This window comes from Methylophaga sp. UBA3192 (assembly GCA_002363955.1).
Lineage (GTDB): Bacteria > Pseudomonadota > Gammaproteobacteria > Nitrosococcales > Methylophagaceae > Methylophaga.
This window is the reverse complement of the sequence record DEXE01000006.1, coordinates 345,886-403,556: the sequence shown is the minus strand read 5'-3', so window position 1 is coordinate 403,556 and position 57,671 is coordinate 345,886. Positions and strand designations below refer to the sequence as shown.

Here is a 57,671-nt window from a genome sequence, read left to right as displayed (position 1 = left end):
ATCATCGATGCAAAAAATTGGGCTGAAACAGTCTTTTTCACCGATTCTTAAAGCCGGTACAACGGATAGTCTTGCCGCATTTATCGCAACAGGTGCAAATGCGATTGGCGAAGCTGTTACCTCTCTGGGTTCCACGCTGGTATTGAAACTTATCTGCCAGAAACCGGTATTTGATGCAAAGCGAGGAATTTACAGCCATAAACTGGGCAAATTCTGGCTTTGTGGTGGCGCATCCAATTCTGGTGGTGCAGTATTAAGACATTTTTTTAATAATGAGCAACTGAGAACGTTAAGTCAGAAAATTGATTTACAACAGTCACCACCCGATTATTATCCGCTGCTTAAGTCCGGAGAACGCTTTCCAATAGCGGATGCAGACTACCCGCCAAGAATGCAGCCACGCCCAGCGGAAGATCATGTGTTTTTATATGGGTTGCTGGCTGGTATCGCCAGTATAGAAAAAGCTGGATACGATTGTTTGCAACAGCTCAGTGAGTCAAAATTAATATCCATTCGCAGTGTTGGTGGTGGTTCAGATAATTCTGTATGGACCCGATTACGTCAATCTTTATTACGGGTGTCATTTAAACAAACCCACCAAACCGATGCAGCTTATGGCAGTGCATTACTCGCTAGAGACGGCCTCAGGTTATTTGAATAAGGTATTGATAAATGGGTGATTTCATTCAAGGCTCGCGTTATTTATTAAGTGGATTCAAACTCATAAATCAACCTGGTGTACGCCGTTTTGCCTATATCCCTATATTCATTAATACGCTACTGTTTGCCGGTGCAATCTGGTTTGGTATCACTCAGTTTGAAGACTGGATGACCCAATTGACACCGACCTGGTTACCGGAATGGTTATCCAATGCATTGATGTGGATTCTCTGGCCATTGTTTGCGATCTTGATTGTGTTAATGGTGTTTTTCACTTTTTCCATTCTCGCCAATATTGTTGCCGCACCGTTTAATGGATTGTTAGCTGAAGCGGTTGAAAAACGACTTTCCAATCAACCACCGCCAGAACAAACCCTCTTGCAATTAATCGCCGATACGCCGCGAATGATTTTCAATGAATTACGTAAACTGGTTTATTTGCTGAAGTGGATGATTCCATTATTCATCCTTTCATGGATACCAGGCATTAATCTGATTGCGCCCTTGTTATGGCTGTTTTTTTCCAGCTGGACACTGGCGCTTGATTACCATGACTACCCGTTAGGAAATCATCTGATGGGGTTTAAACAACAGCGTGAACTGCTCAAAACCAAACGTTCATTAGCTTTAGGGTTCGGCATGACAACGCTGGGAGCAACCATGATTCCGGTAGTGAACTTTCTGATTATCCCGGTGGCTGTTGCTGGTGCAACAGCTTTGTATGTCGACCAATTACAAAACAAATATCCTCTAGATTTACACAAGAATGCTTCATCAAATTAGTCAAAAAAAAGCGCCTGAAGTAACCCTCCAGGCGCTTTTATAACTGTTATTAAGAAACTTTTATAGCTTAAAAGTCAATAATAATACCAGCATAGACAGTCCGCTCAATATTCGGCCGAGCACCAAAAGGTTGACGAGCAATAATTTCTTGTCTGTCGAATACATTCTCAACCTTTAAAAATACTTCAGGACCATTCACGAACTGATAACGACTAATTAAATCCATAGTAAATAAAGCGTCGGTGCGATCAAAACGACTATCTGATTTATTACAACCTACATCTACACAAGTTTCATCTATGTATTTTGCCACGGCGTAATTATTCCAACCGCTGCTGTGCTCTAAACCAACTCTAGCACTGAACATGTTTTCAGGAATATTTTGCAGCTCTAAACCACTAACAAGTTGATCTCCAGATGTAGTCTCGCCGTCAGTATAAGTGTAGGTAATATCAACCGGGATCATAAAGTTACCGGCCGTGAATAATTTGCCTGCTTGAAACTCAAGACCTTTAACCTCTGCTCCACCAAGACTAAATGAACCAGAATCAGCGCCATTACTGCAATTGGAAGCTACCGAACATTGCTCAACAAAGTTACTAAAGTCAGAATAGAAAGCAATTGCCTCACTGTAGAATGTACCTTGAGTAAAGCGCACGCCGAATTCGTAATTATCACTTAACCCCGGATCAGTACCATCTTCGGCATTTGCACTGATAGGCAACATACCTTCGTGATAACCCGCTAAAACTTGCCAATTATCGGTTAAATCATAAGTCGCCGAAATACCCGGCAAAAACTCACGATAATCATTTTCAACTCTGTTCGTAACTGATGAGCGTGCAGGTTCCCCATAGCGACGAGCTTTGCTTTCAACATCTTCCATGCGTAAGGAAAGATTTACTAACAGTTTATCGGTAACTTGAAAATTATCGGTTATCCAAATACTGAGAGCCTGAGCCTCTTCCAGACGATTATCACCACCACTCACCGTGTCAGCATTGCTGCCTTGAAAAACAAGCTGTCCGTTTATTTGATCATATGTCTCGACAGGTTGAAATCGGTCTGTTTCATCGAAATGTTGTCGCACACCAAAATTCAAATCATGTTTACCGAGCAGCCAATTGAAATTAGCTTGAACACCATAAGAATCATACTCTCGATTATTATTCTTGTACCTAAGACCAAATGCATCTTGGTCTCCATCCAAAACTGCCTGAGCACTAGCATCCCCAGCATTTGCTGCGTTGATAAGATCACCAGTATTATCAAACTTAAACCAATTACGTTTGAATTCATTGTGATAAAGCGTCACGGTGGAATTAAACGTTTCTGACCATTTAAAATTATGACTGAGATTAACCCCAGTATGGTCATTATCCATATTATCTATTTCTGTCAGTCCATAACGACGGTTTTCATCACGTCGAAAGTCTGCATCAGTCAGACCTGCATAGGTTTCATCAGAATCTTCAAAGGAACGTTGGAATTTAAAAAGCACTTTATTGCGTTCATCTTCCCATGATAATTTGCCAACATAATCCTGAATTTCAAATCCACTATCTTGTCCGCTCCGATCAATGTCCTTGAAACCTTTGTTATTGCGTTGAACCGTTTCTAAAAGATAACCAAAACCACCTTCTTTTCCACCGTAATAAGCGTGCGTATCAAAAGAGCCTTCATCGCTGAGCATAAACATAGCCCGGCCACGATTACTTTCTGGAATTGGTGTGGATACCAAGTTAACCACACCACCGACTGTTTGTGGACCATAACGTAGAAGGGGGGCGCCTTTCAGGACTTCAACCGAATTTAAACGTAAAGCTGTTGGAAAATAGTAGGCTGCAGGATTGGAATAAGGTGCTGGCGCAATTAAGACGCCATCTTCCATCAGCGTAATATTTTGGCTTCGTTCCGGCGCAGCTGCACGAACACCGATATTTGGACGTAAACCTAATCCATCCTCTTCAAGAATATAGATTCCTGGAACAGTTTTCAGGACTTGATGAATGTCTGTAGTTGCTTCAGTTGTAAGTTGATCGTTGTCAACATAATAAGCCGATCCTGGCAACTCACGTGCAGCTTGTTCACTACCTATTACAGTTACGGAATCTAATGATTTTACATTTTCATCTGCCAGCACCTGTGAACCATGCATTGTACCCAGTGCAACTGTCACAACTGAAACGATAGGTTTGAACTTAAAATTTCGCGACTTGCGAATACCATTTTCCATATTGTTACCTTTAATTGCTATACGTAAAGAAATGTAAAGGCGAATAGTAATGGTTCTTATTACCGAGTCAAGCACTTTCACAATAAGAAAGGGATTTTTTCCTAATCAACTGATGATGGTATGGGAGGGATCTATCAGAAAGTTATATAAAATAGGTATTTAACAACAGTATTGGACTAATGTTGCAATTTAGCAACAATGTCATCCAATAGCATCTCAATATCATAATCACAGGAACCACAGCCAGAAATTGCGCCGGTTTTACGTGAAATGGTATCGCTATCCACAATTCCCTGCTCTACCAGGCTGATAATCTTGCCACGGGTCGTTCCACTGCAATCGCAAATTACTTCGTCAAGATTCTGGTGAATATCATTGTCGTTTTTCATCAAACTTGCCTGGCAATAAATTTTAATGCATAAAATTTCAGATTCAATCATGCATATTCATACATGAGTTAATATTAACTCAAGTTATTGTTACACCGTATCGAATCTGAAATAGTAACTATCGTTGAATCCAGTTTGGTTCGACAGAGTCTTCCCTATTTTTATCCCCATATAATTCCGCAATAAGGATTTAGCCGCATGTTGAGTAATCTATCTCTTCATCCAAAAATCGACTATTCATTCACTATAAAGATCTTTTACGGGTTATTCATTGCCATTTTTATACTGTTGTTTTTCCAAACAAGCCATGCTGAAACGGCTGTCGAAAATGAACTCGAAAGCAAACCTTTTTCGCGGGATACAGTGATTGAAAATGCTCGTCAACTTGCTGAACAGCCGTTTAAAAAACCAGCATCAGCCCCTGAAGAATTGAAAAATCTTGACTACTCTACCTATCGGCAAATAAATTTTCAGCAAAATGCGGCCATTTGGGGCGGCACCCCCACCAGGTTTTCAGTGCAGTTATTTGCACCGGGATTTCTCTATCAGGATTTGATTGATATTGATGTGGTAGAAAATGGCGAGTCTTTTCCAGTTGAACTTTCTGAAAACTCTTTCAGCGTGCCGAATGACGATATTGGCAAAAAAATAGCTGAAGTCGGTAAGTATGCTGGCCTGCGTTTGCACTATCCCCTGAACAGCGAGGATCATCACGATGAATTTATCGTTTTCCAAGGGGCAAGTTATTTCAGAATCGTATCGCAAGGACAGCTGTATGGTATTTCAGCTCGCGGACTTGCCATTGATGTAGCACAACCCACAGGTGAAGAGTTTCCACTATTTAAAAAGTTCTGGATTGAACGACCTTCATCAAAACAGAACGCCATTGTGGTACATGCATTACTTGACAGTAAAAGCATCACAGGAGCCTATCGTTTTGGCATTCATCCAGGCGCCCCCAGCAGGGTTGATGTCGACGCTATATTATTTCCGCGAGCAGATATCAAACATGCCGGACTTGCACCGTTAACTTCCATGTTTATGCATGGTGGTATGGATCGCCCCGATCAGCTTGATTATCGTCCTGCAGTACACGATTCCGAAGGACTGCAAATGCTAAATGGTCAGGGTGAGCGGCTTTGGCGCCCCCTGATTAATCCACAAACTTTGCAAGTCAGTGCTTTTATCGATGAAAACCCGAAAGGTTTCGGTTTAATCCAACGACACCGCGACTTCAATTATTATCAGGATTTGGAAGCTAAATATCATCAGCGTCCCTCCGCCTGGGTTAAACCGGCAGGTGACTGGGGTAAAGGTCAGGTAGAACTGGTTGAAATCCCATCGGCTTCTGAAGAAAATGACAATATTGTTGCTTATTGGAAACCCGCGGATGGTCTTAAAAAAGGTGAACCTTTTAAATTTTCCTACACGTTAATATCGCCCGATGATGTGCCGGCTGATATGAATGAAACTCGCATCGTCGGCAGTGCCAGTGGCCTGAAACTGTTTGATGGTAATAAGGAAGTATTGATCGATTACAGTAATATCAGCAGCGAAGATCTGGATCAAATTGAGGTTATCGCCAGCATCAGCCAGGGCAAGATTATGGAAAGTCGTATTGAGGCAAATCCGCATATCAATGGTGCAAGGGTATTTATCACGTTTGATGCTGAAGATGCTGATGTGGCGGAGTTACGGGTTCAGTTAAACAAGGATGATGTAAATGCTGCTCCCACATGGCTTTACAGATGGATTAGCAGGGACTGGAACAATTCTCTATGACCCTGGATTTACGGATTAACAATACAGAAAAGCGCATTCATTACGAACCTGCTCTGCCCCCCGAATCGCCATTGGCAATGCCGCGCCATGGTGTCTACGAACAGGGACTCCCAATGCGCCCTGGCCAGCGGACATTTTTCTACATCTTGCGCACACTCATTTCCCGGTTATTTGTGCTTGGGGTGATGTTGGGTTTGTCATATTATGGTGTTTCTGAAATCTATGGTGTGTTAAGCACAACCAATGTCGTCACTAATCTGCAGTGGCTGTTTTTAATCCTGTTCAGCATCAATTTCCTTTGGGTCTCGTTTGCTTTCGCCCAGGCATTGCTCGGCTTCTTATTACATCTCAAGCCAAGACTGATTAAACAACCCGAACGGGAACCCGACTTTACTACCGCCATATTGCTGCCCATCTATAATGAAGATCCTATTCGTATCAAGGCAGCACTCAAGGTGATGCGTGATGACTTACTGGAAAAGGCACCGGGAAAATATGCATTTTTTCTGCTCAGTGATACCAACAAGGCAGATGCCTGGATTGCTGAAGAGCAGGCATTTTTTGATCTCTTAAACAAGGATGAATCAGGCTGTCCGGTTTATTACCGCCGACGTCAGCAGAATACCGAGCGTAAAGCAGGCAATATCGGAGATTGGGTACAACGCTGGGGCGGTGCCTATGACGCTATGATCGTGCTGGATGCGGACAGCGTGATGAGTGCAGAAAGTATGCTGACGCTATCCAGGCGGTTGGCGGCATCACCCAGTGTGGGATTAATACAAACCTTACCGACCATTGTGCGTGCCAATACGCTCTATGGCCGACTACAGCAGTTTGCCAATCATTGTTTTGGCCCAATTTATGCCGAAGGCTTATCCGCCTGGCATGGCCTTTCGTCTAATTTTTGGGGGCATAATGCCATTATCCGTACTCGTGCATTTGCCGAGTCATCACATTTACCTCTCTTGCCGGGTAAACCACCTTTTGGTGGTCATGTATTGAGTCATGATTTTATTGAAGCCGCATTATTGCGTCGTGCTGGCTGGGGAGTTCGATTTGATACGGATATCCAGTCTACTTATGAAGAGTCTCCCCCTTCACTGATTAATATCATGATTCGGGATCGCCGGTGGTGTCAGGGCAATCTGCAACACACGCCATTTATGTTTGCTCAGGGGTTTGTATTACCCACCCGTTTACATATATTTTCCGGACTGATGTCCTATTTAAGTGCGGTTTTCTGGCTGTCTCTCATCGTTGTCGGCCTAGCCATTGCTGTTCAGGCCAGATACGTCCGTCCGGAATATTTTGCTAATCCTTCACTCTTTCCCACCTGGCCCGTATTCGATTCTGAACGCGCGCTAATGCTGTTTATCGTCTCAATGGCTATCGTTATTGCACCAAAAGTATTCGGCTGGTTTGCAGCACTGATAAATATTCCACGTTGCATGAAGTTTGGCGGCCCGATTCTGCTGACGTTTAGCGTTATTCTGGAAATACTCATGTCTGCTTTGTATGCGCCAATATTAATGGTGCATCAGTTTGGTGTGGTCGTTGGAATTTTTCGCGGTAAGGACAGTGGCTGGATGCCACAGTCACGAGATGATGGCGCGTTGAGTTGGTCATCTGTGGCCAGAGCTCATGCGGGACATACATTGTTCGGCATCATTCTCGCCGTTATTGCTTTGTTGTTGAGCATTGAACTGTTTTACTGGTTACTGCCGATTACCGGTGGATTGATGTTGTCTATTCCCTTATCCTGGATAAGTGGTGGTTCAAGACGCAGTAAACTGATTAAATGGTCTGGTCTGCTTCGTTGCCCGGAAGAAAAAAGACCATCCCCCATTCTGGTGGCTTTGGATCAACAATTGTCAGCGCTCCCCGAACAACCCAAACAACATGCATTCATCAGACTGATCAATGATCCACAGTTGTGTAAGTGGCATATTGCCCAACTACCGGAAAATGCTGGGCAACCTCCAGTGTTCCATGCACCTCGGATATTGGCAGAGTGGAAAGTACGTCATGCTGAAACTATGCAGCAGCTTGAGTCCTGGCTTGAGAATCAAGAGGAACTGGCCTTTTTGAGTCAACGTGATTGTTTACAGCAACTCAAAAGTCTGGAAAGCAACTTAACAAAGAAGGTGATTTAGTTTTAATTAAGTACTCAAACAGCAAAATACTGCTGGCTGAATCAACTTCTCAATTGGGTTGAATTTCCTCTCTGCTGCTCCATGTATTTTATGTGAGCCTGTGTTTTGGGCTGACCCTCATCTCAAATGAGACAATCTAAGGAGAAATTCTATGTTGCGAGTGAAAGATGTGATGACGAAACAACCTTTTTATCTTGATGCCGACGTCAGCATTCAGGAAGTTTCTCAAATTATGCGCGATAAAAATTTGGGTTTTGTGCCATTGAGTAAAGAGAACCGAATCATTGGCGTAATAACCGATCGTGACATCGCGCTCAGAGTAGTTGCTGAGGCGAAAGATCCTCATCAGAAAGCCCGAAACATTGCTACTGAACGGGTTTTGTATACCTATGAAGATAAACCGATTGAGGAAGTCGTTCAGAATATGGCTGATCAACAGGTTCAACGTTTTTTAGTTTTAAATAATGCTAAAAACGAAGAACTGGTGGGCATTGTAACGTTAGGTGACATTGCTGATCGTTGCAAAGATGAAGCCATGGCAAAAAAAGTGATTAACGCTGCCCGACATTACCATTAATTTTTACGGAAAAGATAAACATCAGTCTTTTGGTTCGACTCAGAGTATAAACAGGCTTTGAGTCGAACCATGGATAATCAGTCCAGTGCTTCATCTGGTTTTTGTACAATCAGATAAAGGTGTAACTCCGGATATTGATCATATTCCAGATGCCGACAGACCGCACCCGCTTCATCAATGACCCTGAGAGTCTCAGGAATTCCCAAAACACTGTAATACATTGGCGGCCCCATGGCCGAATCGGTTTTTTCAGATGCCTTATCCATAGCACCAGTGGTAAAAATCAATACACCACCAGGTGTCAGGGCATCGATTAACCTGGTCATAACAGGTTGCTGCTGATTTAATGGCAAATGCCAGATGCTGTCCCAGGCTGATATAAAACTGTATTGCCTGGGAATTTTCCATTTGCTGATATCGGCATGGTAAAAGGTGTGCTTTGGGTGTCTCTGACGAGCAAATCCAAGCATTTTTTCTGAGATATCCAGCCCTTCAACTGCAAACCCATGACGAATTAACAAATCGATAATTCGTCCACTGGCTCCACAGCCAATATCCAAAGCATTTGATCTGTGTTTTACAAATGCAATTGCCCGTTCATGTTGGTTGATGCCATTGTCACGGTTGAAGTTGTCACTGTTCCAAACGTCAGCAATTTGATTATAACTATCGGCAACTTGTGTTGGTTTCATCGTTGGAGTAATGCTCTAAAACTTACGTAAAGCGTTATAAATCCGCTCAACAGCCTGTATTAACCGTGACTCATCTGTTGTGTAGGCAAATCGCACATGCTGATCAGCGAGATGGCTCCCAAAATCATTACCCGGCGTAATGGCTACTCCTGCTTCGCTCAGTAGATAGTTAGACAATGCCATACCATCAGGGATGGTGTCGTTTAAAAATTTACGACAATCCGCATATAAATAAAACGCACCCTGGGGTTTGACCGGTATCGAAAAACCTAATGTTTGCAGAGCTGGCAGCAATACATCCCGACGTTTTTCAAATGCCTGACGACGTTGTTCCAGGATATCCTGAGTTTCTCGGTCAAATGCGGCCAGCGCAGCATATTGTGCCGTAGTCGGTGCAGCCAGAAACAGATTCTGAGCCAGACGATCCATAACCGGCTCGAGACTTTCCGGCACCACTAACCAGCCTAATCGCCAACCGGTCATACCAAAGAATTTGGAAAAACTGTTGATCACGATCGCTTCGTCATCTACTTCCAAAATGGAGGGTAAATGCACGTTATCGTAATTTAATCCATGGTAAATCTCATCGACGACTAATACTCCCCGTTTGGCTTTTACAGCCTTTGCAAGGGCTTTTAAGCTGTCTTTATCAATAATGGTGCCGGTTGGGTTAGATGGTGTAGCAACCAGGGCCATTTGCGTGTCCTGATTCCAGTATTTTTCAATATGCTCTGAGGACAATTGATAAGCGGTATCTGCACCGACTGGAACCGAAACGGCTGAGGCTTCGACGAACCGGGCAAAATGGCGATTACAGGGATATCCCGGATCGGTCATCAGTAAATGTTTACCGGTTTCTAACAAAGCGCCCATCACCAACAGTAATGCACCGGATGCTCCAGGAGTAATAACAATGCGGCGGGGTGAAATGGTGAGCCCGTATTGTTGTTGATACCAGTTTGCAATTTTTTCCCGTAACGCCATCAACCCAAGCGACGGCGTGTAGAACGTGTCGCCTTTTTTTAAGGAAGCCATCGCTGCATCAATAATTGGCTGAGGCGTCAGAAAGTCCGGCTCACCAATTTCCAGGTGAATAATATCCCTGCCCTGCGCCTGCAGAACTTTCCCCTGCGACAGAATATCCATTACCTGAAACGGTTTAATATCCTGTGCACGTTGTGTGATGTTAATTGGCTTGGGCATGTAACTCCAGAATTGACTGGGCGCTTATGTAATCATTATCGATAGGTAACCCCGCTAAAACTGAACAGGGAGCGTTGGGTTCGCCGAGTTGATCAACGACGCAAACAGCATCGCTGAAATCTTCATTGGCAGTATAGGCGTTCATGGTAACCAGTGTGGTTAAACCGGCAGACCGGGCTGATAACAAACCGTTTGCCGAATCTTCAATCGCCAGGCATTGATCAGCCATAAGCTGCAACTGTTGCATACAATAATGATAAATATCAGGAGCAGGCTTTTTGGCTGGCACAATATCTCCCGCCGCGATACAGTCAAACCAATTCAAGGCATCTTCCCCCAATGTCGCTGAAATCAATGCTGTCACATTCTCAGGAGTTGTCGTTGTTGCAATGGCCAGTCTGATATCTGCCATTCTTAATTCTTCCAGCAATCTTTTAACACCCGGCCGTAACTGAATCGACTGACTCTCCAATAATTGCACATAGTGTCGGGTTTTCTCTGTATGCAATTTGGCAATCATTTCACTGTGTTCACCAGCATATCCGCACTGCAAATGGAAATTTTCCAGGTAATATTGAATACGCTCTTTGCCTCCGGTAACGGCCAGTAATTGACCATACAAATGCTCATCCCAATGCCAGTCCAGACCCGCATCGGCAAATGCGCGATTGAAGGCAATTCGGTGCCCATGACGCTCGGTTTCGGCCAAGGTCCCATCCACGTCAAATATAACGGCTTTTAAATGTTTCATCTGTCTCTTAATGTAAAAAATGCGTTAAAATAACTCGATTATTTTGCACATGCCAGAAGCTTCTGGTATAGATGCGCCCTTGTTTTTAGAAAGTATGAGGTTTGCCAACATGGACCCGAACCAAGATGATGTGAGTTTCACCCCGTACCAACCGGGTAGTGATGAAGAATACATGAGCAAAGATATGGTAAAGCATTTTCGGGGCATTCTCGAAAAATGGCGCTCACAACTCATGGAAGAAGTTGACCGTACTGTGCATCATATGCAGGACGAAGCAGCAAACTTCCCAGACCCAAATGACCGTGCAACTCAGGAAGAAGAGTTTACTCTGGAGCTACGCACGCGTGATCGTGAACGTAAACTGATCAAGAAAATTGAAGAGTCACTGATTGATTTGGATAAAGGTGATTACGGTTACTGTGAATCATGTGGTGTTGATATCGGTATCCGCCGTTTGGAAGCACGTCCCACAGCCACACTGTGTATAGATTGCAAAACACTGGATGAAATTCGCGAAAAAAATCGTGCCTGATTTTATCTGAAGACTCACCTCATACTTGAAAAAGGTAGGTCCTGAAAGCCCTGTGACAACACAGGGCTTTTTTTATCTTTCGTAGATATACAACAAATCCACCCCGCTTTGCGTGCCGGATTCAGCCTGCAGAGTCCAAATCTTGCTTAATGTATAACGCAACTGAACCGTGCTCACCGGTTCAAAAATCCCGATACCATATCCCAAATAAAGTTTCGGAGACAAATATTTGCCAATTTGCACGGCGGCGCTCTCCGGACTTTCTCCGGTAAATTCGACCGAATCCAGACCAAAGGTACTGGCAATCTGATCGCTGATAGCATTGCCGTTGGATATCCCCAGATTAGTCGCTGCCGATGCCAGCAATGCTGCGTCGGCAGCACTGGCTTGCCCCAATGGACGACCAAGCACAATATAAGACAGGATGTCTTCCTGGCTCATCGACGGCACGGAAAACAGGTTTGCCTGAGGATTATTTGCAGGACCGGTAATATGAATACCCGCCTGATAGTTAGTGCCTTTACGGATAGCCTTGATATCCAAATCCGGATTGTCTATGGCCGCTCCGGAAAAGCGAACCTTACCATTATCAACGGTCAGTTCCCGCCCATAGGCGGCGTAACTGCCTTCATTAACCGTTATTTCACCATTACCCAGCAATAGCTGACCAGCATCACCGTATATGCGTAAATCTCCTCCCAGGCGTCCACTAAAGCCTAATGCCTTAATCATGACTTTATCGCCAAGCTGAACAGTGATATCCAGGTCCGTTGCCAATCGCATTTTTTCCTCATCAGTCTCTTGACCGATTATCACCACATCCTGACTGGGTGACACGGTGGTATTAAAATCCATGGGGGCCAGTTCTGCATTGGGAATTTTAACCGCACCACTCAATTTCGCCGTTTGTGGAGAAACCATTAGCTTCAGGTCTGGTGAGGCAATGACATAGGCTTCAGGCAGATTCATTACTTCAAGCTGCTCACCTTTTATGGTGGCATTGAACAGCCAGTCTGCATCCGTCATGGTGAAATCACCCGCCACTTCCAGCTGGCCTTCTGCAGAATCGGCCTGTAACAGCATTTTCAGTCCTGATAAGGGATCGCCATTAATATCTGCGTTGATAGCCGACAAGGTAATACCCATATCTACCAAAAATATTTGCCCATCACGCAAACTGATTGCTGAGGTTAGTTGCGGTTTATTGGCCGTACCCTGCATATCGACATGCAGCTCCAGTTTTCCTGCCAGTTCATCAAAAGCCAGGGTTTCCAGATTTAATGATGCGAGATCTTCAACGGCTGTCTGCAATTGCAAGTTAAGCGGCGTATCCATAGGTGCAGCTATCACTTTTTTGACAGCTGCTGTTTGTAATCTTGCCTCTATCGGTTCTACACCGGCAATATCCGGTGCAATAGTAATGGCCACCATGCTCTCTTCGGCGGTAAGCTGATAACGTAAATCAACCGTATCAAATTCGATAGGTTCCTGTTGACTGATCGTTTCAGACTCAAGTTTTAAAATAGCCTCGTTCAGCGATAGATTTCCTGTACCGGTAATCTCTCCCTCATTTTCCATTGCCAGTTGCAATCGGCCGGAAATAAAACCGGATAATTTGGCATATTCCTCAATCCAGGGTTTCAGGATTTCCATGGAGAGTTGATTGATTTCCACGAGTGCTTGCGCGCCGGGCAAGGCATTTTCACCTTGAATACAAATTTGTGCCTGTTCAGCCGATAGCCAGCAATGCTTCGACATAATCTGTTTATCAGCCGACAATTGAATATCACCGGCCTCACCTAATTGCCAGTTGCCAGCCATGTCATTATCAATTGTCATTGACTGTAACCGGCCAGCCCATTGATTGTCTTTATTCAGGCTGCCTTGTAACAAACCTGATAACGAAATTATTGCAGACTGGAGCTCCAGACCCAGCTGATGTTGATCACGTTTACCCGTCAGACTCAGATCAACTGAATCAATAGTCTGCTCTGCCACTTTAATGCCGGTTGACTGTACGTTGAGTTTACTTTGCTGATTATCTGTAAGGTCTATTTGGGCATCAGCGTTAATGGTGCCGATACGCATTTCGTCAGCCCAACTAATTGAAGAACCATCGAGATCGGCATTTAATTTTAATTTAGCCAACTCACCAAATAATCGCCCCTGCCCATTTAAGCTGCCAGATAAATCAGGGTGAAAATCCTGCAAATTCGGCGAGTTGAGTTTCCAGGTTAAATCCAGTTGTTTCTCAACTTTGCCATTTAAAGATAATTGCGAGTCGCCTAAATTCAGCTGTAAATTTTCAATAGCAACATCGGTGTTGACGGTTTTCAGGTGACTGTTCAGGGAAAAGTTACGTTCCCGTAAAACACCATTTAAATGTAAATTCTGCAGACTTGCTTCGAAATCGGCCTGCCCCTTATCCTGAAAACTCAGTTGCGCCTGACCACTTATTCGGCCGGGCCATTCATTTGCAAATACGGCCGGATCAACTTGTCTGAGTGTCAGTTTGCCATCAACCATCAGATTCTCTTTCCAATTGATACGACCACTAAAGCCGGCACCACCATCTGCAATTCTGGTATCTGCACGAATATCCGTTATGCCGGCTTCGGGACTGGTTGCCTGGAGTTTCAGAATGAGTGGAATTTCATCAATAATAAAATCCGAATCAAGTGTGATTTCAAACAGATGTTTCTCACCTTTCAGATTGAATAATCCCGTATAACTTTCTACTGACACGCCAGTTAAACTGGCGGGAAGCTGCAGGTTTTGCCATTCACCACTTAATTGGTAATTTAATTGAGGATCCCAGCTCACATCACCACTAACGTCGAGTTCGGCTAACGCAGACTTGATTTCGAGGGAGTTGATACTCGCCTGTTGCAGATCTCCACGCACATAAGAGTTAATCGCCCAGTTCTGCTCCAGTGCCGCAATAGAGCTACTGAGAATCAAACGATAATCCTGCAGATTTCCGTTTAGCGAAAGTTCACCTGAAGTTTCAGCAACTAAAAGCTCTGCATCCTGTTGCCATGGCCATTGAAGTTGTGACCAGCTTGCATCAATTGAAAACCCACTCGCCATGGGATCTTCCGCAACCTGAATATTGCCATGGATCTCGGCAAAACCGTTTTGACTGATCGCCGTCATCAAATCTACACGCCAGTTTTTTAAGTCAGTAGAGTTCAGACTCAAACTGGCAGAAACTGGTGGATGTACTTCTTCAAATTCCTGTAACTGAAAGTCCAGTTCCATTCGGGCAGTTTCCCGAGTGCCTTTAGCTTCCAGATTAATAGCCGTCACATCACCCATTTCAGTATTAAGAATTCGGGTTAATGACAGGGATTCACTTTCCAGGCCAAGGCGCCAATCCAGGTCATCAAGAATATTACGCACCATCAGGGTTTGTTCTGAGGCAAACGGTTCACCCAGCTGCTGTCGTAACGTCATTTGTTTGATATCCCCGGTAATCGTGCCGGTAGCTGAAATCAATCCCCATTCGGAATCATTCAGCCTCAACCCGTAATTCAGGTTAGTAGCAAAGGGTTCGTTAAGATGAACGTTCCCGATCAAGGTAAAGGCCAGCACATTACGATTTAATCTTAATGAGGAAATAATTAACCGGTCGTAATTCAATCTTATCGAGGTATCGAAACGATCAAACAAAGGCGTCACAATACCCTGATTATCAATAACTTCTGCATTTGTAACACGCAGCGATCTGAGGTGAACTGCCAGCGGAAAACTGAACTGAGGAATAGTGAACAATTCATCTTCTTCAGGCTGAGTAATCGTTTCAGCCTGTTTGATTGCCAGCCTGTCAATATGAATCTGATTGATAATAAATCGGCTTGAAAGCAACGACCATAGCTGCCAGCGCGCATCAATGGTATTTATGTGTATCGCATCGCCATCTTCAGGCTCATAGGTAATGCCCTTCAGATAAACGCCGTCGTAAAGTCTGCCGCTAGCTTCGTTTATAGTGAGTTCGGGAAGTGTTTTCTGAGTGAAAGTCAATGCTGTGTTAAAACCTGACTTGGTCATTAGTAACCAATATAAGCCGGCCGGAATGAGCAGCAGCAATACAATTGCGATTATCCATAATGCGCGTTTCATCACAAATCAGGCCCTATCATGATATGCAAACCAAAGGGTTTGTCTTCATCTGAAATACCACTGGCCACATCAACACGAATCAGGCCAACAGGAGATCGCCAGCGAATACCCACCCCTACACTATACTCTATTGGATCTGACCAACTATTGAAGGCGTTACCAAAATCGGTAAATATCGCAGCGCCCCAGTTTTTGACAAACATATGTTCATATTCAACGCTTCCAACAGCCAGATACCGGCCACCGATGACTTCATCCAAATCATTTTCTGGTCCCAGTGATTGATAGTCAAAACCACGGATACTATTGTCCCCACCGGCAAAGAAACGCAATGAGCTGGGTAATTTTGAAAAGTCACTAACTTCCGTGGCCCCCACAGTCGCTCTGGTAATAATCCGGCTGGAGTCACCAACCCCCTGAATGTATTTTCCACGCAGGACTAGCTGACTAAAGCTGATATCGGAGAGAATACCTTCTGCCGCTCCGCTCAGTTCCATACTTAAACGACCTCCCTGCCGGGTATAGATAGTGTCATCTGCCCAGGTACGGGCATAGGCAATTCCGGGAATCAATAAGGTTGTTGACGCAGAGTCATCTGAAACATCAAAGCTTTCATTGAGAAACTTGATGCTACCGGTTTCTTCCCAGCCCCAGCGCATACGGTTGTAATAGCTGCCTACCGCTACCGAACGACTTTCACTGGTATCTGTATCTTCCTGTTTATATTCTGAATTAAAACCAACCGTATTAATATTTTCACTCCAGAACGGCATCTGGTAATCGGCACCGATTCGATTGGCAATTTGTGATAAACGGCTTTCAACAGACAGTCTGTGTCCCCGATCATTTACATAGCGATTTTGCCAACCCAGACTCATCCTGGCCCCGGTATCCGTACCATAGCCCACACCGGCGCTGTAGCGATGTTTCAGATTTTCATTTAATGAAACATCAACCGGAACCTCATTATTTGCTCGTGCAGAAGTCATTGCCTGAGTGGATACAGAGGCAAAATAGCCACTATTTTGCAGATTATTTCTCAGGGTGAGCAATTTACCTGAATCAAACGGTTCACCCGCTTTGATGGGTGACATTGCATCAAGTAATCTGTCATTCACAACCGTATCAGGGAAGGTGATCTCACCAAATCGATAACGCTGCCCGGCATCATAGACCAGACAGATGTCTGCAGCACTTGCTTCGACATCAACACTGACTCTGCTACAACTGAATGCGCCATCAAAATAACCACGCTCAGCAGCAACTCGGAGCAATGACTTTTTTGCGTTTTCATAACGTTCATGATCAAACTGGTCACCTACGTTCAGCGGTAAACTGCTGAGCAGCTTAGTAAATACCGGATCAGTTTTAGCATCACCCTCTACCGCCAGATTGATTTTACGAATGATGACCGGTTGACCTAACTCAATTTGATATTGAGCTTGCCAGTTATTTTCATCCGTTTCTGTTAACTCGGCAGTAATTTCGGGAGAATAATAACCATACACCGTGAGCATATGCTTCAATTCATCGATGGCTTGATTGTGTAACCGGTTTACACTTCGAGAATCCAGACGTGGACTTTGCTTCTGCCGATTGATGCTCAAACCATTCAACAGGGTTTCGACCAAATTTTTATCTACGCCCTTTATCTCGATATTGATATTTTTTTCCGCGTCGGCCCAAACCATATTGGCAGCCAATAGACACAGAGTAAATATCAGGATGACCCTGTTGTATAGAGAGTGTTGGCATAACGGCATACAAGTTTTGTCATTACTAAAAAGTGAGATTCGTTAGAACTGAAATCAGTACCAACGAACTCAGATTATGACAGCTTCAGGCCTTCAGCGTTCTTAACTTAAGCTAATTAATTAGTTTGATCCGGGAGGTTTTCTTTACGAAAAGCGCTTGGCGAACAGCCAAAAAAATGACTGAAACGACGACTGAAATGACTTAAGTCGTTGAAACCATAACCATAACAGGCTTCAGTAATACTCTGACCACGACGGATAGCATCGGCAGCTGATTTCAGTCTGAGTTGTTGATGAAATTCTCCCGGTGTACAACCCAGTTGTTTTTTGAATTCAACATATAAACGACTGCGGCTCATACAGGCTTGCCGGCACAACTGTTCTATATCCAATGGTTCACTAAGGTTTTGTTCCAGTGTATGGATGACGGCCGTCATACTGCTGGCATCTGGCGCCCGCTGGCAATAACTCAACAAAACTTCTCGCCCCTGTTCACGAAGCAACCTTATCACCAGCTCCGATACACCTAAATCGACCATCAGCTCTTTATCAGGATCATTGCGAATATAAAATGAAACCATTTTTTCCAGTAACTGCTGGGTATCGCGAGTGTGATGCTTGTGAATGATACGAGGCTGATATTCCCAAGTATGCTCCGGCGCATCAATTTTTACCAAGTCCTGCATACGATTAGAGATGGCCTGAATACGCTCTCTGGAAATCTCTATGGTCAGACAAGTTGTTGGCTGCTGCTCATTTGCATCCGGAAAATCTATTTCAACATGTTCACCGGGTGGCATAACGTAGGATTCGTGCGGCACAAACAATTCGCCCGACGCGTTGTAATGGTCATGCATTACCTTGCGACCGCTGACCATTCCGCAATATAACAAGTGGTCTGCATTAAGTGCTACACCCGTTGAGCTGCGGTAGGTATCGTAAATACTCAACTCTGTTTCCGGACCATTAAAGGTCACTTTGTTTTCAATCAGCAACTGGCGATTTTCTCGCCGACCGCTCGTAGGCAATGTATTCAGGTTCATAATGCAGACCTTAATAAGTGATGATTGATTTTGTGTCTCAACTCTATGCGAAGTCAAGTGAATAGAAAATATTACTTAAGTGAGAGTATCCGCGCATTTGATATGAATTTTTCATTTTTTCAAAATAGCAATCTTGTCGAACCATGTGTTAACTTTTTTGTCACTTCTGGACTATCAGTCAAATAATTGGGATTATCAGTCAAGTAAGATTTCTGCTTTAGGATTTATGCTTGGTCTTTAACCATAACAATATATAAGAGAGAGATTTATGATTTACGCAAAACCAGGTACACCCGAGTCGGTGATCTCATTCAAATCACGTTATGAAAACTTTATTGGTGGCGAGTGGGTTGCCCCTGTTAAAGGCGAATACTTTAACAACATTACTCCAGTGACCGGCGAAGTCATTTGTGAAATTCCGCGTTCAGGGGAAGCTGATATTGAATTAGCGCTGGATGCAGCTCATAAAGCCCGTGAAGCCTGGGGTAAAACCTCCGTTCAGGAACGCAGTAATATCCTGCTGAAAATTGCTGATCGTATCGAAGCCAATCTGGAAAAACTGGCTGTTGCAGAAACCTGGGATAACGGTAAAGCGGTTCGCGAAACACTGAATGCCGATATTCCTCTGGCCGCGGATCATTTCCGCTATTTTGCCGGTTGCCTGCGTGCTCAGGAAGGCACGATGGGTGAAATTGACGAAAATACTGTCGCTTATCACTTCCATGAGCCACTCGGGGTTGTCGGTCAGATTATTCCCTGGAACTTCCCGTTATTAATGGCGGCATGGAAACTTGCTCCGGCATTGGCTGCTGGTAACTGTGTTGTTATGAAACCGGCTGAACAAACACCAGTATCTATCCTGATTCTGGCCGAATTAATTGCTGATTTACTGCCTGCTGGCACATTAAATATTGTTAACGGTTTTGGTCGCGAAGCTGGCCAGGCATTAGGCACAAGCAAACGCATCGCCAAAATCGCGTTTACCGGTTCAACACCAGTCGGCTCATTAATCATGAAATACGCGGCTGAAAACATTATTCCTTCAACCGTAGAGTTAGGCGGTAAATCGCCAAACATCTTCTTCGAAGACATCATGCAACAGGAACAGGATTACATTAATAAATGTGCCGAAGGCATGGTCTTGGCGTTCTTTAACCAAGGTGAAGTTTGTACCTGCCCTTCCCGTGCCGTGATTCAGGAAAGCATCTACGACGAGTTCATCGCTGTGGTGATGGAACGCGCCAAAATGATTAAACGCGGTAACCCGCTGGACACTGAGACACAAGTCGGTGCCCAGGCTTCACAGGAGCAGTTCGACAAAATCCTCAGCTATGTTGAGATTGGTAAACAAGAAGGTGCTCAATTACTGATGGGCGGTGGTATCGAGCAATTAGGACCTGAATTCAATAACGGTTTCTACATCGAACCCACCTTGATGAAAGGCAATAACAAAATGCGTATCTTCCAGGAAGAAATTTTTGGACCTGTGGTTTCGGTAACCACCTTCAAAGATGAAGCTGAAGCACTGGAAATTGCCAATGACACCGAATTTGGTCTGGGTGCCGGTTTATGGACGCGCGATATGAACCTGGCCTATCGTATGGGACGTGCTATTCAGGCAGGCCGTGTATGGACCAACTGCTACCATCATTATCCAGCGCATGCTGCCTTTGGCGGTTACAAAAAATCCGGTGTCGGTCGTGAAACACACAAGATTGCTCTGGAACATTACCAGCAAACTAAAAACCTGTTGGTCAGCTACAGCACAAGCCCGCTCGGCTTCTTCTAAAACGTACTGCCATTAAATCAGACTCTCCCCTAAGCATGCCTTTCGGGAGAGTTTTTTATTGGCTGTTGACTACATTTAACGCTGGTAGCGGACTATACTCAGAAAGAGAGAATAATAAGGTAAGGTATTTATGGCTCAGAATAATATTGAATCAACCCTTCACGAGAATCGGCACTTTCCGCCTTGCGAGAGTTTTTATAAAACATCTGCGCTAACCCCAAAAAAACTTGATGCGCTGTACACCAAAGCGGACGAGGACCATCTAGCTTTCTGGGGCGATTTAGCCAGGCAGGAACTCGATTGGATAAAACCCTTTACCCAAACGCTGGATGACAGTAATGCACCGTTTTATAAATGGTTTGCTGACGGTCAGTTGAATGTTTCCTATAACTGCCTCGACAGGCAATTAACAAACAATGCGGAAAAAACGGCCATTATTTTTGAAGGCGAACCGGGTGACGTCCAACATATTACGTATCGTGTTTTGCACGAAAAAGTATGTGTGTTTGCCAATGCGTTAAAAAATCAGGGCATCCAAAAAGGCGATCGGGTCATTATCTACATGCCGATGATTACTGAAGCCGTAGTGGCTATGCAGGCCTGTGCCCGAATCGGCGCCATTCATTCCGTCGTATTTGGAGGCTTCTCGGCTGAAGCCCTGAAAGATCGTATTGAAGACACCCAAGCCAAACTGGTGATTACCGCGGATGGTGGTCATCGTGGTGGCAAGATCATCCCGCTGAAAAACACCGCTGATCAGGCATTAGCTAAAGGCTGCGAAAGTGTTGAAACAGTCATTGTCTTCAAACGCTGTGGCAACGACATCACGCTGCAGAATGGTCGGGATATCTGGTGGCATGATGCGGAACAGGATCAGTCAGCAGAATGCGACCCTGAACCGATGAATGCCTGCGACCCGCTTTTTTTACTTTACACATCAGGTTCGACCGGCAAACCGAAAGGTATTCAACACTCTTCAGCGGGTTACCTGCTGAATGCCATTACCACCATGCGCTGGGTGTTTGATATTCAGGCTAAAGATGTCTTCTGGTGTACTGCAGATGTTGGCTGGATTACCGGCCATACCTATGTTGCCTACGGCCCGCTGGCCGTCGGCGCCACCATGATTATTTATGAAGGTGTTCCTACTGTTCCGGATGCCGGACGTTTCTGGGATGTCTGTGCCCGCCATCATGTCACTGTTTTTTATACCGCACCGACAGCCATTCGGGCATTAATGAAAGCCGGTGATGATATTCCTCAACGCTATGATCTGTCTCACTTACGCTTGCTTGGCACGGTAGGTGAACCGATTAATCCGGAAGCCTGGATGTGGTATCACCGGGTGATTGGGCAAGAGCGCTGTCCTATAGTCGATACCTGGTGGCAAACTGAAACTGGGGCTCACATGATTGCACCGGTTCCTGCTGTAACGGTGACTAAACCCGGTTCCTGCACCCGTGCCCTTCCCGGTATAGATGCTGCCGTAGTCAATGAGCAAGGTGAAGCACTTGGCGCCAATCAAGGCGGTTTTCTGGTGATTCGTAAACCATGGCCATCGATGATCCAGACTATCTGGGGTGATGATCAACGTTATAAAGACACCTATTGGCCTTATTTCGATGGCAAATATTATCTGGCCGGAGACAGTGCGCGTCAGGACGAGGAAGGTTACTTCTGGATCATGGGCCGTATTGACGATGTGCTCAACGTCTCCGGTCATCGATTGGGCACCATGGAAATTGAATCGGCATTAGTCGCCCATGAAGCGGTTGCTGAAGCAGCGGTGGTAGGTAAACCCCATGATGTGAAAGGCGAATCAGTTTTTGCCTATGTTGTATTAAAAGGTGAGCGTCCGGCGGGCGGCGTTGATGAAGATATGACCAATGAATTACGCGCCTGGGTAGCAGAGCAAATCGGACCTATCGCCAAACCCGATGAAATCCGTTATTCCGATAATCTGCCTAAAACCCGCAGCGGCAAAATCATGCGTCGTTTGCTGCGCACCATTGCCAAAGGTGAGGAGATCACGCAAGACACCTCCACCCTGGAAAACGAAGGCATTTTATTGCAACTGCAAGGTAAGGCTTAATGGCGAAAGCCGAACCCGAAAGTCAGGAAAATCAACGATTGGATAAGTGGCTCTGGGCTGCGCGGTTTTACAAAACCCGCAGTCTGGCCGTTGAAGCCATTAATGGTGGTAAAGTTCATGCAAACGGTCAGCGTGCCAAACCCAGCAGAACAATCCATCCTGGTGATCAATTAACCATTTCACAACCACCTTATGAATATGTCATTGATGTTTTAGGCCTACAAAAACAACGTCGACCGGCCAGCGAAGCCCAGTTGCTCTATCAGGAAACCGCAGAGAGTCGTGAAAAACGCGAATTGTTGCGTGAGCAGATTAAAAATGAACCTTTAGGTTTTCGTGACCAAAAAGGCCGGCCCAGCAAACGTGATCGCCGGCATATCATTAAATTTACCCGAGGCGACTGATGAGCATAGACAAATCTTCCCTGCTCGCGAGTGCAGATAAAGAACTGCCGGCACTGCAGTATGCTGTTGAACTGCAAAAAACTGCTGCGCAGATTGGTTTTGACTGGCCACATATTGATGGCGTGATTGCTAAAATTCATGAAGAACTCGATGAAGTAGCAGCCGAACTGGATGACAGAGATCAGACTAAATTACAGGAAGAAATTGGCGATTTGTTATTTGCTATTACCAATCTCGCCAGACATCTGAATATCGATCCGCAACAAGCCATCCAGCAATGTAATCAGAAATTCCTCCGCCGCTTTCGATACATTGAAACGCAGATTTTCAAACAGCAGAAAACATTAAAAACCGCCTCATTAGATGAGCTGGATGCATTGTGGGATGAAGCGAAAACTATTGAGAAAAAGAATTAGGTTACGTAGGTAATTATTTGTTTTTAAACATCTAAAAATAACCTATATGTCAGCATAGATGATTCCGTGAAACCATGCTGTTCATAAAACCGATGCGCGGGATCATTGTCATGATCCGTGAGCAAGGTGATACGTTTACAGCCCTTTTCTCTGGCAAATTCAATCGCATGTTTCAATAATGCCGACCCGACTCCCTGTCCGCGGTTTTGTGGTGCGATAACCATATCCTCCAGAATCGCTACGCGACTGCCCAAAGCGGTTGAAACGGTATAGAGCAAATTCACCATACCGATAATCTGGCCCTCTGCTTTTGCGACCAGAATATCGCCGATACCATCGTCATCAATAATCGCCCCCAGACCCAGAGCCTGTAATTCGTGATCCGGTTTAAATTCGGCTTCCTGACTGAACAAGCTATCGAGTAACAAACACAACTGCGGTACATCCGTGCTAACAGCTGTCTGAATTTTCATGCTTTACCCTGCGGGAGTTAATAAATTTTCGGTTTGGAACTGCTCCTTGCCGGTATACACCAGAAAGTGTTTCCCTTTCGCTCGGGCAACCATTCCAATCCCAATATCCAAAGCGATACTAAGCCCCATTTCGGTCACGCCACTGCGCGACAACAATAAGGGCACCTGCATCTGCGCCACTTTTATCACCATCTCGGAAGTCAGCCGACCCGTGGTATAAAACACTTTTCCGTCGCCATGGATATTGTTCAGCCACATCCAGCCGGAAATCGCATCAACGGCATTATGTCGTCCGACATCTTCCACAAAAAATAACACTTCATTTTGCTGGCACAGCGCACAGCCATGTACGGCCCCGGCCTGTTTATACATTTCGTTGTATTCGTTTAACGCATGCAACACGTCATAGATAGACTGAGCACTGAATTCCGGACATTGCAGTTTCAGTTCTGAAAGCGAATCCATCACATGCCCAAACATGGTGCCCTGCCCACAGCCACTGGTGGCAATTCGTCTGGACATCAGCGAATCAAGATTGTTTTTCTGCTGAAAGGTGGTCACAGCGACGGCATCGACATCCCAATCCACCTGGATGGATTTAATATGCGTTATTTCGTCGACAAGTCCCTGATTACGCAGATAACCCAGCGTCAATAACTCCGGCTGTCCACCCAGCGTCATCAACGTAACAATCTCACGATTATCCAGATAAATGGTCAGTGGTCTTTCACCAGTTAATGAGACTTCGCGGGATGCGCCTGACTCATCTAAAACAGTGGTAGTATGCAGGCGATTAATGCCCTGATTGGTCATTTCCGGCTGATAACTAGCCACCGGTGACACTCATATGGCGAAAGATAATCGGTTGTTCTTTGATGTTAAAGTCATGGCCTTTCGGTTTGATATCCATTGACTTGATAATGGCCTGTTTGAGTTGTTCGATATCGCCCGGATGACGTCGGATAATATCGCGCAAATCCATCGAGTGCTCCTGCCCCAGACATAACAGCAGACGACCCTCTGTCGTCACTCTGACACGATTACAGCTTTCACAGAAGTTATGGCTATGCGGGGAAATAAAACCGATTTTGCTATTGGTACCAGCAACCTTGTAATAACGCGATGGGCCACCGGTATTGGCGATACTGCTTTGCAAATCAAAATGCTTTTGTAATGTGGCAAGCACTTCATCACTACTGCAGTAGCTTTCATTACGACTATGCGTTACCTGGCCTAACGGCATCTCTTCAATATAGGAAATATCCAAATCTTTATCGATAGCAAACTGTGCCAGATCGATAATTTCATCATCGTTACGACCTTTCATAATCACCGCATTTAATTTAATGCGTTTAAAGCCGGCTTGTTTAGCCGCTTCAATCCCATCCAATACCTGAGTTAATTCCCCAGTACGGGTTAATTCACGAAAGCGCTCGGCATTTAATGAGTCCAGACTGATATTAATACGATCCATACCGGCTGCAGCGAGCTTTTCAGCGTACTTGGGTAACTGCGAGCCGTTGGTGGTTAAGTTCAGTTCTTTAAGCGACGTAGTGTGCTTTAACGCGCCAATCTGCTCTATCAGCCAGTCAACGTTGCGACGTACTAATGGTTCTCCACCGGTAATACGCACTTTTTCAACGCCTAATTCGCAAAAGGCTCTGACCAGAAAAGCAATCTCTTCCAATGTCAGCAAACGTTCACGCGGCATGAAGGTCATTTCTTCATCCATGCAATACACACAACGAAAATCACAACGATCGGTGATCGAAATGCGTACATACGACACACGCCGTCCGAAATTATCGATTAATTGTGTTTTTTTATCCGTCATGATGTTTATTATGCGCTAGTTACGCTCTTTATCAGAAATATCGCAGGCCTTTGCGGTAGAAAAGCCAAACAAAGCATACCCACCGCAGCGACCACTTAAACCATTAATCAGCAGCCCCAATCCGAGCAAGGCCCACCAACTTTGGTAATACAATGCAATCGCTATTATAAACAGACCGATTATGATGCGTAACGTTCTGTCTGTTTTGCCAAGATTCTTTTTCATTACATTGCTCCAGATACAAACAAGCCCCTTTGCAGGGGCTTGAAAGAATAACGCAATTGACTGGCTAATTAATCACTGCTTGAGAAAGCGCCAATCAGATGTAACAGGCTGGTGAACAAGTTGTAGATACTGACATACAGGGTAATGGTTGCCATGATGTAGTTCGTTTCACCGCCGTGAATGATGTTGCTGGTTTCATACAGAATCAGACCAGACATCAACAGTACAAACATGGCAGAAACTGCTAATGACAAGCCAGGCATGCTGAAGAAGATTGCCGCCAAACCCGCCAGGAAAGCAACCAGAATACCAACAAACAGGAAGCCGCCCATAAAGCTGAAATCTTTCTCAGATTTAATCGCATAAGCAGACAATCCTAAAAACACAATGCCGGTCGCACCCAGAGCTTGCATAACGATTTGCGGGCCATTCGGTAATCCTAAATAAGCATTAACAATTGGTCCCAGTGTCAGGCCCATAAACCCTGTTAACGCGAATACAGAAGCGATACCCCAGACACTGTTGCGCAATTTAGCTGTCAGGAACAACAGACCGAAGTATCCGATCAAAGTGATGATAATGCCGGGATGCGGCAGGTTGAAAACCATTGAAACACCAGCTGTGACGGCACTAAAGCCGAGCGTCATTGCCAGTAGTACATAGGTGTTACGCAATAACTTGTTGGTTTGCAGCGCAGACTCGCGCGAGCGTACAACTGTTGATTGTGTATCGTAGTTCATCAGTTTATTTCTCCATTACTCAGTAAAGTATTGATGATTGGTGGTTCATCCAATGGACATCATCCTACCGGATAAGTTCTAAATGGCAATAGCTATATAAATTTTGCATTCACTGTTGTCAGATCAGGTCATTCCTAGTAATATGCCGCGTCTTGGAGGGATGGCAGAGCGGTTGAATGCACCGGTCTTGAAAACCGGCGTGGGTTTATAGCCTACCCAGGGTTCGAATCCCTGTCCCTCCGCCAAACAAACTAACGGACTTCGGTCCGTTTTTTTGTATCTGGGGTTTGGTAATTGCGGTTTTAACCGTTCTGTATTTAGAAATTATTTCAGGTTATATCGTCGTATGATGCAGTATATTTACTGTTGATTCTGCTCAGGCCCCGCACGCGTATCCCGGTAACTCTTTTCAGACATACAGGCATGCCATTCTTGATTTAGACGCACCTCCGTCTGCCGATCTGTTTCTTCGGATCTTTGGGCGGCTTTAATTGCGTTGGAACCGAATTGTATGGACTCATTTGGGGGCCCGCCGCATTCCGCAGAGTCCTGTCGCCGAGTTTCCGACGTCCAGCCCAGTATTTTGTACTATTCCAGGTGATGTTTGCTTTCACCTAAGCTGGTAGCAACCAGAATTGTCGTATTGCACCCTGTCAGCAATAAACCTACAGGGTGCAACACACATACCAACCGCTTCATATGAACGCTTCTAGCATAATTGAAATGGCATTCCATACATCTGGCGGTAACAAAGTTGCAGCTGCAAAAGGAGCTGATGGCGCAAACAAAGCGGCGAACCACGCGCCATAATTTTTGCTTCCAATTGTTATTCAGGTACTGCGTTAAAATTCCCTCACCAACCACCACGATATCCATTTGTAGCACATGAGGAAATAAAGAAAATAATTGGAATTAGCCAAGAAAATCTAATAAAGCTTTTTGATAACATTTTTTCCATGGAATATTCATGGCGCTCCACAAAGAGGCCGGGCTTGCATATATTTGCTGGAACAATCGCCGGTGTAACGATATCCTTCGCTTATCATGCAGCGTTGAAATGTATAATCTTGTCGAGTACGACTATCTTCATCATTCTCATTAGGCAGCTGCTGTTTGACTTTCCATGAAAAGGTTCCATTCTCATTCCCCCCACAGGCTATCCAGACCTCCAATCGACTTTCCTCTGTCATTCCGCTCTTCTCCCAATAGGCGATGAAGGGTTTGATAGAGTCCAAGTACTCGTCACGACCTATGGTGAGCCCCGGCCCCGCTTGAAACATCAGCTCACACCCAACCAAAAACCAGCTTATCAAGCTCAATGTAGCCCAGTGGGCAAAGTAACGCCTCATTTCGTTGATTCCAACATAATCGAAATAGCCTTCCATACCTCGGGGGGTAACAGTCTTGCAGCTGTAAAAGGAGTGATAGACGCAAGCGCGACGGCACATAATACTTAATTTTCTGCCATAGGTAGGGCTAGCAGTAGATATAATTTCATTTTAAGGATACTGACATCGCTCATCGCAATATTCCAGATAGACGTACCCTCTATCACGCATACATTCAGCCCAATCTTTGGTGAGCCTTCCCATCGCTTTTATGTCATTAGGATCGTCTGGTTGTTTGGCGGCTTGTATTTCGTGAGGAAGGAAATTGACACTTTCATTGCCCTTGGCTCCGCACTCCGCGATATCTTCTCGTCGACTCTCTTTTGTCATTCCTTCCTTTATCCAGTGTGCGCCGTAAGGTTTGGGGTATTTGAGTCTTTAGTAGGCTTGTTTATCACAATGCACTGCTGGTGTTTGTGGTCCACAAATACGGCCATTACCAATCGTACAACCTGATAATAGGCAACCTGCATATATAACAAACAAAAGCTTTATCCTTAAATTCATTTTGCATTCCTTAAAAAAATGGAAATGGCCTGCCAAACTTTGTGAGGCAACATCTCTGACATTGCAAATGGTGCCGAAGGAACAAGAGCGACGGCACTCCATGTATCGTGGAATTTAACCAATGCTTCTGTTCTGCCTCGCGTTACATTTCCTAGTTCGACATACCTACCGCTAATCTGAACCCCAACACCATCATGCAGTCTGCAAAATGCCATCGATAAGATGGTCAGCCAGTTAACGGCAGAATTAGATATACAAAAGTATCGAACTTTTTTGTCTTGAATGCAGAGCTGCCCGAGGCTTAGAAGTCTTCATGGTGCATCACAGGCAGTCGAATTTTAGCCAATCTTTGGAGCAATCTCCTGTATGTCGATATCCATTACCAAGCATGCAATGCTGCCAATCAGCCATAAGAGGTTATACGCCACACTCTGTTTCTCTTGGAAAAAGTGCTTTGTCGAAGTCAAGTTTATAAATACCTCCGGGCGTACCCCTAGTGTGGCAACTCAATGAGTCTTCTTGACGAATATCTTCCGCCACTCACTCCTTATCCCAATAAGCGATGTTAGGTTTAGTATCAGATTTGTAGAAGGGGTAACCAGTGATCCAATGGCTTACTATCCCACATCCTATTTAATTGAAACAATTGGTAGGGGGCAGACGTAATATTTTGAATTTTAATCTCATTTTCCACCTTAATAACATTCTCAACGAGCTCCACAAAGAGGTCGGGCTTGCATATATTTGCTGGAACAATCGCCGGTGTAACGATAACCGTCACTTATCATGCAACGTTGAAATTCGAACTCAAGTCGAGTGCGGAAAGTTTCGTTGCTTTCGTCTGGAAATTGCTTTTTTCGATCCAATCCAAAAGTACCGTCAGGTAATCCTCCACATGCTTTCCAATCCTCCAGTCTACTTTTTTCCGAACCCCCATCTTTCTCCCAATAGGCGATATAAGGTTTGATAGATTTCAGGTATTCATCACGTCCTATCGTGAGCCCTGGCCCCGCCTGAAAAATCAGTTCGCACCCTACCAGCAGACAGCATATTGAGCTCAATGTGAGCCAGCATGTAAAATTTCGCCTCATTTTGCGGCTCCCAACATAATTGAAATGGCCTTCCAAACTTCAGGAGGTAACAATGTTGCCGCCCCAAAAGGAGCCGATGGCGCAAGCGCCACGGCTGACCACGCTCCGTAACCCTTTGCTTCCACTTCCGTCATCCCACGTTTAGCATTCCCTTGTTCGTCATATAAACCGCTAATCTGGCCCCCAATGAAATCATGTGACCCGCCAAATGCCTCTACAAGATGGTCAAGCCAACTCCCAGAAGTATATGGTATGCTGAAAATTGAGCCTTTTATGCCTTGGATATCACCGAAGGGACCAGCCATTTTTCGGCCCTCATCAGTATCCACCAGCCATTCAGAGAGGGATTTACCATTTGCACCATCGCGATTCCATTGCACTTGTCTTTTGTCGTTAAGTGCGAGACTTCCGTCATCATTTTTCACACACCGCTCATTATCAGCACCACACAATGCATCGAGGTCAACCCTTGTACCACCAGTCTTGGTGGGGTCTAGATCCCATTTTCCACCAACACTTTTACCTGAAACGTTAGATAGAGTGAATGGCTCGCCATCACCGGTATCATCGACTACTCCTGGAAATAGTCTGGAGTTTTCAATGGTGATCTTGCGGAGTTCTTCTGAAGCAGCCACAAGGCTTTCGCGAGTGAGTGTCGTACCACCTAAACCTGTAACTGCTCCCACAAGTACATTGAGCACATGGGTTTCAAGACGCAATTTGTCAACCTCGGTCTGCAGCGCCTGCTTTTTCTCTGGATCAGATTCTTCTTCATATTGGGCACGTAACTCATTCATCTGATTTTCCGCATAACTATCGATCACTTGACTTGCCTGTTGGCCAAATTCTTTTGTTATTTTCACCTGCGCTTCAATTTCCTTGGCGACTTTTTCCGCATCAAAAATTGGGGCGATGGTATTAGCGGTTGAATTTCCTTGGCTGTCGACTGCCTCTCCTTGCTCATTAATATGTACATCCCGATTGAGCACGGCAACCGTTGTGGCAGCATCCTCGCCAGTGAGGTTTTGTTGGCTATCATTATCGGTGATAGTTAATGCACCCTGACTGATAGCGCTGACTGTTATGCTTTCTGTTTTATCGCTATCTTTTCCTATACCGGCTCCTGAGAGTTGCGGTAAGCCTCCCTGAATACCACCGCCTATGGTTGCTGAGGTGGCCTTGGCATCATATTCTGCTTTGTTATTGATATCCGATACTGTGAGCGTTTCAGTGGTGAGACTGTTTTTGTTTTCCTGAATGGCTTGCTCAGTCGATGCGATTACAGCACCATTGAGATTAGTATTGCCCGCCACGTTGACTTGAAAGCCTTCATCACCGGCGAATATCCCCGCTTGTTCATTGACGCTGGCGTAATCACTTTTGATTTTGCTTTGACTTGAACTGAAAGAACCGCCAGCCATGCCAGCTCCTATCGGAATGCTGACACTAATACCTGTACTTTTCTGTTTGCTATCGTAGGTGCTGGTATCTTGCAAACTCTGGATATTGAGATTGCCCTCGCCCGAGGTGCCAACATCGGCCACTACTTGATTACCCTTCACTTGTGCACCAATGAGATTGGTATCGGTGCCGCTTTCCAGCCTGACTTTATTGGCCGCTTCTACCATGGTTTCCTTCCAGCTAACATCAGTACCATTGGCTTTACCTTTACCTTGGAATGCGCTGGCTGTAATAGCAAGTCCATTTGTGCCAATGCTGATTCCAACACTGGCACTACTGTTTTTATTTTTGCTGTTGAGTGTGTCGGTGTTTTTAGCAGCAATCAGATTGACTTGATCATCAGCTTTGATTGATACGTTTTCTCCCGCATTGATAGTACTGCCGATCACATTGACATCGGAATCTTGCTCGGCCCCTGTGGCGTTGATAGTGACATCTCCTCCAGCCATCACTTGACTACCTTGAACGTTGGTACTGGTTTGTGTGGAGGTACTGCTGCTTTTTGAGGTGCCGATGGAAAGGCTGAGGTTAATGCCACCGGCTTGATTGGCAGCATCCGTCATATCATTGCCGGTAGGCGCGGCAGATAATGCTTTCTGGGTAGAATCATATGCATTCTTAGCTGCCAGTGCTGTAGCGCCTGCCGCCAAGGCCTTCATACGTCCATCAGAGGTATCACTGGCAGCTTCAGTCATTTGTTGTGCTGTTTGAATAGCAGAGATAATTGGACTGGTAATGGCAAGTGTTAAGCCACTTTGTTTGAATTTAGTTTCATGGGTGGTATTACGAGTATTTTGCCCGGCAACGATATTGACCTGCTCGGCACGGATATCGATATTGCCTTGCGGGGCTAGCACGTCACTGGCTTTTTGGGTGTAACGCTTGCCTGCTTCAATTGCCACATCACCTTCAACACTTCCCACGGTGCTGCCAGTTTGCTTTGTACTATTGTGAGTCTGGGTTGTATTGAGTGAGCTGGAACCCAGAGTGACACTGGCACCACTGGTACTTAGGCCACTCGTTTTGGTTTTACGCATATGAAATTCGTAAGCTGTATCCTTTGCAGCAGTGATATTCACATTATCTACTGCGCTTAATGTGGTGCCGTTATCACTAATAACATTGCTGCCACGAATGTTTAGATCATTACCAGCTTCTAACATTACGTTATCACCACTAATGGTGCTACTGATGCTGTTGTCTGCTTTAAACACATCTCGTTGAATCTTGGTTTTACTGCTGAAGGTGCTGCTTCTTTTTACTTTGCGTGCAGTATCAAAGTTGCTGGTTTCACGGCCTTCGATGATGTTGACGCCCTGCATGGCAGTAACATTGATTGCGCCAGCTTCACTGGTGATGCTAGCGGCAGTTGCATTAACGTTATTTCCCGCATTGAAGCTAATATCGCCCGTTGTTTGAATATCGCTGCCAATCTCCTGCGTGCCGCCATGTTTTACATAGTTTTTCGCATTACGAATGCTGCTGTTCTGTTCGGCAATCTGCACTGTGCCAAGGTTGATATTTTCTTCAGCAGTGATCTGTGTAACGCCACCTTCACCACGATTGACGATACTGGCCGCCATCAAGTTAACGTCATTACCTGCTAAAGCAATGAGAATCGCATCGGGATTACTGAGATAAAGTCCGGCAACTCGATCTATATTGGTACGACTAAAACTGCTGGCCCCTTCTCTTTGTTTGCTTCTGTGTGTTGTGCTTTGAAGGTTAATGTCATTGCCGGCCTCCAACAGCATGGCATCTCTGGCAATGACTTTACCACCGATGTTGTTGATATCCTTATTGGCTTTTAATAACGTCGAATCAGTCACTATTTGACCGCCCATGTTATTAATATTGTCAGCATTCAACTCCACTATCTCGCGACCGGCAATTGTCCCTTCACTGATAACATCCGAAGTGAGGTTCATGGTGACCGTATTGCCAGCCATCATGCCTGTAGTCGGCTGCATATCCTCTGTCTGAGGTCTGATATAAACTTTAGGAACCAATGCCTGGGTGACTGAGCCATCAGGCAGCGTAACCGTTTGTTCAACCAGCCAGACAATATCGCTGGTGAGTTGTGCCATCTGCTCGGCTGAAAGTGCTACCCCCGGGATGAGCTGTAAGCCACTGACTTGTGTAAGGGCCGACGTCATCAAAGCCTGATATTGCGCTTCATCATTAGCGTGTCCATCAAGGAAACGACGTCCGGTTAATTGGGCAACTTGTTCACGCACCAACCGTTGCTCATAGAAACCATCCCCCAAACGCTTTTGCATAGTCGCGGGATCAAATGCCAGTTGCTGCAGCATGTAATTAGAACTTAACCAAGAGCGATAATTGGCAAAGCGTGGATTGGTTTCAATCAGATAATCTGCTGCGACATCAGGATTGGGTTGAAACAGGCTGCTTGTAACAACAGGAACAGTTGCTGAGTTAACACTGGTTTCGCTGCCCGCTGGAGTCGTATTACCATCCAGCTGTGTAGTAGAGAGGTTATACGTAACGACATGATTGGCGGGTTTATAGGGACCGATAACATCAATATCGTAATCATTGTCGTGGCCATCCCAATCATAATAGTAGGCGGTACCACTATAGCTTGTAACAATTCGGCCCTCTGAATTCAGGTTTTGTACGGAGGCGCCAGTAACATCAAGGTTGCCTCCGGCGATGATCTGACTGTCGCTATTGATAACAGAGCCGCGGAAAGACATATCGCCACCCGAGAGAATCTGACCGGGATCAGATGAGACGATTTGTTTTTCGTAGAACCGTCTGGTTCCTAAAAAGCGTGTGTATTCGCGGAATGTGTATGGCCCTGCTGAACGCCATTCCACATTAACGTTACCGATATGGGCACCCGGATAATCAGAGCTTTCAAGTATAGCGCCAGTCCCTGCAGGATTAAATCGATCAAAGCTGCCGGAACCAGTCTGCACCAGTTGTGTGACCAGATTGGAATTTAAGTTTTGTAAATCGGTGATAGTAAAAGTTGCCTCACCCAATGCCTCAATAGTCGCGCCATCATTAATAAGTGAATCTGCAGTTCCAATGGATTGATTAGCACCATCGAGACTGCCGGCTATCGCCAAATCGCCTGCGCTGAATATCAAGCTATCATCACTATTTTCAATAGTCGTTGCGCCCATATCAAGCCGGTTACGAGCAGCGATTACAGCACCTGCATCATTGCCAAGGTTAGCAACCTGAATAGCGACTTGATCAGCAAAGATACTGCCGGCTTCACTATTGAGCAGATTATCTGCGTTGATGAGCGTATTTACGCCATCAATCAGGCCCTGGTTTGCAATCTTGTCCACGGCGGTAATATGAGTATCAAGGCCGACTATTTCCCCATTCAACATATTGTCAATGTTGTTGGCGCTAAGGTGTAGCGATTGACTTGCAAGTATGGTCGATTGATTAGTAATGTCACCACTGGTATGTAAGTTAAGATTAGCGCCTGCTTGCAGCTTACTGGTGTGAATATAATCAGAAGCCAGCTTGATGCTAATGTCACCATCTGCTGTAACACTGCCATCACTTTCCAGACCTGCAACATCCAACTGGATATTGCTTTTAGCACTGATAACGCCGATATTTTGCAGCACCCCATCGGCAGTAATACTGACACTGCCAACGCTTGCTCCGATATCACCAGCATTCCTTACACCCAAACCAAATTCTGTTCCAACCATGTGAATTTTGCCCGCGTACATGCCTCCTAGTGCAGCAACGTCAATGGCAAAGGCTGGGGTAGCAGCTCCTGCATCAGGGGCAATAGGTCTTACGTTGGTCTGATTACCTTTTTTATCGATACTGATCTGGTTGGTACCGGTGGTAATATTAAGCGTATTCGCCCAAATACCAGCGTTTACATTGACTGCGCGTGCAATCACATCGGTGAAGTTAGTTTGTGAAGTATCGAGTCCATTCCCTAAAAAGTTAATCTTCCCGCCCCCGACGCGATAACCTAGCAGGTTGCCATTATTCAGGATGGGTTTCCCCGTCGTCAGCGTGGCGCGATTCGCATTGATAAAGCCACAACCACTGCAGCTGATACCTGCCGGATTGGCAATAACAACCTGAGCGCGACTACCGGCCACTTCAATATAGCCGTTCAGCAAACTCGGATTTTGACTGTTAACCTCATTCAATATTACTTTAGCTGTGCCCCCGGCAAGGTAGGGATTGCCTTGAACCCAGCCGCCAAGTTGGGTTTGGGTATTTTTATTGCTGTTATTGAGGATAGCGCCTTTCGACTTTACATCGAACTGGCGATAGGAGTTACGTGAGACACCCTCAGCGCTGGGGGACTGAATATTGACCAATGGCAAACCATTTGCTGTTTCATTAATAATCGGTTGCTGAGTGGCTGGAGCATTAGGATCGGCAATGATGTCTGCATAGGTTGGGCTGGTCATTATTACCAGACTACTCATGACAAGCATTGAGGAAATCAACGGACGCAGAGTCGCGAGGACCATAGGGCAAGGTTTTGTTGTTACGATTGAGTTACTTCCCGAAGAGTGACATCCGACGTTTTCTGCAACCACCATCATCAAACCGCGTGCTCTGTTAAACACCACCTTGAATTTATTTTTGTTCATCTTTTTAATCCCTTATCTCAGATGATTCAACGAAACATAAATCAAAAGGTCAGGTTCAAATTAAACCCTGTTGCCGTACTGGCTGTTTCAAACCCTCTGGGCTTTTTAAGTGCTTTTCCCATAAACACGTCATAACTAAATCCGCCAAAGCCCCCTCTTAACCCCATTACAATTCCTGCCAGCTGCCTGCCTAATAAAAGATCACTGGATTGACCGCCGACTTCGCCATAATCTAGCCCCCAATAAACGGTCTGCCCCGTGTTTGCGAGTAATGCACTCATTTCATTACGTAAGAACCAGCCGTTATCCGCACTTAAAGACCATTGCCCGTCAAAGCCGCGAACGGTGTAACGATTACCAATAGACAGGCGATCCTGTGGTGTTAATGGTGTGAAATTGTATTGCCCACGAAGTTGGGTTGAGTAACGCAGAGCCTGCTCACCCCATGGGGCTTTAACGGAAAATGGCAGGTTGAAACCAAGATCAGCCGTGACTATTTCCATACGTGATGTTCCTTCATCAAAGGCCTCTTCAGGCGCTTTGAGAGCATTCCATGCCCCTGTCCCCCGTTTATATGCGATGGTGTAATCCAGCAGTGTCTGTCCTAAATACCAGGTTTGGCTGAAACCGAACTCCCAACCCGCGGTACGCCGTCTTTGCACTTCAATCTCTGTGTCGTTTATATAGCTAGAGGATTTTCTGAAAAAACCTCGAAATGAAAGATAGGTTTTATTGATGGCATTACGATAAACGAGTCGGCTGGCCTTGATATCTGAGTTTTGGCTGCGACCACTGTAGGTATAGGATTGATTAAGACCTGAAACCATTTGGTGGTAGTCATAGTTGGAAGTGGTAAACCCAAATAACCAGTAACCAACGGGAAACGAATAATGAACCGTCTGACCATCTGATCCGCGCTTCCCTGATTCGCCTCCACCCAGATCATGGTTGTAATTAACGTAGAACAAGTCATTGAGCATCAACAGATTGTCGCCAGATATGGTAATGCCAGCTTGATATTTTCCGGTAGAATCGAACCCAGCATCATCGGCGCTGATAGTCAGTCGAAACGGAAAACGCTGCTGATATTGAATCACCACATCACTTTCACCAGGCATAGCATCTGGCCCTTCTGCCGGCTCTATCTGGATATCGACTTCTGTAGTGGGTACTCGTTTAAAATTCTCCAGACCTTGCTCAATATCCCGCAGATTCAGAATGTCACCCCGATGAACAGGGATCGCATTCCATTTGGTCGCTCTTGCAGATACGCCTTCAGCAAACTGAACCTTTCTGACTCTGCCTGGTATCACCGTAAGTTGTAATAAACCGGAATTAAGATCCTGTGGAGCTGCCAGCACCCGGGTAGTTACAAAGCCCCGGGCAATAATGGCATTTTGAATACGACTCATTGCGACATTAATGCCTTGTGCCCCAAGACAACGTCCTATGGCGGAATCATTGCCATCCGTTACGGCGGATAAAGCAAACTGAAATTCTGCAGCGCTTTCGCCAATCAGTGAAACGCTGGAGATAGTGAAACAGGGAGATTCACTGTCTGGATAAACGAGGATTTCTGGCGGAGAAGTTGGATTTGGTATTCGTACATCAGGAGAGATTTCCTGTTGCTCGCGAAGCTGACGCTCGCGCTCCTGCTGCAGAAGCAGCTCTTGTGCAGCGCGATCAATAACTGCAGCACCAGCATATGCTGCTACAGAAAATAAATTCCATATAACAAACACCCATAGCAGAAGATAGGGCGCTCGTCTTCCGTGACGATTATCCATTTTTTTCTTCTTGAATTCCTTTCAATTACGAAAAATAGTAATTCAAGAATAAAGATACAGGCAACGCTCATGCCGAACCGTATGGGAAAAATGTGCGCTACTTCAAATAAATTTCAGACTTTTTAACCATTAGTTTTGATCTAGTTTGATTTCAAAAATCTGCTGATTATCTACATTGGGGTAAAAGTCTGGCCGTTCATGCATCAGCATGATAAGCATTTTATCCTGCCACTGCGGATACAAACGCTGCCAGATGCGTTGTGCCATTTCTGTATCAATGCCATTAAAAGGCTCATCCAGCAAGATCAGTTTTGATTCTTTTAATAACAGTCTTGCCAGACAGACCCTTCTGGCCTGACCACCGGATAATTGGCTGCCGGTATCACCCAGCCAGCTGTGTAACCCGGCTGGTAGCTGTTTGGCCCACTCATCCAGCTCAACTAAAGTCAGTGCCTGCCAAAGCTGTTGCTCATCGACTTCATAAAGCCCTAAGGTCAAATTGCTATATAACGTCGCGGCGATGATGCTGTTTTGCTGCGTCAGATAGCCAATCTGCTTATGCCAGGCTTGTGTTTGATCTGTACGCAGTGGAATGCCATTTATCAACAACTGATAAGGCGTTATAAATGAATCCGGTATTTCCAGCCCAGTCAGCATATTAGCTAATGTGGATTTTCCGCTTCCTGATCGTCCCGTTATCAGCAGACATTGTGTGTCGGTTAATTCAAAGGCGATAGCCGTATCAATACTGCTGATAACTTTGGGATGATCGGCCAGCATAACGGATAACCGTTCAAGCTCCGGCAAAGCCTTTTCCTGCATCTGCTGACGCTGGGCCAGGGGTTGCAAACGCTCAGCCGCATAGCGCGTTTTGCCCCATTGGCCTAATTGTCCCGGCAGGTTTTGCAGTAACTCGCCTAAACCAAACACAGCCAAAACCAACATAACGGCAACCGGTCCACTGAAAATAGCATTCTGGTATGCACACATTGCTGCCAGCGCCACACCTATCACCAACAACCCATGGCAGATACTGACCATGAACTGTGCATTGGCAATCTGTTGATTCAGTTTTAATTGTGCCCTGCCAATCTCAGCAAGCGACTGCACCAGTCGCGTTTGATGTGCAGCATTTAAATGGGCTGCCTGTAATTCCAGCTGTCCCTGTAAATGTTCAATGGTCCGCAAACGGGCATGATTGATCTGCTCAGCATAAAAACGGCTGATTTGAGCGGTTTTACGGGTTAACAGACTGAAATAGACAATACCCAAAAACAATGTGACCGCGGCAAATGACAAGCCGAGGGTTATCCAGAAAAAGCTCATAAACAAGGCGAGCAACAACACACTGCCTATTACTGTTATGGGGGGTAATAACAGACGTAATACCAGACTGTCCAGATTATCCAGATCAGCGGTTAACCGGCTCAGCCATTCGCTGTCCTGCGTATCGCGCAGTTGTTGAACCGGTAAATCGAGTAATCCGTCAAACAACGTGCTTCTGAAACCGGCAATGACCCGCAGCACCATATCGTGGTTATGCAGCCGCTCAAAATAGCGTCCTACCGTGCGACTTAATGCAAAAAACCGAATCCCCCCGCCCGGCCGGTAAATATCCAGCAATGTGGCACTTCCAGCGGTAATCGCCAAACCGGTTATGGCCGTGGCCGTAATCAGCCAGCCAGACAAGGCTAACAGGCCCATTGCCGAAACCGCTGTTACTAATGCCAGCAGCCACCCGATTACGAATCTTTTCTGCTGATTTTCCAGCACTTTTTTGAGCCAGAACGGTATACCTGAATCGCTGCGCTTTGTGTTAAACAGCATGTTTAACCGCCTTTCGAGACTCAAAGCAAAGCGGCTGATCAGCAAGTGCCAGCACATCGGTATCATGACTCGAAATGACTAAAATACAGCGGGGTTTTAATGCGGCAAGTGCCGCCAGAACATAGTGACGACTTTCCCTGTCCAGACTGGCTGTCGGTTCATCCAGTAATATCATCGGAGCGGGTGAAAGCAACACTCGCGCCAGCGCAAGACGTTGTAGCTGCCCACCGGAAAGCCCTTCACCATGCTCATTAAGTTGATTGTTCAAGCCATTGTTTCTATTTGATATTAAGGTTTCAAGCCCAAGTGCTGTCAGTACATTATGCATCTCTTCAGCTGTCGCTTGTGGTGCCAGCACTGACAGGTTTTCGGCCCAGCTTCCATTGATGACCCAGGGCTTTTGCGGCAGGTAGCGAATGGCTACTTTGCCCATCATCTGGCCATTCAATTGCAGCTCACCGGAGACGGGTGGCAGATAACCAGCCAGCGTATGCAATAATGTGGTTTTGCCGCAACCTGAAGGCCCGCTAACCACCAGACACTGCCCTGTGGTTAATTCAACATTCATCGGGCCTTGTATCGCATTCCCCTCGGTATAACCTATGCTCAGTTTTGTTAGAACTAACCGTGATAACGCGTGCTCTGCTGAATCCGTCTGTGAAACCTTACCGGTCGTTTCCACCTTATTTTTGTGATGTAAAGACGTCGCAATATGACTTGCGGCAGCCAGAGCCGCAGCACGGTCGTGATAAAACTGCGACAGGTTTCGAAGAGGCTGAAAAAACTCGGGGGCCAGTAACAGAATAAATAATCCACTGAACAAGGTGATATCTGCCGCCGGTCCCCAGCTGATTGAACCGAACAAGGCAAAACCGATATAGATAGCAATACTGGCAATGGCGACGCTGGTAAAAAACTCCAACACCGCGGACGATAAAAACGCCAGTTTCAGCGTTTTCATCACCACCTGACGATAATCCTGACTTTGTGTTTCGACTGCTTTACGTTCAGCCGTATCTGCAGCAAATAGTTTTAACGTCGTGAGGTTTTTAACACGATCCAAGAAATGCCCAGCCAGACGCTGGCGTTGTTTAAAAAACGTTTGATTAATACCTTCTGCGCCCAGCCCGACCAACACCATAAATAACGGAATCAATGGCGCTGCCAAAACCAGAAACAAGGCGGCCAGCCAGTTGTAATAAAACACGACGATAACGATCAGAACAGGTGTCAGAACAGCCAGCAACTGCTGCGGCCAGAATCGGGCGAAATAACCATCCATCGCTTCGACATCTTCAATCAATTGGCTGGCAGCCGCGCCGGGAGAATGTTGACTATGCTGCAATGCACTGGTTTGCCGCCAAGCGTAAAGAATCTGCTCTCGCAAATCCTCCCGCGCAGTCATACTGGCCCATTGACTGTAATGCTCCTGCACTCTGACAAAAAATGCGCGTAAAAGCAGACTCAGCAGCATCAAAGCAATCAGCATGAACTGTTCTGTAAGTGGTTGCAGCTCAATGATTAATGCATAAGTCAGTTTTGCCAGAGCAAACCACTGAACAATCATCGCGATCGTTGCCAACACCCCCACAAAAACAGCTAAAAGTAATCGGCTTCGCTGTTTCTGTGAGAGGTCTTTTAACAGTAAACGACCAGTTTTGGCTCTCGCTTTACTTATCGAGTCATCAGGCATTAGCTAGTGATAACCACCTTTCACTTTGCCGCGGAAGACCCAATAAGACCAGGCGATATAGCCCAGGACAAACGGAATGACAAACAGGAAGCCCAGCAACAGGAACAGTTGCGATTCATAGGCCGAAGCGGCATCCCATAATGTGTAATCCGGTGGAACCAGATAGGGCCATTTACTGGCCAGTAATCCCAGATAGGTGAACAGAAACAATCCCATGGTGGCCACAAACGGCAAGCCTTCCTGCTGTTTTTTCACTGAGCTATAAATGAGATACGCACTGTAAAGGGCCAAAAGCGGTAAGAACCAAATGAGAGAGAAACCATGGAACCAGCGCTCCATCACACCCGCATCAACAAATGGCGTATAGATGCTGACAATGGCAAACACTAACAACACCAACACCAGCAGGCGAAGTGTCACACGATAGGCCCACTGCTGCAGTTCGCCTTCGGTTTTCATGATTAACCAGGTACTACCCAACAAGGCATAGCCAGCTACCAGTCCCAGACCGGTAATAATGGTGAAAGGTGTCAACCAATCGAATGCGCCACCGACATAGACAAAGTTACTGGTTTCAAAGCCCTGAACATACGCACCCACAACAGCGCCCTGAGCAAACGCGGCGACAAAAGAGCCTCCGGCAAACGCCCAGTCCCAGATGTATCGGGTGGTATTTGCCTTAAAGCGAAATTCAAATGCCACGCCGCGAAAAATCAAACCGGCCAGCATCAGAAACACACCTATATATAAAGCAGGCAGAAAGACCGAATACACCAACGGGAAAGCTCCTAACAACCCTGCACCGCCCATCACCAGCCAGGTTTCATTACCATCCCAGACCGGTGCAACCGAGTTCATCATAATGTCTCTTGAATGATCATCCGGCGCAAAGGGATACAAAATACCCTGCCCCAGATCAAAACCATCCATCAACACATACATCATCACCGAAAAGCCAATAATACCGGCCCAGATAATCACTAAATCAAATGGCTGTTCCATTACAGACCTCCGTCTAAACTGGCATTGGCGGCTGATATTGGCCGTTGGGCTTTTTCCTTATCGTCATCCAGCTGATCGGCATTGGCAGTTTCCAGGCCACCCCGGAAGACACTCATCAGATAAAACACTCCGGCACTGAATACCATGGCATACACAGCGACATAACCAATCAAGGTAAATAACGCCATACCGCCTGTTAACGAAGGTGTTAACCCCTGCGCATGCGTCATCTGTTCATAGATTAACCAGGGTGCCCTACCGGTTTCGGTGACAATCCATCCTGCTAACACCGCGATAAACGGTGACAGACTCATCACTCTTAACCCGTTCAGGAAAGGTTTACTCTCAAGATAGCGATCACGTTTGCGTAGCCAGAGTCCTGCCAGCCCAAACAGCACCATCAGCATGCCCATTGCCACCATCACCCGGAAGGCCCAGAACACAATAAATACCGGCGGCTGCTCTTCAGGTGCCACTTCATTTAATCCCGGCACTTCACCATCCCATTCATGTGTCAGGATAAAACTCGCCAGTTTAGGAATTTTGATTTCAAAATGATTCTGCTGGTTTTCCTGATCCGGCAAGGCAAATAGCAACAACGGCACACCGGTTCCTGTCTCCCAGTTACCTTCCATCGCCGCCACTTTCATTGGTTGATGTTTAAGGGTATTCAGGCCATGAAAATCGCCAACCAACACTTGTGCAGGCGCCAGAATCAGAATCAACCACAATGAAATGGAAAGTGCCTTTTTATTGGCCTCCATTTCCCGTTTTTGCATGATAAACCAGGCCGTCACCCCCGCGACCACGAATGAGGCTGTCAAAAAGGATGCCAGTGCCATGTGCAGGAAGCGATAACCAAATGACGGATTGAAAATCGCATCCCGCCAGGAAACGACGTAATACAGTCCATCGCGCAATACCAAACCATCTGGTGTATGCATTAACGAGTTGGCGGCCAATATCCAGAAAGAGGAAATAAACGTGCCTAACGCCACCATGATTGCAGCAAATAAATGCACACCTTGCGGGACTTTATCGCGGCCAAATAGCAGCACACCAAGAAAAGCCGCTTCTAAAAAGAAGGCGGTGATAACTTCATAACTGAGTACCGGCCCCAGAAAGTTGGCCGTCGCGTAAGAAAAATTACTCCAGTTGGTACCGAACTGGAATGACATGACAATCCCCGACACCACCCCCATGCCGAACACCACAGCAAATACCTGAATCCAGAACTTCGAAAGTCGCTGCCAGAGCGGGTTGCCGGTCTTTAATGACAAGGCTTCCAATACGGCGATAAAACTTGCCAGACCAATCGTAAAGACCGGGAAAATGGCGTGAAAACATACCACGAACGCAAACTGAATTCGTGACAGTAAAAGCGGATCGAGTTCCATGGTGACTCCAATTTGGTCAGTACTATTTACAGGCCCAACATCACTGGGGGGTTAACATACATTAATTGCCCAGCTTTCAGACTATAAATAGCACAAGAAGTGCTTAGTAAAAATGATAGGGATCAATTTTTTTTCAGTTTTACAAATTCACTGCAATTCAACATAGGTTAAACCCCATCGTTGATGAATTGTTTAAGCTATAAGCTGTCATGTTTATATAAGATGTCGTTATGAACAGCATCTGTCGTTATCCCCATTGTGAAACTTTATTAATTCAGATAACAGCGTTAACCTGAATTTAATTCACCGAATGAATAAACGTTTTTATGTGTATCAGGAGGAACGAATATGGAAGTAGAAATTCAAGATGAAAAACACACTGGTCGTGTTGCAGCTATCTATGGTGATGAAGTTTCCGCCAATGCCGCCAGGCAAAAACTCATTAATAATGGCCTTTCACCCGCCGTAATCAGTATTGTTAAACCGGATGACAGCGCCATTAGCCGAAAAATCGAACCTGAAAGCCATGGCATAGCCAAAACCATCGTTAAATCCCATGGCTGGCTTGGATTGATAGGTATGATTGTCGGTATTGTCATCGCAACATTTTTAGTGTCCAGCGGTCCTGAAATGACTCAGTCCAGCCCCATGTTCACGTATCTTGTGTTTATCTTTTTCGGGTTGGTTTTTGGCATGATGTTGGCGGGCGCGATTTCAATTCGTCCTGATCACGATCCCTTAATCACCAAAACCGTTGAAGCCAGTCATGAACAAAACTGGACGGTGGTTGTACAAACCGATGAGCATGATGAAATTGATCTAATCAAAAAACTGCTTGAAGATTCGGCTATTTCAATGAGTGAAACATTCTGAGCATTTTGACGATTTGATATCCCGGCGAGTCGATCTTTTCCGGCTCGTTGGGAAGAATGACCACAAGATATTCACCGGCACCCATTCAAACAAAAAAATATTTTTTTCTTCACCATATTGGGGCAAATTCGGTGATCGCGCATGGCGGCTCAGTTACCGCCTGATCGCTCTGAAGTTATCCACATCTAATGCACAATTTATGTGCAACTTATCCCCTTGCTAAGACTTCAAAAACACATTATCTTGTGGTTCAATCATGTTGCGACCACAATTTGTTGTGGTTTGCCGTTTTTAAAGTCTTACCACACAAAGCAGGGAAAATCACTATGGCGAGCGAAGCAGAAAACTACATCCAACCCTCCTCCGAATCCGGTTACAAGGTTATCCGTCGTAACGGCAAGGTTACTGAGTTCAACAGCAGCAAAATTGCTGTTGCTTTGACCAAAGCTTTCCTGGCCGTTGAAGGCGAAGCCGCAAAAGACAGCCGACGTATTCACGAAACGGTTGCCGAACTCACCCGACAAGTCAGCGATAATCTGCTGCGTCGTCTGGATGAAGGTGGCACCGTACATATCGAGGATATTCAGGATCAGGTTGAACTCGCTCTGATGCGTGCCGGTGAATACAAAGTTGCCCGCTCGTATGTGGTTTACCGTGAACAGCAATCGCAAAAGCGTGCGGAAGAAGAACGCAAACACCCGCAACCTGCCAATGAAAGCACATTGCACGTCACGTTGAATGACGGCACTCGCCAGCCGTTAGATATCGACCGCCTGCGTAACCTGATTGATGAAGCCTGTACGGGTCTTGCTCAGGTTGATAATGCCGCCATTCTGCGTGATACCCAACGCAATATTTTCGACGGTGTTTCTGAAAAAGACGTCGAAAAAGCACTGGTCATGTCAGCCCGTACCTTTATCGAAAAAGATCCTGCCTACAGCACCCTGGCTGCTCGCCTGCTGATGGACAGTATCCGCCGTGAAGCATTGAGTTTTGTCTACAAAGCCCCTCGTCAGGCATCGCAAAGCGAAATGGCCGAACAATATAAAGACTACTTCAAAACCTACGTCCACACGGCGATTGAAAACGAACTGATTGACTCAGAACTCGGCTTATATGATCTGGAGCGTATGGGCGCAGCACTCAAACCGGAAAATGATTTCAGCTTCACTTACCTTGGTCTGCAAACCCTGTATGACCGTTATTTCATTCACTGCGATGGCACCCGTTTTGAATTACCACAAGCCTTTTATATGCGTGTGGCAATGGGTCTGGCGATTAATGAAATCGATCGTGAAGCCCGCGCCATTGAGTTCTATAACCTGCTGTCGTCTTTCGACTTTATGAGCTCAACGCCGACCCTGTTTAACTCAGGCACATTGCGTCCACAATTATCGTCTTGCTATCTGACCACCGTACCGGATGACCTGAGCGGCATTTATAACGCCATGCGTGATAACGCCCTGCTGTCCAAATATGCTGGCGGTCTGGGTAATGACTGGACCCGTGTTCGTGGTCTGGGTGCCCATATCAAAGGCACCAACGGTAAATCACAAGGTGTTGTGCCGTTCCTGAAAGTCGCTAACGACACGGCTGTTGCGGTCAATCAGGGTGGTAAACGTAAAGGCGCGGTCTGTGCGTATCTGGAAACATGGCATATCGATGTGGAAGAATTCCTCGATATGCGTAAAAACACCGGTGATGATCGTCGTCGTACCCACGATATGAACACCGCTAACTGGATCCCCGACCTGTTCATGAAACGTGTGGCCGAAGAAGGTCAATGGACGTTGTTCTCACCAGAAGAAGTGCCGGATCTGCATGATCTGACCGGTCTGGCGTTTGAAAAAGCCTACAACGAATACGAAGAGAAAGCGGCACGCGGTGAAATCCGTAACTTCAAACAAATGCCGGCTACTGACCTGTGGCGCAAAATGCTCGGCATGCTGTTTGAAACCGGCCATCCCTGGATTACATTCAAAGATCCTTGTAACCTGCGCAGCCCGCAACAACATGTTGGTGTGGTTCACAGCTCAAACCTGTGTACTGAAATTACCCTGAACACCTCTGATCAGGAAATCGCGGTGTGTAACCTCGGTTCGATCAACATGGTTCAGCACATCGACGAAAACGGCAAACTGGATAAAGAAAAACTCAACCGCACCGTGAAAACCGCCATGCGTATGCTGGATAACGTTATTGAGTACAACTATTACAGTGTGCCGCAAGCGCGTCATTCCAACCTGCTGCACCGCCCTGTTGGTCTGGGCATCATGGGCTTCCAGGATGCATTGTATAAACTGCGTATTCCTTACAGCACCGAAGAAGCAGTGAAATTCGCGGATGAGTCAATGGAAGCCGTCAGCTACTACGCGATTGATGCATCTTCTGATTTGGCGGCAGAACGTGGCAAATACAAATCTTACGAAGGCAGCTTGTGGAGTAAAGGCATTCTGCCAATAGATTCCATCAAGATCCTCAAAGAAGCCCGTGGCGAGTATCTGCAACAAGACGAAAGCAAAACCATGGACTGGGATGCACTGCGTGACAAAGTCAAACGTCAAGGCATGCGTAACTCCAACACCATGGCGATTGCACCGACAGCCACGATTTCAAACATCTGCGGTGTCAGCCAGTCGATTGAACCGACTTACCAGAACCTGTTCGTGAAATCGAACCTGTCCGGCGAGTTCACAGTCATCAACCCGTACATGGTTGAAGATTTGAAAGCACGTGGCCTGTGGGATGATGTCATGATCAATGACCTCAAATACTACGATGGCAGCCTGCTGGCGATTGACCGTGTACCGGCTGAACTGAAAGCGCTGTACACCACCGCCTTTGAAATGGATGCACGCTGGTTGATTGAAGCGGCATCACGCCGTCAGAAATGGCTGGATCAGGCACAAAGTCTGAACCTGTACATGGCAGAACCATCCGGTAAGAAAATGGACAATCTCTACAAACTGGCGTGGGTACGTGGCCTCAAAACCACTTATTACCTGCGTTCAATGGGCGCAACCGGTGCCGAGAAAACCAGCACCGCACCCACCACAGCAACAACAGCAAAACCGTCTGCACCACCCGTGTTAAAGCCGGTTGCCAAACAAGAAGATGACTTTATTTCAGGCGAAGGTATCGACGCACCGAAAGCCTGTTCTATCTTGGAACCAGACTGCGAGGCTTGCCAATAATGTTTAACTGGGACGATCCACTTGCCGAAAAACCGGCAACCGACAAAGTCGACAATGAACTGCTTCCGCCTATGCAACAAGCGGCCAATGAACTCGACACACCTGAGCCAACCACGGCCAGTGTCAGTGAATTGCCGCCATCAAACGCAAAAGCCGTTAATGCTGACGACAAACGTGTGGTGAATGGACAAGCTGATATCAATCAGCTTGCGCCATTCAAATATCCGTGGGCATGGAATTACTTTTTAAATGCCAACAAAAACCACTGGACGCCACTCGATATCAACATGGCACAGGACGTTCATGACTACCGTCATAAACTGACACTGGAAGAGCGCCATGTTTATGAAAACGTGCTGTCCTACCTGACCACCTCCGATATTCTCGCCATGCGTAATATCGGTCTGGCGGTGATGGAAAAAATGACCGCACCGGAACTGCAGATTTATCAGGCCCGTCAGGTCTATGAAGAAGCATTGCATACCTGGACTTACCAGCACTGCATCGAGACTATTGGTCTGGATCAAAGTGAAATCTACAACCGCTACCGCGTGGTGCCGGAGATTTATCAAAAGATCAAACTGGCCAATGAACGTCTGGATACCGTGATGCGTAGCGATATTGATTTGCGTGATAAAGACGAACTGGAAAACTTCGTCATGTCATACGCGTTCTTCGCCGGCATTTTCGAAGGCAGCTGGTTTTATAACGGCTTCTCACCGATCTTTGCATTGCAACGTCGTGGCTTGATGAAAGGCACCGGCGAACAGCTGCAATACATCATGCGTGATGAAGTTATGCACGCCTCGTTCGGTATTCGGGTTTGCAAACAAATCATCAAAGAAGAAAACGTCAAACTGGATCCGAAGAAAATCCAGGAGATGTTTGAAGAAGCTGATGCGGCTGAAGCAACCTATGGTGGCTACATCCTGCGTGACCCGATCTTAGGTTATTCAAAAGAAGCCCACCACGGCCAATTCCGCTACACCGCTAACCGTCGTGCTAAACAACTCGGCTTTGAAGAACCCTTCCCCGGCGCCGAAGCCACCCTGCCTTGGCTGGATGAACAAGCCAATATGCGGAAGGAGAAAAACTTCTTCGAAACCAAGGTCACCGAGTATCAAACCGGTGGCGGTTTGAAATGGGATTGATTGATTTAAAAAAAGCCGACTTTATGTCGGCTTTTTAAAAGGACAATGTCATGAGCAAATGGATTGAACAATTGAAAAACCACCCAGCAGTAGACTCTTGGGTGAAACTTCAAACGTCTTTGCATAGTAAAGATTTAGAAAAGAGAGTAGATGAACAATCCGTAGAAGATATTGCAAGAATTCAAAAGGTTATCAGTTATCTAAATAACATATTTAATAATTTTGACCCTGAATTAACAACGTCAATCACATTAACAAATATAAACAAGAATGCCACAGCATGCCTTAGTGAAATTAATTCATTTATTGGTAACGGAAATATTGGACATTTAACTAATGCTAATAATTATGTAGATAGTCTTTTAGCTGTATTTGAAAGTACTCATGCGTCAAATTTTTCAATCACAAAAAAGAGTATTAGAGAGTCAATTAGTGCCTATTCTGATGCTTTAAATGCAAGTTTAGATAACTATACTCAAAAAACGCAAAAAAACATTACGGAATTTTCCGATAGCTTTAAAGAGTTAAATAAAAGACTTCATGAACAGGAAGCTCTGCTTGCGTCTATAAAATCTGATGCAGAAACAGTTAAACAAACGATCCAGATTCAAACATCTGAATTTAACACCCAATTTCAAAGCAGTGAAAAGGAAAGAAAAGAGAAAAACGAGCGAATACTCGAGCGGCTTAATGACGATGTAGATGAAACTATAAAAATTCTTGAGTCAAAAATGGATGAAAACTTTAAAGATTTATCTATTAAGTCCTCAAAAATTATCGAAGTTCTTGTCAAACTACAAGACGATGCCGAAAAAGTATATGGCGTTACATTAAATACTTTACAGGGCGGTGCATATTCGTCATATGCAAATGAAGAAAGAAAATTAGCCAACAAGTATCGTAGATATGCATCACTTCTTATGATTACTGGTGTAGCCTTTTTGGTTGTTCCAGAGTTATTTTCATTATTTAAACCTGAAGACTATACTTTCGAATGGTTGAAGGTCCTTGGACGAGTACCATTAGCATTAGTCGTGTTTGTACCAGCTTTCTATTTCGCTCGAGAATCTGGTAAGCATCGTAACACTGAAGTAATCAATAGACGTCGGCAACATATTCTCACGACATTGGATCCATATCTTGCTCTTATGAATCCGGATAGTGCACAAGAACTTAAAAGCCATGTTGCAAAAACAGTTTTTTCTGAATCAGTCTCGTCAACCAACGAGTCTGATAAAGACACCGGTAATATAATTTCCCTACTGACAAACTTTGCTAAACAGATAAAACATTAGCCTCTAGCCAGATGGGGTTGAAGAATGAAATCCAACATGCAAAGTTACCAAAACATTTCAGTTTATTACTTTAATTCATAACTTAACTTTCTAAGTAACTAAGAGGAAAAGATATGGAGCCCTCAGATGAAGGAAAAGCATATTTCTTAGAATACGGTGAAAAGTACGAAAACCCTTATCCGAGAGGAATATATGAACATAATGAGTTTGAAAGAGGTTGGTCACAAGCATTAAAAGCTAGACCTGATCTATTAAAAAAACACAGTAGTACAACAAAATTTAATAGAAATGGAACATCCGCTGAAGATTACAAAAATGCTCGAAAAAAATGATCGGTAGGTTGGGTTAAAGAATGAAACCCAACATTTTATAAATGAAATAACAGCCGTGCTTCGTTGGGTTTCGCAAGCTCTACCCAACCTACTGATGTTGTTTTATTCAAGAGCCCGAGAAAAATCAAGGGGTCCGCAAGGTAGGTTGGGCTGAGGCACGAAGCCCAACAATCCAAATTATAAAAATTCTTTCACATTTCAAGGTGGTTCCATAAAACTAGCCTATCCGTTGGGCTTCATAAATTCAGCCCAACCTACCAAATCTATCTTTTTTTAGATCTGACGAAATCACGCGTTAAGTCCGCATGGAAAAGAAAATTCTTAATCGTTTTTTTGCTTTCTAATAAGATAACTATCTAATAAAGGCCACACTTCCAACTCATCATTAAAAATAGCAATTCGATCTTGATTAGCTGATATAAGAATGCCTTTTGCAAGGATTTTATTGTCACTGCTGGTATCAATTAAATAAGAACATTGGGCGATTTTTTCTTCACTATTACAGCCGGATTCTGCATATATTTGTATTTGCTTTTCAGCATCTTCTTTCCCTCTTTCATATGGAAAGGCTGTTAATAATCCCACGAAACAAAGAATGACAAACGGATAATAAAACCACGATGTAAGCTCTTTAAACATACTACCTAGTTCACACCAATGCCATTGGGTTATACCCCAAATTTTTCTACCTTGATTTTCTTTGCTCAGTTCTTCAAATAGCCAATCTTTGCCACTTTCTTTTGCGTATCGTGCAGAAAAAAAAGCAATCAGCCCAACAATGACTAATAAAACAAAAAAGCCAAGCCAGAATGGTAATTTAGTAAGTAACCATGCAATAGCCAAAACACCGACATACCAGCTCTCAACCAGTACATCACTCATATCTTTATTTATCAGTTCGTAACTCAAACCAAACGTAAAGATATGACCAATATGGTAACTAAAGCCTGATAACAATATACATGGCACTGTAATAGCCACCACAGAAGCAGCCATTTTTAATAATCGTTCATACTTTTCCATAGATACATCCTTGTTTATCTTATAAATTAGCCCGTAGGTTGGGCTGAGGCACGAAGCCCAACATTTTCAAATATGACATAAAACCTCATCATAAACTAAAATTACAAATCGCTTGTTGGGCTTCATAAATTCAGCCCAACCTACATTTATTTTCACAAGGATTGTGATGAATGCGTTATCGTCGTACTGAGGTGGCTGGCGCCACTTATTTCTTTACGGTTAATTTGCTGAACCGAAAACAAACCCTGCTGACGGATCATATTGATACGCTTCGCGCCTGCATCAAAACGGTGAAAAAACGTCATCCTTTTCACATAGATGCCATGGTCATCTTGCCCGATCATTTACATGCGATCTGGACTTTACCACCCGGTGATGCTGATTTTGCCAAACGCTGGATGTTAGTCAAAACAGCTTTTTCTCGATCATTACCCAAACACGAAATCATCAATCAAAGTCGAAAATTGAAACGAGAACGCGGTATCTGGCAACGCCGTTATTGGGAGCATTTAATCCGTGATGATTTGGACTATCAAAGACATGTTGATTACATTCATTACAATCCGGTGAAACATGGTTATGTGGATAAAGTAGTTGACTGGCCTCATTCCAGCATTCACCAGTTTATTAAGAAAGGCATCATTTCAAGTGATTGGGGAGTTGGTGAAACGACTCTATCAGCTTCCCCCCCCTTATACATCCGAATTTTGAAACTCGTCAGAATCGAAATCGCGCGGTCAACTCGATGAAGTCGACAGGTTTGCTTTCTCCGGTTTCGCGTATAAAAGAACCTGGTTCTAGGTGAGTGTATATGGCAGTAAAATCCAGGTGCGTTGTAGCGGCCCAGGCCATTTCGATCGAAAGCCCTGTGGCGACGTATCGGGCATCGCTGTCACCGGGCACTCGTATGATTTGTCCTGAAGGACTATAGACGCCGTCATTCTTTTCGAGGCGCCAATAAAAGTTAACATCTGTATTGAGGGACAATTTATCTGTTATCTGAAGTTGCAGATGTGGATTTATATTAAAAAAATTGCGTGGTCCTAAAACAGCCGCCTGACTGAAGTAATTACCGCGAGGAAACAGCGGGTTGAAGGTCTGAAGCATCGAATCTTCTGGATCCTTATCACCGCTTGCGATGTTTGCTCTGAGCCCAAAACGCGGTTGCAGGGACGCGTTTGAAAAAGTGAACCCAGTGTCACTGGCAAGCGTCCAGGCTGAGATTTTATTATCACCGAATGAACCGAACTGATATACGGCTTCCCAATTCCAATCCCAACCCTTCGCAGCCCCCCACAATCTTATGCCTACGGTGTGCCGTGTTTCTTTGTTAACACCCTGCACGAAACTGCCTATATCATCACGAAAGTCGAGATAGTAAAAATCGACGTTACCCTGAGGCAAAAAGCTGGGCTGTCCAACAGCATAAATTCCCCACATACTTTCATCGTGATTGGTTTTATCGTCGAATATCCCTTCCCTGTCACGCCTGGGACGAACTGCCACGGCGGTTAACTCCCAATCAGCGAGGTTCAATAGCCCTCTAAAGCCGTCGAACGTTCTACGGACATTCGTACCTTCACGGACGTCGACCAGACGGCCGGACCCAAACTCAATTTCCTGACGGCCGGCACGAATTGTCAGGTCAGTACTGTCGTTTAAGTCAAACGAAAAGTCGGCAAAGGCGTTTTGAAGGTCGAGCTTGTTTTCATCCACTGGACTTGGTCCCTCAGCTCGGCCTTCGGACAGCGCGCTCGTCAATTCGCCGAATAGACGAAGGTGTCGGCCGAGTTGCATATCAGCATGAAGATTGATGCGCTGAAGCCAGACGCCGTCTTCGTCTTGCGGAGCATCACCGAATACTGGATTGCTCGTATATTCATAGCGTTCGCGAAGAGATCCGCCAAGGCTAAGGTAACTCTCCCTGCTACTCGTTAACGGGATATGCTTCAGCCTGTCGTACAGATTTGATCGTATGGCAGAGGCGTTTTGATAATCATGGCTTTCATCAAAACGAAATTTTTCAAAGGTGGGTCGTGAGTATTCATTGGCGGACGCCTGCAACGAAATGAATATAAACACTACCGCTGCCATGATCGTCCGCAACATGATCATTAGACAAGTTCAAACAGAAGCACTTCTGCTTGATGATCGGTTTCGAGGTAGATTTGAGGCTCGTCTGTAATAGCGGCGCCATCCCCTTCGCGAAGCTCTTGACCATTTAGTCGCAGGTTCCCTCTGGCAACATGCAGCCAAGCTCGATGTCCATTAGTTATCTCATGGATAAGAGAGTCGTTTTGAGTAAACTGCCCTGCATAAAGCCGTACATCTTGATGGATCGTCACAGCACCTTGTGCGCCCGAACGATCACCAATTAGTCGTAATTGACCTTGTCGCTCCCCGGGCGGGAAGTGTTTCTGCTCGTAACTGGGCGCGATACCTTGCGTCTCTGGAATGATCCATAACTGGAGAAAATGCACGGGTTCGCTTTTCGAGGCATTGAACTCACTATGGGTTATCCCGGTGCCCGCAGACATGCGTTGGACATCACCAGGAACGATAACGGAGCCGTTGCCAAGGCTGTCGTTGTGCTCAAGCGCGCCTTCTAACACATAGGTAATAATTTCCATGTCACGATGACTGTGCTGGCCAAAGCCACCCCCAGGTGCGACACGGTCGTCATTAATGACCCTTAGAGCGCCGAACCCCATATTGTTCGAGTCATGAAAGCCGCCAAATGAAAATGTGTGATGGCTGTCGAGCCAGCTAATTTTCGTATGCCCACGACGTTCACGGTCTCTGATGACAATCATTCAATCTTTTCCTTTTAAATTCAATCATGACGCCCTGTTAATATTAAGGGTGTCAAACCCTACTTCAGGAAAATTATTCAGGATTTAATCTTCTGCCAAAACTGATGGCATAACTTACCGGGCGAGCTAAAAGAATGGGATCATTGGTGGGGCTTATACCTTCAGGAAGAGCTAAAGGATTAAACATATTGGCTTTTGCATAACTTTCACCGTCCGTCATGATTTCAGTAAGTGTCAATGTTCCGAGCTGAACAATTTTTCGCTCTGGTGGCCAAACTACAGTGGGATCAGTAATTGAATCGCCCTCTTCAGCTACCTGCAATGCGATATTAAATTTAGCCTCACCCGCATCACTTAATCTCACTGGCAACTCATCCAATAGATAATTATTGGCGGCATTTTCTCTCTCTTCTACTGAGAGATATTCAGTGCCATTCACCGGCGTAATGAGATAACGTCCATATACCGTTTTGCCCTGTTCATTTTCAAACTCAAAGGCATTAATGCCATGGAATTTTTCTGTGGCATAACTGATTGGAGCTGGTTTGGCTAATTGCACATAGCTTAACGTCTCAGGGTGTTGCTCCAGAAAAGCTTCTATGGGTGTCGGTTTCGTTTGTGCATTGGCAGAATCTTTAATCGCTGTTAATAATCCAAGAAAATCTTCCGGTGTCTTGACCGGGAATCGTTCTACCGAAATCACCACAATATCGGTGTATTCCTCCTCCGGGAGCATAAACCTTATCGCCATACCTTTTGGAAAGCCATCCGGGCTTGAATCGGCAATATCGGGCACTCCACTGGCATTCGAAAATCGAACCAATACGTCTGTTTTAGGCAAATTAAAATGAGGTGCATAAGTGATATCAGAGGCTGCTTTTGAGGCTTCAAAATAACCTGTTGCCATTAGCCCTTTTGCATGATTTGAACGAATGCCAGCATGGGGCCCGCCGGCAAGGTCGGAAAGTGTATTAACCAACCTTTCAGTGACCGGCAGTTCCTCAGCGCTAAGTGAATAAGAGGACATAACGACCATTAACAAACTGATATTAAGAATCATTTTTTTCATGACATATCCCTTTAAATAATTAATCAAAAAATTTCTGCCATTTGGCACGTCTCTGTACCAACTTTAAAATCATTTTTAATTCTAATCTTCTCCTCTTGTTGTCGCTTCCCTTCCGATGCGATCTTGAGGAAGAGTAATAGACCTAGGGTAATGTCATCCAATGTGGCCTTTTTGAACTGGCACTTTTACCAACGCAACATTGGGCCCGGGTGCGAGGAAATGCCTCACGACCGGCGAACTATCACCGACATGCAAGGCAAGAACTTTTTCTTGAATGACACGGTCAGATTCGCTCACATGTTCATGGTGACGCAAATGGGCAAGCCAGGACTCTTCAGTGAAATACTCCAGATATCGGCCTGGCTCAGCGACATCCTCAAATAAGCCCCAAGAGTAAGCGCCATTGCGGCGGCGCTCAGTTTTGAATTCGTCCATTATGGAAATGAAAGCGGCAGTTGATTTGAGTTCTATTTGATATTCGACAGTTACCAGAACCGGGCCGCGATCGAGTTCGATCTCACCTGAAACAATGGGCTCTGGCCAGTGTGATGAGGGCGATAAATCTAAAACTTCGTCCAGTTGTAACTTGGCAGGCCAGGACAAAATCGCGCCGACAATGGCACCAGTAGCAGCGATTAGCAATGTCATTGATATACCTAGCATTGACGCCACTTGGCCCCATAAAATACTACCGAGTGTCATCGCACCAAAGAAAACCGTGATAAAAATCGACAATCCCCGGGCGCGCACCCAGTCAGGCAGTGCCACTTGTGCCGCGACGTTAAGACTCGACAGTACAGCGATCCATGAGGCCCCCGCGACCAGGCTTGCAAGCGTCGCTGCTTGTGGATGCTTGATGAGCGCGAAAACAATGAGAACCAATGCGGTACCGACGGTACCGGCAGCTACCAGAGAATCGGCACCTAGACGGCCCTTGAGCTTCGGCAAAATCAGTGCACCGACGACGGCACCAAGCCCGACTGCTCCCAGCATAATCCCATAAAGTTCAGGCCCGCCCTCAAGCTCCTGTCGAGCAATAAGCGGCAGTAATGACCAGTAGGCACTGGCAAAAATGAAGAATGCAACGGCCCGAATGAGTGTGGAACGTAATGGGCCACTAAATCTCGCGTAACGAAGACCTGCAACCATGGCACTCCAAAATCGTTCCGCTGGAAGATGACTTTGCTTTCTGGGTGGAGGCCGCCACCAAAGAAGTGCAGCAATGACGACAACAAAACTCAGAGCGTTTAACAAATATGGCCAGGCGATTCCCACGCTTACAATGATAAGCCCGGCGAGTGCAGGCCCGATGGCACGGCTGATATTGATACCTACGCTATTTAGCGTCACAGCGGGTTGCAGCGTGTCGCGGGGAACAAGCTGCGGAACGATGGCCTGCCAGGCCGGGGCGACAAAAGCAGCTCCAGCTCCTGAAATGAACGTAAAGGCGAGCAGCGTCCACGCACTTATTTGCCCAAATAAAACTAACAGGCCAAGTGAAAGTGTGGAGATTGCCAGGATTGCCATCACCACGATCAGTAATCGGCGACGGTCGACCAGATCCGCAATTGCGCCAGCAGGCAGCGCAAATAAAAACACGGGCAAGGTCGTGGCAGCCTGAACTAGCGCGACCATTAAGGGTGATGGAGACAGCGACGTCATCAACCAGCCAGAAGCAACATCATGCATCCAGGTTCCGACATTTGAAATAACGGTGGCTGTCCAAAGGACCACAAATGAAATATGGGCGAACGGTGCCCAGGATGAAGCCTGACTCTTTGGTTTCATGTTTTCCATCGTCATTTATTCATATCGCGAAGCATGAGCAGCCGAGCACGCCCCAGAAGGCGCGCTTATCCTCAGCCGGAATCGGCTGATTCCATGCAATCTGATGATCGTGACCATGTAAACCGCATGCTGATTCACAACCATCATGACAGGCACGAGCATACTGTGAAGTGCCTGCTGCAAATCTCATTGCCGGAGTGGGTTCAGTGTTTACAGGGCTCCATCCCGGGGAAGCTGGTGGTAAGGGAGGAGCAAGATCCTTGTATTCATCATCGCCATGAACAATCCGTCCACCGGTCACGGTGAGAACGGCGTTAATACGGCGAATATCTTCCGGTGGAACAGTCATAAAGTCAGCTGAAAGCACGGCCAGATCGGCGTACATGCCCTTCGCAAGCGTGCCTTTGACATCTGCCTCTCCTGAAAACCAGGCCGAGCCATTAGTCCAAATTCTGAGCGCGTCTTCTCGGCTTAACACATTTTTCTCGTCATAGAGAGAAAGGCCACCCAGTGTCTTGCCCGTGGTTAGCCAATATAGCGCTACCCAGGGATCGTAAGAAGCGACACGCGTCGCATCGGTGCCACCGCCGACGGGTAAATCCATTGCCAGCATTTTCGCTATTGGAGGTGTGCTCTTAGCAGCCTCTTTACCATAACGCTCAACAAAATATTCTCCTTGAAAGGCCATACGATGTTGAGTGGCAATGCCGCCGCCCA

41 protein-coding genes and 1 tRNA gene (2 of these 42 only partly in view) are annotated in these 57,671 nt (G+C 45.6%); 17 read left to right on the top strand and 25 right to left on the bottom strand.

Features of this window, described 5'->3' with window-relative positions; genetic code table 11:
- Window positions 1-661: the 3' portion of an FGGY-family carbohydrate kinase gene (locus B2337_RS08975; RefSeq protein WP_292413380.1), read on the top strand. The gene continues 617 nt to the left of window position 1, outside the view; 661 of the gene's 1,278 nt are visible here — the last part of the coding sequence; its start codon lies off the left edge, out of view; it ends in the stop codon at window positions 659-661.
- A gap of 11 nt (window positions 662-672) precedes the next feature.
- Window positions 673-1,443: a sulfate transporter CysZ gene (gene cysZ, locus B2337_RS08970; protein WP_292413378.1), complete on the top strand. Its 771-nt coding sequence runs from the start codon at window positions 673-675 to the stop codon at window positions 1,441-1,443.
- A gap of 67 nt (window positions 1,444-1,510) precedes the next feature.
- On the opposite strand, the gene B2337_RS08965 is transcribed toward cysZ, so the two are convergent.
- Window positions 1,511-3,679 carry a TonB-dependent receptor family protein gene (locus B2337_RS08965; protein WP_292413376.1) on the bottom strand — a complete coding sequence of 723 codons (2,169 nt, stop codon included), beginning with the start codon at window positions 3,677-3,679 and terminating at the stop codon, window positions 1,511-1,513.
- Window positions 3,680-3,855: 176 nt separating this feature from the next.
- Entirely contained in the window at window positions 3,856-4,068 is a 213-nt protein-coding gene (locus tag B2337_RS08960; protein WP_292413375.1) for a (2Fe-2S)-binding protein, read from the bottom strand.
- 198 nt (window positions 4,069-4,266) lie between these two features.
- On the opposite strand from B2337_RS08960, the gene B2337_RS08955 reads away from it, so the two are divergent.
- From B2337_RS08955 to B2337_RS08945, 3 genes are all read left to right on the top strand, one after another.
- The gene (locus B2337_RS08955) at window positions 4,267-5,850 is read left to right on the top strand and encodes a glucan biosynthesis protein G (RefSeq protein WP_292413373.1); all 1,584 of its coding nucleotides are present in this window, start codon (window positions 4,267-4,269) and stop codon (window positions 5,848-5,850) included.
- Entirely contained in the window at window positions 5,847-8,003 is a 2,157-nt protein-coding gene (gene mdoH, locus B2337_RS08950) for a glucans biosynthesis glucosyltransferase MdoH (RefSeq protein WP_292413370.1), read from the top strand. Before B2337_RS08955 ends, mdoH begins: the two co-directional genes overlap by 4 nt.
- 151 nt (window positions 8,004-8,154) lie before the next feature.
- Entirely contained in the window at window positions 8,155-8,580 is a 426-nt protein-coding gene (locus B2337_RS08945; RefSeq protein WP_292359575.1) for a CBS domain-containing protein, read from the top strand.
- A 77-nt stretch (window positions 8,581-8,657) separates the two neighbouring features.
- On the opposite strand, the gene B2337_RS08940 is transcribed toward B2337_RS08945, so the two are convergent.
- Genes B2337_RS08940 through B2337_RS08930 form a run of 3 tightly spaced genes read right to left on the bottom strand, consistent with a single transcriptional unit; the run spans window position 8,658 to window position 11,226 of the window.
- Window positions 8,658-9,272, bottom strand: a complete 615-nt coding sequence (locus B2337_RS08940; RefSeq protein ID WP_292413369.1) for a class I SAM-dependent methyltransferase — start codon at window positions 9,270-9,272, stop codon at window positions 8,658-8,660.
- A gap of 15 nt (window positions 9,273-9,287) precedes the next feature.
- Window positions 9,288-10,475 (bottom strand): pyridoxal phosphate-dependent aminotransferase, encoded by a 1,188-nt coding sequence (locus B2337_RS08935; RefSeq protein ID WP_292413367.1) that lies wholly within the window; start codon window positions 10,473-10,475, stop codon window positions 9,288-9,290.
- Window positions 10,459-11,226 carry an HAD family hydrolase gene (locus B2337_RS08930; protein ID WP_292413365.1) on the bottom strand — a complete coding sequence of 256 codons (768 nt, stop codon included), beginning with the start codon at window positions 11,224-11,226 and terminating at the stop codon, window positions 10,459-10,461. The genes B2337_RS08935 and B2337_RS08930 overlap by 17 nt, the downstream gene beginning before the upstream one ends.
- 109 nt (window positions 11,227-11,335) lie before the next feature.
- Here B2337_RS08930 and dksA point away from each other — a divergent pair, with 109 nt between their 5' ends.
- Window positions 11,336-11,758 carry an RNA polymerase-binding protein DksA gene (gene dksA, locus B2337_RS08925; protein WP_292359582.1) on the top strand — a complete coding sequence of 141 codons (423 nt, stop codon included), beginning with the start codon at window positions 11,336-11,338 and terminating at the stop codon, window positions 11,756-11,758.
- 72 nt (window positions 11,759-11,830) lie between these two features.
- Here the strand turns inward: dksA and B2337_RS08920 are convergent, their stop codons facing one another.
- From B2337_RS08920 to B2337_RS08910, 3 genes are all read right to left on the bottom strand, one after another.
- A complete protein-coding gene (locus B2337_RS08920; RefSeq protein WP_292413364.1) occupies window positions 11,831-15,880 on the bottom strand; it encodes a translocation/assembly module TamB domain-containing protein in 4,050 nt (1,349 codons plus the stop codon).
- The gene (locus tag B2337_RS08915) at window positions 15,880-17,571 is read right to left on the bottom strand and encodes an autotransporter assembly complex protein TamA (RefSeq protein WP_292413362.1); all 1,692 of its coding nucleotides are present in this window, start codon (window positions 17,569-17,571) and stop codon (window positions 15,880-15,882) included. Before B2337_RS08915 ends, B2337_RS08920 begins: the two co-directional genes overlap by 1 nt.
- A 179-nt stretch (window positions 17,572-17,750) precedes the next feature.
- Window positions 17,751-18,677 (bottom strand): AraC family transcriptional regulator, encoded by a 927-nt coding sequence (locus B2337_RS08910; RefSeq protein WP_292359587.1) that lies wholly within the window; start codon window positions 18,675-18,677, stop codon window positions 17,751-17,753.
- 268 nt (window positions 18,678-18,945) lie between these two features.
- Between B2337_RS08910 and B2337_RS08905 the strand changes: the two genes are divergently transcribed.
- The 4 genes from B2337_RS08905 (at window position 18,946) to B2337_RS08890 (ending at window position 23,378) form a co-directional block, all read left to right on the top strand.
- Window positions 18,946-20,466 (top strand): aldehyde dehydrogenase family protein, encoded by a 1,521-nt coding sequence (locus B2337_RS08905; protein WP_292359589.1) that lies wholly within the window; start codon window positions 18,946-18,948, stop codon window positions 20,464-20,466.
- A gap of 130 nt (window positions 20,467-20,596) precedes the next feature.
- Window positions 20,597-22,558, top strand: coding sequence for an acetate--CoA ligase (gene acs / locus B2337_RS08900; protein ID WP_292413360.1), 1,962 nt, complete (start codon window positions 20,597-20,599; stop codon window positions 22,556-22,558).
- Window positions 22,558-22,962, top strand: coding sequence for an RNA-binding S4 domain-containing protein (locus B2337_RS08895; protein WP_292413359.1), 405 nt, complete (start codon window positions 22,558-22,560; stop codon window positions 22,960-22,962). The genes acs and B2337_RS08895 overlap by 1 nt, the downstream gene beginning before the upstream one ends.
- Complete coding sequence (locus B2337_RS08890; RefSeq protein ID WP_292413358.1) at window positions 22,962-23,378, top strand: MazG nucleotide pyrophosphohydrolase domain-containing protein; 417 nt, start codon at window positions 22,962-22,964, stop codon at window positions 23,376-23,378. The genes B2337_RS08895 and B2337_RS08890 overlap by 1 nt, the downstream gene beginning before the upstream one ends.
- Window positions 23,379-23,401: 23 nt before the next feature.
- Here B2337_RS08890 and B2337_RS08885 read toward each other — a convergent pair whose 3' ends face one another.
- From B2337_RS08885 to B2337_RS08865, 5 genes are all read right to left on the bottom strand, one after another.
- The gene (locus tag B2337_RS08885; RefSeq protein ID WP_292413356.1) at window positions 23,402-23,851 is read right to left on the bottom strand and encodes a GNAT family N-acetyltransferase; all 450 of its coding nucleotides are present in this window, start codon (window positions 23,849-23,851) and stop codon (window positions 23,402-23,404) included.
- Window positions 23,852-23,854: 3 nt separating this feature from the next.
- The gene (locus tag B2337_RS08880) at window positions 23,855-24,685 is read right to left on the bottom strand and encodes a formate dehydrogenase accessory sulfurtransferase FdhD (protein ID WP_292359598.1); all 831 of its coding nucleotides are present in this window, start codon (window positions 24,683-24,685) and stop codon (window positions 23,855-23,857) included.
- On the bottom strand, window positions 24,678-25,685 hold the full coding sequence (gene moaA / locus B2337_RS08875) for a GTP 3',8-cyclase MoaA (protein ID WP_292413354.1): 1,008 nt from the start codon (window positions 25,683-25,685) through the stop codon (window positions 24,678-24,680). The genes B2337_RS08880 and moaA overlap by 8 nt, the downstream gene beginning before the upstream one ends.
- Before the next feature lie 15 nt (window positions 25,686-25,700).
- Window positions 25,701-25,910 carry a YgaP-like transmembrane domain gene (locus tag B2337_RS08870; protein ID WP_292359602.1) on the bottom strand — a complete coding sequence of 70 codons (210 nt, stop codon included), beginning with the start codon at window positions 25,908-25,910 and terminating at the stop codon, window positions 25,701-25,703.
- Between the two features lie 68 nt (window positions 25,911-25,978).
- Entirely contained in the window at window positions 25,979-26,650 is a 672-nt protein-coding gene (locus tag B2337_RS08865) for a Bax inhibitor-1/YccA family protein (protein WP_292413353.1), read from the bottom strand.
- Between the two features lie 154 nt (window positions 26,651-26,804).
- On the opposite strand from B2337_RS08865, the gene B2337_RS08860 reads away from it, so the two are divergent.
- A tRNA-Ser gene (locus tag B2337_RS08860) sits at window positions 26,805-26,895 on the top strand.
- Between the two features lie 2,737 nt (window positions 26,896-29,632).
- On the opposite strand, the gene B2337_RS08855 is transcribed toward B2337_RS08860, so the two are convergent.
- The 6 genes from B2337_RS08855 to B2337_RS08830 all read right to left on the bottom strand — a co-directional run bounded on the left by B2337_RS08855 (window position 29,633) and on the right by B2337_RS08830 (window position 43,416).
- Window positions 29,633-35,710: a hemagglutinin repeat-containing protein gene (locus tag B2337_RS08855; RefSeq protein ID WP_292413350.1), complete on the bottom strand. Its 6,078-nt coding sequence runs from the start codon at window positions 35,708-35,710 to the stop codon at window positions 29,633-29,635.
- Between the two features lie 41 nt (window positions 35,711-35,751).
- Window positions 35,752-37,497, bottom strand: coding sequence for a ShlB/FhaC/HecB family hemolysin secretion/activation protein (locus B2337_RS08850; protein ID WP_292413348.1), 1,746 nt, complete (start codon window positions 37,495-37,497; stop codon window positions 35,752-35,754).
- Between the two features lie 129 nt (window positions 37,498-37,626).
- Window positions 37,627-39,324 carry an amino acid ABC transporter ATP-binding/permease protein gene (locus B2337_RS08845; RefSeq protein WP_292413347.1) on the bottom strand — a complete coding sequence of 566 codons (1,698 nt, stop codon included), beginning with the start codon at window positions 39,322-39,324 and terminating at the stop codon, window positions 37,627-37,629.
- Complete coding sequence (gene cydD, locus B2337_RS08840) at window positions 39,314-41,017, bottom strand: thiol reductant ABC exporter subunit CydD (protein ID WP_292413345.1); 1,704 nt, start codon at window positions 41,015-41,017, stop codon at window positions 39,314-39,316. The genes B2337_RS08845 and cydD overlap by 11 nt, the downstream gene beginning before the upstream one ends.
- Window positions 41,018-41,020: 3 nt before the next feature.
- Window positions 41,021-42,019 (bottom strand): cytochrome d ubiquinol oxidase subunit II, encoded by a 999-nt coding sequence (cydB, locus tag B2337_RS08835; protein WP_292413344.1) that lies wholly within the window; start codon window positions 42,017-42,019, stop codon window positions 41,021-41,023.
- A complete protein-coding gene (locus tag B2337_RS08830) occupies window positions 42,019-43,416 on the bottom strand; it encodes a cytochrome ubiquinol oxidase subunit I (RefSeq protein WP_292359622.1) in 1,398 nt (465 codons plus the stop codon). The genes cydB and B2337_RS08830 overlap by 1 nt, the downstream gene beginning before the upstream one ends.
- 348 nt (window positions 43,417-43,764) lie before the next feature.
- Here B2337_RS08830 and B2337_RS08825 point away from each other — a divergent pair, with 348 nt between their 5' ends.
- The 5 genes from B2337_RS08825 to B2337_RS08805 all read left to right on the top strand — a co-directional run bounded on the left by B2337_RS08825 (window position 43,765) and on the right by B2337_RS08805 (window position 50,261).
- Window positions 43,765-44,289 (top strand): hypothetical protein, encoded by a 525-nt coding sequence (locus B2337_RS08825; RefSeq protein ID WP_292359624.1) that lies wholly within the window; start codon window positions 43,765-43,767, stop codon window positions 44,287-44,289.
- A 326-nt stretch (window positions 44,290-44,615) separates the two neighbouring features.
- Entirely contained in the window at window positions 44,616-47,483 is a 2,868-nt protein-coding gene (locus B2337_RS08820) for a ribonucleoside-diphosphate reductase subunit alpha (RefSeq protein WP_292359625.1), read from the top strand.
- Window positions 47,483-48,634, top strand: a complete 1,152-nt coding sequence (locus B2337_RS08815) for a ribonucleotide-diphosphate reductase subunit beta (protein WP_292413342.1) — start codon at window positions 47,483-47,485, stop codon at window positions 48,632-48,634. Before B2337_RS08820 ends, B2337_RS08815 begins: the two co-directional genes overlap by 1 nt.
- A gap of 50 nt (window positions 48,635-48,684) precedes the next feature.
- Window positions 48,685-49,929: a hypothetical protein gene (locus tag B2337_RS08810; protein WP_292413340.1), complete on the top strand. Its 1,245-nt coding sequence runs from the start codon at window positions 48,685-48,687 to the stop codon at window positions 49,927-49,929.
- Between the two features lie 113 nt (window positions 49,930-50,042).
- Window positions 50,043-50,261: a hypothetical protein gene (locus B2337_RS08805; protein WP_292413338.1), complete on the top strand. Its 219-nt coding sequence runs from the start codon at window positions 50,043-50,045 to the stop codon at window positions 50,259-50,261.
- A gap of 321 nt (window positions 50,262-50,582) precedes the next feature.
- On the opposite strand, the gene B2337_RS08800 is transcribed toward B2337_RS08805, so the two are convergent.
- The gene (locus B2337_RS08800) at window positions 50,583-51,284 is read right to left on the bottom strand and encodes a hypothetical protein (protein WP_292413337.1); all 702 of its coding nucleotides are present in this window, start codon (window positions 51,282-51,284) and stop codon (window positions 50,583-50,585) included.
- 170 nt (window positions 51,285-51,454) lie between these two features.
- Between B2337_RS08800 and B2337_RS08795 the strand changes: the two genes are divergently transcribed.
- Window positions 51,455-52,033, top strand: coding sequence for an REP-associated tyrosine transposase (locus B2337_RS08795; RefSeq protein WP_292413335.1), 579 nt, complete (start codon window positions 51,455-51,457; stop codon window positions 52,031-52,033).
- Here B2337_RS08795 and B2337_RS08790 read toward each other — a convergent pair.
- From B2337_RS08790 to B2337_RS08770, 5 genes are all read right to left on the bottom strand, one after another.
- Window positions 52,002-53,378, bottom strand: a complete 1,377-nt coding sequence (locus B2337_RS08790; protein WP_292413333.1) for an alginate export family protein — start codon at window positions 53,376-53,378, stop codon at window positions 52,002-52,004. The genes B2337_RS08795 and B2337_RS08790 overlap by 32 nt on opposite strands.
- 20 nt (window positions 53,379-53,398) lie before the next feature.
- Window positions 53,399-54,097, bottom strand: coding sequence for a pirin family protein (locus tag B2337_RS08785; RefSeq protein ID WP_292413330.1), 699 nt, complete (start codon window positions 54,095-54,097; stop codon window positions 53,399-53,401).
- Between the two features lie 73 nt (window positions 54,098-54,170).
- Complete coding sequence (locus tag B2337_RS08780; protein ID WP_292413329.1) at window positions 54,171-55,166, bottom strand: catalase family peroxidase; 996 nt, start codon at window positions 55,164-55,166, stop codon at window positions 54,171-54,173.
- Window positions 55,167-55,319: 153 nt separating this feature from the next.
- Window positions 55,320-56,963, bottom strand: a complete 1,644-nt coding sequence (locus B2337_RS08775) for an MFS transporter (protein WP_292413327.1) — start codon at window positions 56,961-56,963, stop codon at window positions 55,320-55,322.
- A gap of 10 nt (window positions 56,964-56,973) precedes the next feature.
- Window positions 56,974-57,671, bottom strand: the end of a protein-coding gene (locus B2337_RS08770) for an amidohydrolase (RefSeq protein WP_292413324.1). 1,300 nt of this gene lie beyond the right edge of the window; the window shows 698 of its 1,998 coding nt (coding positions 1,301-1,998); its start codon lies off the right edge, out of view — the gene reads right to left on this strand; the stop codon is at window positions 56,974-56,976.

Bases quoted from the DNA above. Each gene is read 5' to 3' on its own strand.
- cysZ (WP_292413378.1), top strand. From the start codon at position 673: ATGGGTGATTTCATTCAAGGCTCGCGTTATTTATTAAGTGGATTCAAA.
- B2337_RS08965 (WP_292413376.1), bottom strand. From the start codon at position 3,679: ATGGAAAATGGTATTCGCAAGTCGCGAAATTTTAAGTTCAAACCTATC.
- B2337_RS08960 (WP_292413375.1), bottom strand. From the start codon at position 4,068: ATGAAAAACGACAATGATATTCACCAGAATCTTGACGAAGTAATTTGC.
- B2337_RS08955 (WP_292413373.1), top strand. From the start codon at position 4,267: ATGTTGAGTAATCTATCTCTTCATCCAAAAATCGACTATTCATTCACT.
- mdoH (WP_292413370.1), top strand. From the start codon at position 5,847: ATGACCCTGGATTTACGGATTAACAATACAGAAAAGCGCATTCATTAC.
- B2337_RS08945 (WP_292359575.1), top strand. From the start codon at position 8,155: ATGTTGCGAGTGAAAGATGTGATGACGAAACAACCTTTTTATCTTGAT.
- B2337_RS08940 (WP_292413369.1), bottom strand. From the start codon at position 9,272: ATGAAACCAACACAAGTTGCCGATAGTTATAATCAAATTGCTGACGTT.
- B2337_RS08935 (WP_292413367.1), bottom strand. From the start codon at position 10,475: ATGCCCAAGCCAATTAACATCACACAACGTGCACAGGATATTAAACCG.
- B2337_RS08930 (WP_292413365.1), bottom strand. From the start codon at position 11,226: ATGAAACATTTAAAAGCCGTTATATTTGACGTGGATGGGACCTTGGCC.
- dksA (WP_292359582.1), top strand. From the start codon at position 11,336: ATGGACCCGAACCAAGATGATGTGAGTTTCACCCCGTACCAACCGGGT.
- B2337_RS08920 (WP_292413364.1), bottom strand. From the start codon at position 15,880: ATGAAACGCGCATTATGGATAATCGCAATTGTATTGCTGCTGCTCATT.
- B2337_RS08915 (WP_292413362.1), bottom strand. From the start codon at position 17,571: ATGGTTTGGGCCGACGCGGAAAAAAATATCAATATCGAGATAAAGGGC.
- B2337_RS08910 (WP_292359587.1), bottom strand. From the start codon at position 18,677: ATGAACCTGAATACATTGCCTACGAGCGGTCGGCGAGAAAATCGCCAG.
- B2337_RS08905 (WP_292359589.1), top strand. From the start codon at position 18,946: ATGATTTACGCAAAACCAGGTACACCCGAGTCGGTGATCTCATTCAAA.
- acs (WP_292413360.1), top strand. From the start codon at position 20,597: ATGGCTCAGAATAATATTGAATCAACCCTTCACGAGAATCGGCACTTT.
- B2337_RS08895 (WP_292413359.1), top strand. From the start codon at position 22,558: ATGGCGAAAGCCGAACCCGAAAGTCAGGAAAATCAACGATTGGATAAG.
- B2337_RS08890 (WP_292413358.1), top strand. From the start codon at position 22,962: ATGAGCATAGACAAATCTTCCCTGCTCGCGAGTGCAGATAAAGAACTG.
- B2337_RS08885 (WP_292413356.1), bottom strand. From the start codon at position 23,851: ATGAAAATTCAGACAGCTGTTAGCACGGATGTACCGCAGTTGTGTTTG.
- moaA (WP_292413354.1), bottom strand. From the start codon at position 25,685: ATGACGGATAAAAAAACACAATTAATCGATAATTTCGGACGGCGTGTG.
- B2337_RS08870 (WP_292359602.1), bottom strand. From the start codon at position 25,910: ATGAAAAAGAATCTTGGCAAAACAGACAGAACGTTACGCATCATAATC.
- B2337_RS08865 (WP_292413353.1), bottom strand. From the start codon at position 26,650: ATGAACTACGATACACAATCAACAGTTGTACGCTCGCGCGAGTCTGCG.
- B2337_RS08855 (WP_292413350.1), bottom strand. From the start codon at position 35,710: ATGAACAAAAATAAATTCAAGGTGGTGTTTAACAGAGCACGCGGTTTG.
- B2337_RS08850 (WP_292413348.1), bottom strand. From the start codon at position 37,497: ATGGATAATCGTCACGGAAGACGAGCGCCCTATCTTCTGCTATGGGTG.
- B2337_RS08845 (WP_292413347.1), bottom strand. From the start codon at position 39,324: ATGCTGTTTAACACAAAGCGCAGCGATTCAGGTATACCGTTCTGGCTC.
- cydD (WP_292413345.1), bottom strand. From the start codon at position 41,017: ATGCCTGATGACTCGATAAGTAAAGCGAGAGCCAAAACTGGTCGTTTA.
- cydB (WP_292413344.1), bottom strand. From the start codon at position 42,019: ATGGAACAGCCATTTGATTTAGTGATTATCTGGGCCGGTATTATTGGC.
- B2337_RS08830 (WP_292359622.1), bottom strand. From the start codon at position 43,416: ATGGAACTCGATCCGCTTTTACTGTCACGAATTCAGTTTGCGTTCGTG.
- B2337_RS08825 (WP_292359624.1), top strand. From the start codon at position 43,765: ATGGAAGTAGAAATTCAAGATGAAAAACACACTGGTCGTGTTGCAGCT.
- B2337_RS08820 (WP_292359625.1), top strand. From the start codon at position 44,616: ATGGCGAGCGAAGCAGAAAACTACATCCAACCCTCCTCCGAATCCGGT.
- B2337_RS08815 (WP_292413342.1), top strand. From the start codon at position 47,483: ATGTTTAACTGGGACGATCCACTTGCCGAAAAACCGGCAACCGACAAA.
- B2337_RS08810 (WP_292413340.1), top strand. From the start codon at position 48,685: ATGAGCAAATGGATTGAACAATTGAAAAACCACCCAGCAGTAGACTCT.
- B2337_RS08805 (WP_292413338.1), top strand. From the start codon at position 50,043: ATGGAGCCCTCAGATGAAGGAAAAGCATATTTCTTAGAATACGGTGAA.
- B2337_RS08800 (WP_292413337.1), bottom strand. From the start codon at position 51,284: ATGGAAAAGTATGAACGATTATTAAAAATGGCTGCTTCTGTGGTGGCT.
- B2337_RS08795 (WP_292413335.1), top strand. From the start codon at position 51,455: ATGCGTTATCGTCGTACTGAGGTGGCTGGCGCCACTTATTTCTTTACG.
- B2337_RS08790 (WP_292413333.1), bottom strand. From the start codon at position 53,378: ATGGCAGCGGTAGTGTTTATATTCATTTCGTTGCAGGCGTCCGCCAAT.
- B2337_RS08785 (WP_292413330.1), bottom strand. From the start codon at position 54,097: ATGATTGTCATCAGAGACCGTGAACGTCGTGGGCATACGAAAATTAGC.
- B2337_RS08780 (WP_292413329.1), bottom strand. From the start codon at position 55,166: ATGAAAAAAATGATTCTTAATATCAGTTTGTTAATGGTCGTTATGTCC.
- B2337_RS08775 (WP_292413327.1), bottom strand. From the start codon at position 56,963: ATGGAAAACATGAAACCAAAGAGTCAGGCTTCATCCTGGGCACCGTTC.